The following is a 47709-nucleotide window of genomic DNA, read 5'->3' on the forward strand; positions in this document are numbered from 1 at the left end:
GGCCGCCGTACAGGCCCACCGGGACCCCAATGTGCGGCGCTGGCTGACCGCCTACACGTGCTCCATGCTCGGCGACAGCGTGTACTACCTGGCGCTGTCCTGGGCGGCCGTACGGGCCGGGACCGCGGCGCAGGCCGGTCTGGTGATGTCGGCGAGCGCGCTGCCCCGGGCGGTGCTGATGCTCGGCGGGGGAGTGATCGCCGACCGGCTCGGGCCCCGGCGGGTCGTCATCGGCAGCGACGCCCTGCGCTGTGCCGCCGTCCTCGCGGTGGCCGCCCTGCTGTACCTCACCAGTCCCGGCCTCTGGCCGCTCGCCCTGCTCGCGCTGGTCTTCGGCACCGTGGACGCCGTGTTCGTGCCCGCCGTGGGCGCCCTGCCCGCCCGGGTCACCGGCAAGGACCAGCTGGCCCGCGTCCAGGGCATGCGCGGCCTGGCCATCCGCTTCGCGAGCGTGGTCGGCGCCCCGCTCGGCGGCCTCGGCGTGGCCGTCGGCGGCGCCGCCGCGGCCTTCGCCCTCGCCGGAGCGCTGATCGCCGTGTCCGTGCCGTTGCTGCTCTCGGTGCGGATACGGGAGCTGCCGGGCGACCGGACGGACGGCCCCCGCGCCACCGCCCGGGCCGACCTCGCCGCCGGGCTGCGCTACATCCGCGGCCACCGCGTCCTCGCCCCGCTGATGCTCGCCATCGCCCTCGGCGACCTGGGCTTCGTCGGCCCGCTCAATGTCGGCCTCACCCTGCTCGCGGACCATCGCGGCTGGGGCGCCGCGGGGATGGGCTGGGTGCTCGCCGGGTTCGGCGTGGGGGCCGGCGCGGCCTCGCTGCTGCTCACCCTGCGGGGACGGCTGCCGCGCGCCGGGCTGGTCGCCGGGGTCACCATCGTCGGCGGATCCCTGGCCATCGGCGCCCTCGCCTACGCGCCCGGCCTCTGGGCGGCCGTCGGCACCGCCCTGCTCGTCGGCCTGCTGACCGGCCTCAGCGGCGCCATGTGCGGCGCCCTGCTCCAGACCCAGGCCGACCCCGCCTACCTCGGCCGGGTCACCGCCGTCTCCAGCCTGATCAGCCTCGGCTTCACCCCGCTGAGCATGCCCCTCGCCGCCGCCGCGATCGGCACCTGGGGGCTCGGCCCGGTCTACCTGGTCAGCGCCTCCGTGTGCGCCCTCGGCGGGGTCGTCGCCCTCGTCGTACCGGCCCTGCGCCGCGCGGAACTGCCCGTCTGAGGCCCATGACCGCACGCCCGGGTTCCATGCCCCCCGGCGTTCATCCCTTCGGCTGAACCAGCTGCACCAGATTGCCGCACGTGTCGTCGAACACCGCCGCCAGTACCGGCCCCTGCTCCCGCGGACCATGGGGGAAGCGGACCCCCAAGCCGCTCAGGCGCCGGTGCTCGGCGGCGAGGTCGTCCACCGAGAAGACGATGCAGGGGATGCCCGCCTCGTACAGCGCGTGGCGGTAGGACTCGGCGATGGGGCCCTGGCCGGGCTCCAGGAGCAGCTGGAGGTCGGGCTGGGCGCCCTCGGGCGCGCCGACGGTCACGAAGAGGACGCCGTCCCCGAGATCCATACGGGTGCGCGTCTCGAAGCCGAGGACGTCCGTGTAGAAGGCGTGCGCCCGCGCCACGTCGTCCACGTACACCCCGGTCATCGCGACCTTGATCACGGCCGGTCTCCCTGGTCAGAACCCCAGCTGCTTGGAGGAGTGCAGCTTGTCGATGGCGTCCGCCTCGCCCTCCAGCTCCACCCGCGCCGCCCGGTCCCGGCCGAACGCGAACAGCAGCAGCTCGGACGGCTCCCCGGTGGCCGTGACCACGGGGACGCCCTTGTGCGCCACCACGGTCTGTCCGTCGGGGCGGCGCAGCACCAGACCCGTCGGCACCCCGCGTCCCAGCAGCCGCGCCGTGCGCTCCAGACGCGACCACAGCGCGTCCTGGAACACCGGGTCAAGCTCCCGCGCGCTCCAGTCCGGCTGCGCCCGGCGCACGTCCTCGGTGTGCACGTAGAACTCCACCGTGTTCGCGGCCTCGTCCACCTGCTTGACCTGGAACGGCGAGAACCGCGGCGGGCCCGTGCGGATCAGCTGGATCAGTTCCTCGTACGGCTTCGCGGTGTACTCCGCCGTCACCCTCTCCAGGCGCGGGGCGAGCTGCTTGATCAGCGAGCCCCCGGCCGCGTCCGGGCGGCGCTCGCGCACGATCACATGCGCGGCGAGGTCCCGGGTCCGCCAGCCCTCGCAGAGAGTCGGCGCGTCCGGGCCCACGGTTTCCAAGAGGTCGGCGAACAGGAGCCGTTCACGCTTGGCGAAGGTCGACATGGGGTCAGCCTACGACCCGCCGCCGGTCCGCGCAGTGGACACCCGCCCGGAGTTGTCAGTGGCGCGCGGCACAATGGCACCTATGACCAGTACGCCCGGCACCCCCCGGCCCAGCAGCCTCGACCCGGAGATCGCCGCCCGCCTCAAGCGCGGCGCCGACGGCCTCCTGCCCGCCATCGCCCAGCAGCACGACACCGGAGAGGTGCTCATGCTCGGCTGGATGGACGACGAGGCGCTGCACCGGACCCTGACCACCGGCCGCTGCACCTACTGGTCGCGCAGCCGCCAGGAGTACTGGGTCAAGGGCGACACCTCCGGCCACGTCCAATGGGTGAAGTCGGTCGCGCTGGACTGCGACGCCGACACCGTGCTGGTCCAGGTCGACCAGGAGGGCGCCGCCTGCCACACCGGCGCGCGCACCTGCTTCGACGAGGACGTGCTCCTCAAGGACGCCGGTCTCCCGTCCGGCGCGGACCAGTGAGGCCCGCCGCCATGGACCTGGAGACCTTCCGCAAGCTCGCCGCCGACCGGCGTGTCATCCCGGTCACCCGCAAGCTGCTCGCCGACGGCGACACCCCGGTGGCCCTCTACCGCAAGCTGGCCGGTGAACGCCCCGGGACCTTCCTGCTGGAGTCCGCGGAGAACGGCCGCTCCTGGTCGCGCTACTCCTTCGTGGGCGTGCGCAGCGCCGCCACCCTCACCGCCCGGGACGGCGCGGCCCACTGGCTCGGCACCCCGCCCGTCGGTGTCCCCGTCGACGGCGACCCCCTCACGGCCCTGCGCGCCACCCTCCAGGCCCTGCACACCCCGCACACCGAGGGCCTGCCCCCGTTCACCGGCGGCATGGTCGGCTACCTCGGCTACGACATCGTGCGCCGCCTGGAGAAGATCGGCCCCGGCGAGCGCGACGATCTGCGGCTCCCCGAGCTGACCATGCTCCTGACCAGCGACCTCGCCGTCATGGACCACTGGGAGGGCTCGGTCCTGCTGATCGCCAACGCGATCAACCACAACGACCTGGACACCGGCGTGGACGAGGCGTACCACGACGCGGTGGCCCGCCTCGACGCCATGGAGGCCGACCTCACCCGCGCCGTGGCCCAGCCCCCGGCCGTGCTGCCGCCCTCCGAGCTGCCCGAGTACACCGCGCTGTGGGGCGGCCCCGACTTCCGGCGCGCCGTGGAGGACGTCAAGGAGCGCATCCGCGCGGGCGAGGCCTTCCAGGTCGTCCCCTCCCAGCGCTTCGAGACCCCGTGCACGGCGAGCGCCCTGGACGTCTACCGGGTGCTGCGGGCCACCAACCCCTCGCCGTACATGTACCTGTTCCGCTTCGACGGCTTCGATGTCGTCGGCTCGTCCCCCGAGGCCCTGGTCAAGGTCGAGGACGGGCGGGCCATGGTCCACCCCATCGCCGGCACCCGGCACCGCGGCGCCACCCCGCGCGAGGACCAGGCGCTCGCCGAGGAGCTGCTCGCCGACCCCAAGGAGCGCGCCGAGCACCTCATGCTGGTCGACCTCGGGCGCAATGACCTCGGACGGGTCTGCGAGCCCGGCTCGGTCGAGGTGGTCGACTTCATGTCCGTCGAGCGCTACTCGCACGTGATGCACATCGTCTCCACCGTCACCGGACGGGTCGCCGACGGCCGCACCGCCTTCGACGTGCTCACCGCCTGCTTCCCGGCCGGCACCCTCTCCGGCGCCCCCAAGCCCCGCGCGATGCAGATCATCGACGAACTCGAACCGTCCCGGCGCGGTCTGTACGGCGGCTGTGTCGGCTACCTCGACTTCGCGGGCGACTCCGACACCGCGATCGCCATCCGTACCGCCCTGCTGCGCGACGGCACCGCGTATGTGCAGGCCGGGGCGGGCATCGTCGCCGACTCCGACCCGGTCGCCGAGGACCAGGAGTGCCGCAACAAGGCCGCGGCGGTGCTGCGGGCGGTGCACACGGCCAACCGGCTCGGCGAATAGGGCGCGTCTCACGGAACCCCGGGTGACGCTTCGCCCGGGGTCCAGGCGATAGTGGAGTACGTGACTGCCGTTCCTCACCCCCGTTCCGAAGCCGCCGAGCCCGCCCGCTCCGGCCGCCGGAGCCTCGCCGTGGCCCTCCTGTTCGGCGCGCTCGGCGCGGCCGTGGCGCTGCTCGCCAGCCGGCAGCGCTGGGCGGAGGGCACCGCGTCGGTGGCCGGCGGCGCGTTCCCGCTCACCGCGAAGGGCAGCGATGTCACGGGCGTGCCCGCGGCCCTCGCCATAGTGGGCCTCGCCGCGCTCGTCGCCGTCTTCGCCGTCCGCCGGGCCGGCCGCTTCCTCGTCTCCGGGCTGCTCGCGCTGTCCGGCGCGGGCATCATGGCCGCCGCCCTGGTCTCCGCCTCCGACAGCACCGCGCTGGACGAGAAGGCCGCCCAGGCCAGCGGCGACACCACCGCCACGGTCGCGGCGCTCAGCCACACCGGCTGGCCCTACGTGGCGGCCGCCGGCGGTCTGCTGATCCTGCTCGCGGGGCTGCTCGCGCTGCGCTTCGGCAGCGGCTGGCCCGCCATGTCCGGGCGCTACGAGCGCGGCACCGACCGCCCCCGCAGGACGGCCAGGCCGGTGGATCCGGAGCGCCCCGAGGAGATCTGGAAGGCCCTGGACCGGGGCGAGGACCCCACCGGCGCCTGACCCCCGCGCGGATGTGGCGAACCAGACGCCACCCCCGCGTCCGGCACGCGTAGGCGTACGGGACAATGGACGGCGAGCGTCCGGCTTGACGGGCGGGCTCGGAGCCGTACGACACGTACGTCGCTCTTCTGGGACACGTACACAGCAACGAGGAGCACAGACATGGCGGGCAGCAACCACGGTCACACCCCAGCCGCCTGGACCGGAGTCATCATTTCCTTCATCGGCTTCCTGGTCGCCGGCGCCTTCATGGTGATGTCCAACGCCATCGGCTTCTGGGCCGGCATGGCCCTCATCATCGGCGGCGCGGTCGTCGGCGGCATCATGAAGCTCATGGGCCTCGGCAACAACCAGAAGCCCCTCGCGATGGTCGGCGGTGCGCCCCTCGCCGCGCGCGAGCCCGTCGCGGTGGAGAGCTGAGCGGCCGAGCACGGCACCTCTTCGCGGAGGGCGGCCCGGTGTCCCTGACGGACCCGGCCGCCCTTTCGCGTGTGCCGGGCCCCGGCGCACGCCCCCGCGCGCACGGCCGCCGCGTCGGCGAGAATGCCTGACGTGACCGCCGCCGACCGACCGGCCCCGCCCGCCGCGTCCTTCCCCGCTGCCCGGACCGACCTTTGGCCGGACACCGCCCGCCCCCGTCCTTCATCCCCGGACGCCCGGGACCTGCCCTGGGCACCCGGCACCCGGGCCCTGCCCTCAGTGCCCGGTGCCCAGGGACCGCCCCCGGCGCCCCTGTGGCGGCGCCTTTCCACCCCCGCCGGTGTGCTCGCGGCCGTCGCCGGTGCCTTCGCCTATGTCGGCATCGTCGATCCGAACCATCCCGGCCACTACCCGGTCTGCCCCCTCTACCGGTTCACCGGCCTGTACTGCCCCGGCTGCGGCGGACTGCGCAGCGCGCACGCGTTCGTGCACGGGGACCTGCCGGCCGCGCTGCACGACAACGCGCCCGCGGTGGCCGGCTACTTCCTCTTCGCGGTGCTGTGGGCGGTCTGGGCCGCACGGGCGTGGCGCGGCCGGCCCGCGCGGCTCGAACTCGGCAACGCCGAGATGTGGGTCATCGGCACGCTGCTGCTGGTGTTCACCGTGGTGCGCAATCTGCCGTTCGGCGCCTGGCTGCACCCCTGACCTGCGGCGCCGATGTCCAAGGAGTGAAACCGGCGTCCACCGGATGCGAGGCCGGGGCCCTGCTCCGGATACCATCGAGTGACCAAGGGTTTTCACAACCTGAAGGAACTGAAGGAACCAACCGTCTGAAAGGGGGCCGCTCGCGTGAGTGTGCTCGACGAGATCATCGACGGAGTCCGTGCCGACCTCGCGGAGCGGCAGGCACGCGTCAGCCTCGACGAGCTCAAGGAGCGCGCGGCCAAAGCACCCGCCGCCAAGGACGGGGTGGCCGCGCTCCGGGGCGACGGCGTCAAGGTGATCTGCGAGGTCAAGCGCTCCAGCCCCTCCAAGGGCGCGCTGGCCGCGATCGCCGACCCGGCCGGGCTGGCCGCGGACTACGAGGCGGGCGGTGCCGCCGTCATCTCCGTCCTCACCGAACAGCGCCGCTTCGGCGGCTCCCTCGCCGACCTGGAGGCCGTCCGCGCCCGCGTGGACATCCCGGTGCTGCGCAAGGACTTCATCGTCACCTCGTACCAGCTGTGGGAGGCCCGCGCGTACGGCGCCGACCTCGCCCTGCTGATCGTGGCCGCCCTGGAGCAGCCGGCCCTGGAGTCCCTGATCGAGCGCGCCGTCTCCATCGGTCTCACCCCGCTGGTCGAGGTGCACGACGAGGACGAGGTCGAGCGCGCCGTGGCCGCGGGCGCCCGGATCATCGGTGTCAACGCGCGCAACCTCAAGTCCCTCGAGGTCGACCGCGGCACCTTCGAGCGGGTCGCCCCGGAGATCCCCGAGGGCATCGTCAAGGTCGCCGAGTCCGGTGTGCGCGGTCCGCACGACCTGATCGCCTACGCCAACGCCGGCGCCGACGCCGTCCTGGTGGGCGAGTCCCTGGTCACCGGCCGCGACCCGAGGACCGCCGTCTCCGACATGGTCGCCGCGGGCGAGCACCCCGCGCTGCGGCACGGCCGCGACTGAGCCCCCGCTAGGCTGACCCCGATGACTGCGACCATGACGACCGCGGACCGCTACGCGCGCCTCGCCCGCGGCTGCCGCCCCCGCGGCTGCCGCGCGCCCGCGCCCGCGGCTGCCGCCCCCGCGGCTGCCGCGCGCCCGCGCGCCGCGTCCACGGCCGCCGGGTCCGCTACGTCATCGGCGACGAACCGGGGCAAGTGAACGGCATGCGATGGCACCGCGCCCCGAAGGGGCGCGGGCAGAGTTGAATCCGCGGCTCCGCCGCGCGGGCGCGAGCGGTCACTGACTGCCCGTAGCCGACGGACAACTCCCCGCCCCCACGGCGCACCGTGTCTTTTCACACGCACTCACCGTGAGGTACTGGCATGCCCAGCAACTACTTCTTCCCCGACCCGGAGGGTCAGGTCCCCAGCTCCGAGGGCTACTTCGGAGCGTTCGGCGGCAAGTTCATCCCGGAGGCCCTCGTCGCCGCCGTGGACGAGGTCGCCGTCGAGTACGACAAGGCCAAGCAGGACCCCGAGTTCGCCCGCGAACTGGACGACCTGATGGTCAACTACACCGGCCGCCCCTCTGCGCTCACCGAGGTGCCCCGGTTCGCCGAACACGCCGGTGGCGCACGGGTGTTCCTCAAGCGCGAGGACCTGAACCACACCGGCTCGCACAAGATCAACAACGTGCTCGGCCAGGCGCTGCTCACCAAGCGCATGGGCAAGACCCGCGTCATCGCCGAGACCGGCGCGGGCCAGCACGGCGTGGCCACCGCCACCGCCTGCGCCCTGTTCGGCCTCGACTGCACCATCTACATGGGCGAGATCGACACCGAGCGCCAGGCCCTGAACGTGGCCCGGATGCGGATGCTCGGCGCCGAGGTGGTCGCCGTGAAGTCCGGCAGCCGCACCCTCAAGGACGCCATCAACGAGGCGTTCCGGGACTGGGTCGCCAACGTCGACCGCACCCACTACCTGTTCGGCACCGTCGCCGGGCCGCACCCCTTCCCGGCCATGGTCCGCGACTTCCACCGGGTCATCGGCGTCGAGGCCCGCCGCCAGATCCTGGAGCGCGCCGGACGCCTGCCCGACGCGGCCGTCGCCTGCGTCGGCGGCGGCTCCAACGCCATCGGCCTCTTCCACGCCTTCGTGCCCGACGAGGGCGTCCGCCTCATCGGCTGCGAGCCGGCGGGCCACGGCCTCGACACCGGCGAGCACGCGGCCACCCTGACCGCGGGCGAGCCCGGCATCCTGCACGGCTCCCGCTCCTACGTCCTCCAGGACGAGGAGGGCCAGATCACCGAGCCGTACTCGATCTCGGCCGGTCTGGACTACCCCGGCATCGGACCCGAGCACGCCTACCTCAAGGACTCGGGCCGCGGCGAGTACCGCGCGGTCACCGACGACGCCGCGATGCAGGCCCTGCGCCTGCTGTCGCGCACCGAGGGCATCATCCCGGCCATCGAGAGCGCGCACGCCCTCGCGGGCGCCCTGGACGTCGGCAGGGAACTGGGCCCGGACGGGCTGATCGTCGTCAACCTCTCCGGTCGTGGCGACAAGGACATGGACACCGCGGCCCGCTACTTCGGGCTGTACGACACCGACGCCGAGGTGGCCGCGGACGCCGCCGCCACCGCCGAGATCGAGGGGGACGCCAAGTGAGCGGGAACATCCAGCTGTTGACGGACACCCTCGCCGCCGCCAAGGCCGAGAGCCGGGCCGCGCTCATCGCCTACCTCCCGGCCGGGTTCCCGACCGTGGACGGCGGCATCGAGGCGATCAAGGCCGTGTTCGACGGCGGCGCCGACGTGGTCGAGGTGGGCCTGCCGCACAGCGACCCGGTCCTGGACGGCCCGGTCATCCAGACCGCCGACGACATCGCCCTGCGCGGCGGCGTCAAGATCGCGGACGTGATGCGCACGGTGCGCGAGGCCCACGCGGCCACCGGCAAGCCCGTGCTCGTGATGACGTACTGGAACCCCATCGACCGCTACGGCGTCGAGCGCTTCACCGCCGAACTGGCCGAGGCGGGCGGTGCGGGCTGCATCCTGCCCGACCTGCCGGTGCAGGAGTCGGCGCTGTGGCGGGCGCACGCCGACAAGCACGGCCTCGCCACGGTCTTCGTGGTGGCGCCGAGCAGCAGGGACGCGCGGCTCGCCGAGATCACCGCGGTGGGCAGCGGCTTCGTCTACGCCGCCTCGCTCATGGGCGTCACCGGCACCCGTGAGTCCGTCGGCGCGCAGGCCCAGGACCTGGTGCAGCGCACCCGGGTCACCCGCGCCGAGCTGCCCGTGTGCGTCGGCCTCGGCGTCTCCAACGCGGTCCAGGCCGCCGAGGTCGCCACCTTCGCCGACGGTGTGATCGTCGGTTCGGCCTTCGTCAAGCGGATGCTGGACGCCCCGGACCACGCGTCCGGCCTCGCGGCGGTGCGCGAACTGGCCGGGGACCTGGCGAAGGGCGTACGCGGCCAGGCGTGACCCGCGGACCGTCGCGGATCGCCGTGGATCGTCGCGGAGCGGCCGGCGCTCGCCGGTCGTCGTGCGGCGCGTCATGTATCGGGCATTTTGGTCACTCGAACGGGTGGACCTCGGGTCGGGGAGGCGCGCTGCGCCTCCCCGGTTCGTTCTGGGGGTGTGAGCGAGAACAACCGTGACGGAAAGCGGACCGCCCGCCAGCGGCTGGCGGCCGAACGCGAGAAGCAGAAGTCCGCGGAGAAGCGGCGGCGGTCGCTGATCGTGGGCGCCAGCGTCGCCTGTGTCCTGGCCCTCGCGGCGGTGATCGGCGTGATCGCCGCGAACGCGGGCAAGAACAAGGCGAGCGGCGACGCGGGCCCGGTCGTGGCGCCCTCCGGGGCGCAGGGCAAGGACGGTCTCGCGATCCCGGTCGGCAAGGACGGCGCGAAGTCGACGCTCACCATCTGGGAGGACTTCCGCTGCCCCGCCTGCCAGGCCTTCGAGGCGGCGTACCGGCCCACCCTCCATGAGCTGGTCGACGCGGGCAAGCTCCGCATCGAGTACCACCTGGTCCGGCTGATCGACGGCAATCTCGGCGGCACCGGCTCGCTGCGCGCGGCCAACGCGGCGGCGTGCGCCCAGGACGCCGGGAAGTTCCGCGATTTCCACGACACGCTGTACTCGAACCAGCCCAAGGAGACCGACGACGCCTTCGCGAGCAACGCCAAGCTGATCACGCTGGCGGGCAAGGTCGGCGGCCTGGACACACCGGCGTTCCGGAAGTGTGTCGACGCGGGGACGCACGACAGCTGGGTGAACCGCTCGCAGAAGGCGTTCCAGAGCGGAAACTTCGGCGGCACGCCCACGGTGCTGCTCGGCGGCAAGAACATCTACCAGGACCAGACGATGTCCCCGGCCAAGCTGAAGCAGATGGTCGAGTCGGCGGACCGGGGGTAGCGGGCCGGGGGCAGGTGAATCTCATGTCCCTGTTACGGACCCGTAGCCAGGCGGCTTGGTGTCCCCGGGGCCCGGCACGGTAGCGTCGGACTTGCCATGGAACTTGCCTACATTCCCAGTCCGTCCCGCGGGGTGCTGTACCTCGGCCCCATTCCGCTGCGCGGCTACGCCTTCTGCATCATCATCGGCGTCTTCATCGCCGTCTGGCTCGGCAACCGGCGCTGGGTCGCCCGTGGCGGGCAGTCCGGCACGGTCGCCGACATCGCGGTGTGGGCCGTGCCGTTCGGCCTGGTCGGCGGCCGGCTCTACCACGTGATCACGGACTATGAGCTGTACTTCAGCCCCGGCCGTGACTGGGTGGACGCCTTCAAGGTGTGGCAGGGCGGTCTGGGCATCTGGGGCGCGATCGCGCTCGGGGCGCTGGGCGCGTGGATCGGGGCGCGGCGCCGGGGCATCCCGATGCCGGCGTACGCCGACGCGGTGGCGCCCGGTATCGCCCTGGCGCAGGCCATGGGGCGCTGGGGCAACTGGTTCAACCAGGAGCTGTACGGCAGGGAGACCCACCTGCCCTGGGCGCTGCACATCACGTCCTCCGAGGGCGGCCGGGTGCCGGGGTACTACCACCCGACCTTCCTCTACGAGTCCCTGTGGTGCATCGGCGTCGCCTTCCTGGTGATGTGGGCCGACCGCCGCTTCAAGCTGGGCCATGGCCGGGCGTTCGCCCTCTACGTCGCCGCGTACTGCGTGGGCCGCGGCTGGATCGAGTACATGCGGGTGGACGACGCCCACCACATCCTCGGCCTGCGCCTCAACGACTGGACGGCGCTGGTCGTCTTCCTCCTGGCGGTCACCTACATGATCGTCTCGGCCCGCCTCCGCCCGGGCCGCGAGGAGGTCGTGGAACCCCTCGCCTCCGGCGGTTCGGCGGAGGGTACGGTCGCCTCCGGCGGTTCGGCGGAGGGCACGGAGACGGACACCGGGGCCGGGAAGCCCGCCGCGTCGGAGCCGGGGGCCGAACCGGCCGACGAGCCGGAGCCGAAGGCGCCTGCCGAGAAGACCGAGTCGGCGACGAAGAAGAGCTGACGACGGCCCGTACGACCCCGAGGGCGCCCGGATCACCCCGGGCGCCCTCGGTGTTTGCGGCACCGGGGCGCGGCCGATCACCCCACGGGCGTGGCCGCTCACCGCACCCGCTCGCATCCCCGCTCACCTCTGTGCGGCGCCCCTTCCCCCCCCGGCGCGACGGTGCCTCGCCACGGCGGTGGTGATCGGCGGTGTCCCGTCGGCCCCGGCCCCCACCAGGAGCCCTCATCTCCGCCGGGCCAGTGACAGGGTGCGGTGGGCCGTGGCCACCACGGCCGCGTCGATGAAGCGGCCGTCGGGGAGGGCCTGGGCGCCGGGTTCGGTGGTGGCGGCTTTGAGGATGGTCTCGGCGTGGTCCAGTTCGGCGGGGGTGGGCAGGTAGGCGCGCTCGATGACCGGGAGCTGGCGGGGGTGGATCGCGGCCCGGCCGAGGAAGCCCAGGGCGCGGCCATGGGCGCAGGAGGCGGCCAGCCCGTCGAGGTCGCGGATGTCGGGGTGCACGGTCTGCGCCGGTGGGGGCAGCCCCGCGGCGCGCGCGGCGACGATCACCCGGGAGCGCGGCCAGTCAAGCCCCGACTCGGCCCGTACCCCGAGGTCCGCCCGCAGGTCCGCCTCCCCGAGGGAGATGCCCCGCAGCGAAGGATGCGCGCCCGCGATGGCGTACGCGTGCTCGACGGCCAGCGCCGACTCCAGCAGCGCGTACAGCGGGAACGGAACGGCGGCGGCCACCCGGCGCACCTCCGAGGGGCCGGTCACCTTCGGCAGCCGTAGCCCCGACAGCCCGCGCAGCCCCCGCAGCGCGGCCAGGTCCGCGCTCGCCCACGGGGTGTCCAGGGCGTTCATCCGCACATGCACCGGCACCGGATGCGCCGCCGTCAGCAGGTCCGCCGTGGCGGCGCGCGCGTACTCCTTGCGGTCCGGCGCCACCGCGTCCTCCAGGTCGATCACCACCACGTCCGCGCCCGCCACCAGCGCCTTGGCGACCACCTGGGGCCGGTCCCCGGGAACGTACAGCCAGGTCAGCGGGGTCACAGGGCGCCCTCCGCGCGCAGGGCGGCGATATCGGAAGGGGCGAGGCCCAGCTCGGTGAGGACCGCGTCGGTGTCCGCGCCGTGCGGCCGCCCGGCCCAGCGGATCGCGCCGGGCGTGGCGGACAGCCGGAACAGCACGTTCTGCAGGCGCAGCGGACCCAGCTCCGGATCCGGCACGGTCGTCACCGTGTTCAGCGCCTGGTACTGGGGATCCTCGAACACGTCCCGCACATCCTGCACCGGTGCCACCGCCGCCTCCGCCTTCTCGAACGCCGCGAGGACCTCCGTACGGGTGCGGCCGGCGATCCAGGAGCCGACCGCCGCGTCCAGCACCTCCGCGTGCGCGGCCCGCTCCACGCCCGTCGCGAACCACGGCTCCTCGATCAGCTCCGGCCGCCCCACCAGCCGCATCACCCGCTCCGCCACCGACTGCGCGGACGTGGAGACGGCCACCCAGGTGCCGTCGGCGGTGCGATACGTGTTGCGCGGGGCGTTGTTCGCGGACCGGTTGCCGGTGCGTTCCTGGACGTACCCGAGCTGGTCGTACCAGGTGGGGTGCGGCCCGAGCACGGACAGGATCGGCTCGATGATCGCCATGTCCACGACCTGCCCGGTGCCGGTGCGCTCCCGCGCGGCCAGCGCCGTGAGCACGGCGTACGCGGTGGTCAGGCCCGCGACCGAGTCGGCGAGCCCGAAGGGCGGCAGCACCGGCGGCGCGTCCGGCTCCCCGGTGAGCGCGGCGAAGCCGCTCATCGCCTCCGCGAGGGTGCCGAACCCGGGCCGGTGCGCATACGGCCCGAACTGCCCGAACGCGGTGACCCGGGCGAGCACCAGGCGCGGGTTGGCCGCGGACAGCTCCGCCCAGCCCAGGTCCCATCTCTCCAGCGTCCCGGGGCGGAAGTTCTCGATCACGACATCGGCGGTGGCGGCGAGCCGCAGCAGGGTCGCGCGGCCGCCCGGCCGGGACAGGTCCAGGGTGATCGCCCGCTTGTTGCGGCCGAGCACCTTCCACCACAGGCCGACCCCGCCCTTCGCCGGACCGTGCCCCCGGGACGGATCGGGGCGCCCCGGATGCTCGACCTTGATCACCTCGGCGCCGAAGTCGCCGAGCAGCGTCGCGGCCATGGGTCCGGCGAAGAGCGTCGCCAGATCCAGCACCCGCACCCCCTCCAGCGCCCCGGCGCGCGCCGTCGTACCCCCGCTCGCCCCTTCTCCCGCGCCCCCGCTCATGCGGTGAACCGGGCGTCGATCTCCGGGCGGTACGGCATCGACGCCGACGCCCCGGCCCGCTCGACCGAGAGGGAGGCCGCGGCGGCGGCCCAGGACAGGGCCTCCCGTACGGGTTTCTCCTCGGCGAGGGCCACCGCGAGCGCCCCGGTGAAGGTGTCGCCCGCGCCCGTGCTGTCCACGGCCTCGACCCGGGGCGCGGGCACCACCAGTGGCTCGGCGTCCCGGGAGACGTACAGACAGCCGGTGGCGCCCAGGGTGACCACCGCGCGCGGCACCAGTTCGAGCAGCGCGGTGGCGGCCTCGCGCGGGTCGGTGCGGCCGGTGAGGGTGATCGCCTCGTACTGGTTGGGCACCAACAGGTCGGTGGCGGCGAGGAGTTCGGGCGGCAGCGGTTGGACGGGGGAGGGGGTGAGGATCGTCCGGACCCCGTGCCGGTGCGCGGCGGCGGCGCCCGCGACCACCGCGGCCAGCGGGATCTCCAGCTGGAGGAGCAGGGTGTCGGCGGAGGCGATCAGGCCCTCGTCGCCGGGCGAGAGATGGTCGACGGTGCCGTTGGCGCCCGGGACGACGACGATGGAGTTGCCGCCCTCGTCGTCCACCACGATGTGCGCGGTGCCGGAGGGGCCCTCGACCGTGCGCAGGAAGTCGGTGTCCACACCGGAGTGTTCGAGGGTCTCGCGCAGCCGGGTCCCGGCCGTGTCGTTGCCCACCGCGCCGATCATCGAGACGGTGGCGCCGGCCCGCGCGGCGGCGATCGCCTGGTTGGCGCCCTTGCCGCCGGGGATCGTACGGAACTCCCGGCCGGTCACCGTCTCGCCGCGCTGCGGGGCCTTGGCGACGAAGGCGACGAGGTCCATGTTCGTGCTGCCGAGGACGGCGATATGGGTCATGGGCGGTTCGCCTCCAGGTGGGTGAGGTGGGCGAGGGTGTCGAAGCCGGTGCCGTCGAAGTCGGCGACGGTGGTGGCGAGCCGGTTCTTCAGCGGGGCCCGCCAGTGCTCGGGGAGCGCGGCGGGGGAGCCCGCGAGCAGCCCGGCGACGCTGCCCGCGCTCGCGCCGACCGAGTCGGTGTCCAGGCCGCCCGCCACCGCCCGCCGGATCGAGCCGGTGAAGTCGCCGTCCGCGTGGGTGAGCGCGGCGGCCAGCAGGGCGGTGTTGGGCAGGGCGTGCACCCAGTGGTGGGTGGGGGAGTAGCGGGCGTGGAGTTCGTCCACCACGGTGTCGAAGTCCTCGTGTCCTGCGGCCAGTCGGACGGCGTGGTCGACGGCACCGGCCAGCCGGGAGCGGTGCGGGACGACCGAACGGCCCACCCGCAGACAGGTGTGCACGTCGTGGTCTCCGGTGGCGGCCGCGGCGAGGGTGGCGGCGGTGAACATGGCCGCGTAGACGCCGTTGGCCGTATGGGTCAACACGGCGTCCCGGTAAGCCTGTTCGGCCGCCGCGCCCGGGTCGCCCGGGTTGGTCCAGCCGTGGACGTCGGCGCGGATCAGGGCGCCGATCCACTCCCGGAAGGGGTTGCGGTGGCGGGCGGTGTGCGGGGGCTCCACGCCGCTGAGGAGGTTGCGGTAGGCGAGGCGCTCGGCGGTGAACGTGCGCCCGGGCGGCAGTTCTTCGAGCCACAGCCGGGCGACGTCCGCGGTGCTGAAGCCCTTGCCGTGCCGCTGGAGCAACAGCAGGTTGAGCAGCGGGTAGTTGAGGTCGTCGTCCTCGGGCATGCCGTCGATGTTCTCGGCGAGCGAGGTGGCGGCCGAGCGGCGGTTCCACGGGTGGGCGTCGAGCAGTTCGGCGGGCACCCCCCGGGCGGTGAAGTAGCCCGTCAGCGGCCAGTTGCCGCTCGCCCGGGCGAGGGCGCGCACGGCGTCCAGGGGCAGCTTCTCGACCGGCTTGCCCAGCAGGCAGCCGACGGCCCGGCCCAGCCAGGACGCCTCGAACGCGAGCGGTCCCGGCGTCCCGGCGAGCCGCGCGGTGGGCCAGTCGGGGCAGGCGGCCCGGATCGCGGCCAGCTCGGTCGGCTCGTCGTCGGCCAACCGGCTGGGCAGATCGGCCAGTTCGTCCAGTAGGTCCTCGGCGAGCAGCCGCAGATAGCGGGAGACGCGGTGCGGGGAGGCGCCCGCGCGGTCCGGGGCGTCCGGGCCGCCCGCCGCGCGCCAGCGCTCCTCGATCCGGGACGGCTCGCGGCCGTCGAGACGGGCCTGGCGCAGTTCGTGCCCGAGCAGGTCCTCGGGCTGGACCCAGGTCAACCGGAGCACGGCGCGCCTCCCCGGCCGGAGCGGGACGCCTCGCCGGGGTCCGGCGTGCCGCCCAGGGCCGCGAAGGCCAGTTCATGGGCGCGGCGCCGGCCGCGGTCGAGGGCGAACACCTCGCGCGTGACCTGGGCGAGCGTCCGGGCCGGCTGCCACAGGTCCAGTCGGCTGGCCTCCGCGACCGGCTTCGCCCACTCCTCGGGCACCGGCGAGCCGAGCGCGCCCGCGAGGGCACCGGCCATGGTGGCGATCGAGTCGCAGTCGCGCCCGTAGTTGACCGAACCGAGCACCGCGTGTCGGTAGTCGCCGCCGGAGATCACCAACATGCCGAGGGCCACGGGGAGTTCCTCGATGGAGTGCAGCCGCGAGGGGCGGCGGGCGCCGAGCGAGGGGGCGCGGTAGTCCGGGCCGACGGTGTCGTACGGCTCGACCGCCGCGCGCAGCGGACCGAGTGCCGAGGCGAAGTCGCTGTGCCGGTACGCCACTTCGCAGACCTTCTCGATCGCCTCCCGGGTGCCGTCCTTGGCCAGCGCCAGACAGGCGGTCACCACCGAGTCCGCCGTCGCGTCCGGCGCGGTGGCGGCGGCGACGGCCGCGGCGAAGACCCCGGCCGCCTCCCGGCCGTACGACGACTGGTGCGCACCGGCGATGTCCAGCGCCTCCGCGTACGCGGCGCGCGGATCGGCCGCGTTGACCAGGCCGACGGGCGCCATGTACATCGCCGCACCGCAGTTGACGATGTTGCCGGTGCCCGCCTCCCGGGGATCCGCGTGGCCGTAGGCGAGCCGGGCCACCAGCCACTTCTCGGCGAGGAAGAGGCGGTGCAGCGGCAGCGCCTCCGCCTCCAGTTCGGGGATCCAGCGGGGGTTGGTCATCAGGTCCGGCACCAGGTGCTCGGCGAGCGCGTAGGCGTCGAGGTGGTCGCGGACGCGGTCGTAGACCCGGACCAGGGCGTGCGTCATCAAGGTGTCGTCGGTGACGTGTCCGTCGCCCTTGTGGTACGGCGCGAGCGGGCGGGCGGTGCGCCAGTCGTCGCCGTGCCAGGGGCCGACGATGCCGTGCACCAGGCCGCCGTGGCGCTCGGTGATCTGGTCGGGGGAGTAGCCCTCGACCGGTCCGCCGAGGGCGTCACCGACGGCGGCGCCGACGAGGGCACCGGTGATCCGTTCGTCCAGATCGGGCTGTCCGGTGCCTTTGGGTTGCTTGGGCGTCATGCCCGAATCATCCTCCTGGGCGGGCCGGTTGCGCGGCTTCCAGGAGTCCGGCGAGTTCCACCAGGTCGGTGCCGGTGAGGCGGGGCAGGGCGCAGCCGGGCAGCACCCGGCAGGCGTCCCGCCAGGTCTCCGGGATCGCGGCGGCGCCGCCGAGCGCGCCGGTGAGGGCGCCCGCGAGGGCGGGGGCGGAGTCGGCGACCCGGGACAGGCAGGCGGCGGCGGGCACGGCCTCGGCGATCCGGCCGCCGGTGGCGGTGGTCAGCGCGAGCGCGACGGGGACGGTCTCGGCGGCGGCGACACCGTAGCTGTAGACGTGATCCACGATCTGGTGTTCGAGGAGCGGTACGAGCGCGAAGGCGGACGCGCCGTCCGCGGCGAGGGTGAGCGCGTGCCGGGCGTTGCGGCCGATCTCGGTGCCGGACGGGAGTTCGGCGAGGGCGGCGGTGACGCAGGCGGCGGTGTCCGCGCCGGTGAGGGCGAGCGAGACGGCCGCCGCCATGGCGCGGGCGCCGTGCACGCCGTCGCCGTCCTGGGTGTAGCGGGCGTCGAACTCGGCGAGGGCGGCGGCGCGTTCGGGGTCCCCGGGGTGGGCCACGGCGAGGGCGCAGGCGCGCACGCAGGCGGCGTCGTCGAAGTAGTGCGGGTTGTCGTGGCCGCTGGCGGGCGGACGCAGACCGGTGGCGAGGTTGCCGAGGCCGGCCCGGACCGAGATGCGGGCGCGCAGCGGCAGTACGGCGGACTCGATCTCCGGCGCGCGGTCCGCGGCGGCGGCGACCTCGCAGGCGACGGCGGACCAGGTGAGGTCGATGGCGGCCCGCACACGGCGGTCACGGCTGAGGTCGCCGAGGGCGTCGTCGGCGCCGGCCCGCAGCACCGCCTCCGCGGCGAAGGCCGCCCATTCGGCGTCGTCGGAGGGGCCGAGGCGGAGCGGTTCGGGGGGTTGGTTGAGGGCGATCGGCACCGGGAGGGTGGTGGTCGCGTTCTGCTCCGCGAAGGTGTCCAGCTCGCGGGTGAGCCGACGGGTCCACTCGGGCAGCCGAGCGGCGCGGTGCCGGGCGGCGGGCCAGCCGGCGGCGTCCCCGGCCGCCAGCCCCAGCAGCATCCCCTCGACGCGTCCGGCCATCACACGGTCCCTTCGGTGCCGGCCCTGGTGGCGCATCCGACCGCGCCCATGACGCCGTCCACCGCGATGCCCGCCTCGGCGGTGAGGACGGGGGCGAGAACGGGAACGGGGACGGCGGTCGGCCGATGGGTCGCCAGGGCGGGCAGGGGCGGGGCCGTCGGTTGGAGTGCGGCTGATGTCGGCTGAGGCGGGGCCGTCGTATCGAGGGCGGCCGGTCCGGGCCGGGGTGGCTCCGTGGGCGGGAGGAGGAGGTCCGCCACCTCCAGCACATGCCGCCCGCCCATCGACGGCAGGCACCTGCCCCGCGCCGGGCCGATCGCGTCCGCCCAGGCCGCCGGGATCGCGGACAGGCCCTGTGTCGCGCCCGACAGCGCGCCCGCCACCGCCGCCGTCGTGTCCGCGTCGCGGCCCATGTTGACGGCGGTCAGGACGGCCTCGCGGAAGTCGCCGTCGGCCGTGGCGTAGGCGCCGAAGGCCAGGGCGACGGCCTCCGGGGCGAGGTCGGTCCAGGGATAGCCGCCGATGACGACCGCGGAGCGGACCGCGCGTTCGCCGCGGTGGGCGACGGCCACCGCGCGGCGCAGCGAACGCGCGGTCCAGGAGTCGTCCGGGATCACCGCGAGGGCCGCGGCGATCACCACCGGGACCGGGGCGCCCGCCATCGCCGCGGCCACCCCCGCCGCGACGGCCTGGCCGCCGTAGATCCCCTCGCCCTCGTGGCTGACGGAGCCGTCGATCGCGACCAGCCGGGCCGCCTCCCCGGGGCGGCCCGCCGCGAACACCCCGAAGGGGGCCGCGCGCATCGCGAGCCCGTCGCTCCAGGCGTGCCGGTGTTGCGCGGAGATCGGCGCCGCGAGGCCCCGGCGCAGATTCTCCAGCGTGCCCCGCTCGCTGAAGCCCGCGCCGCGGAACGCGGCCCGCCCGGTGATCCACTCGTGCCAGGCCGCCTCCGCGTGCGCCGGGGTGAGCGCGGAGCCGTGCCGGGCGAGCAGCAGTCCGGAGAAGAGGGCGTACTCGGTGTCGTCCGTACCCTGCGGCCGGTCCGCGACGAACCCGGTGATACGGCCCCAGCGGGCCCGGATCTCGGAGGGCTTCAGATTCTCCGCGGGGGCGCCGAGCGCGTCCCCGACGGCCAGGCCGAGCAGCGCGCCCCGGGCCCGGGAGCGGGGGCCGGTGAGCTCGCCGGACGCCGGGAGCGGGGGAGTGCAGGCGGTCGATGCCATGGGCGGCCTCCTTCGGCGGGGCCCGTCCGGGCCCGCGGACCCTTTGCGGATGTGTCCCACGACGGGCCGCCGTACGTGCCCCCGAAGGGGTCCTGTCACCCGCTCGGCAACCTGAGCGGTAAACGGCGCGGATGAGCGCAAAAACCGTAAAGCCGCAGGTTAGCCCAGCCTTTCCTTGCTGGCGGCGCGATCACGAACGGCGTAGATTCTGTGGTGTCGAAAAGTAGAACTCGTCCAAAGTTAGCTTTGGCTAAGCTAAACCGGGGAAGAAGACCATGGCGATCATCGAGACCACGGCGGCGCTGCACGAAGCGCACCGCGACAACCACACGCACCGCGATGTCAACGGCGGCTGGCTGCGCCCCGCCGTGTTCGGCGCGATGGACGGCCTGGTCTCCAATCTCGCCCTGATGACCGGCGTGGCCGGTGGCGCCGTCGGCCACCAGACCATCGTCATCACCGGACTCGCGGGCCTCGCCGCCGGTGCCTTCTCCATGGCCGCGGGCGAGTACACCTCCGTCGCCTCCCAGCGCGAGCTGGTCGAGGCCGAGCTGGACGTCGAGCGCCGCGAACTGCGCCGCCACCCCCAGGACGAGGAGGACGAGCTCGCGGCACTCTACGTGGCCCGGGGCGTGGCCCCCGAACTGGCCCGCGAGGTCGCCCGGCAGCTGTCCAAGGACCCCGAGCAGGCCCTGGAGATACACGCCCGCGAGGAACTGGGCATCGACCCGGGCGACCTGCCCTCCCCGCTGGTCGCGGCCGTCTCCTCGTTCGGCTCCTTCGCCCTCGGCGCGCTGCTGCCCCTGCTGCCGTACCTGCTCGGCGCGACCGTCCTGTGGCCCGCCCTGCTGCTGGCGCTGATCGGGCTCTTCGGCTGTGGCGCCGTCGTGGCCAAGGTGACCGCGCGCAGCTGGTGGTTCAGCGGTCTGCGGCAGCTCGCGCTGGGCGGCGCGGCCGCCGGTGTGACGTACGCCCTCGGCGCGCTGTTCGGAACGGCCGTAGGATGACGCGGGCCGGTACTTATACGTGGTGACGAATAAGTAGCCGTTACCCGTTGGTTTCGGATGCATGACCACGGGGCATGAGCCGTAAGCGCTGTGGGCAATGACGCCTGCCGCACCCCTGTGGGGTGGGCCGACGAAGACCCTCCCCGCTCCCTCCGGGCCGATGGTCACCGATCCGACCGATGGTGTCCCAGCGGTCCACCCCCCACGCGTTCGCCGCCACCGCGGCGGCCGGTCGCTCCGTGCGGCACCCGGCCGTCGCGCCATGCGGCACCGGCCGATTCGTGCGGTGACAGGCCGCTTCGCGCGGCCCCAGGCACCCGCCGAGAACCCCTGCGGTGTCCGCATGATGAAACGGAGTATCCGCTTCCCGAGAACCGGGTCATCATGTAACCTGCACGAAATTTCGCCATCTCCGCAGAGGGCCAACGTCGTCCCTCGGCACACGCCACATGCCATATGACGACGACGGGAGAGCCGATGCGTACGCCGCGCCAGCCGTCCCAGCATTCCGAGAACGGCCAGAACTGGTCGTTCATGGATGCTCGCCCTGCTGCGCAGGGTATGTACGACCCCCGCAACGAACACGACGCCTGCGGCGTCGGTTTCGTCGCCACTCTCACCGGCGAGCCCTCCCACACCCTGGTCGAGCAGGCGCTCACCGTGCTGCGCAATCTGGAGCACCGCGGCGCCACCGGCTCCGAGCCGGACTCGGGCGACGGCGCGGGCCTGCTCTCGCAGGTGCCGGACGCCTTCTTCCGCGAGGTGGCCGGATGTGAACTGCCCGCCGCCGGTTCGTACGCCGTCGGCATCGCCTTCCTGCCCGGCGAGGGCACCGAGGACGCCGTCTCGGCGATCGAGACGATCGCCGCCGAGGAGGACCTGACCGTCCTCGGCTGGCGCGAGGTGCCGGTCGCCCCCGAGCTGCTGGGCGCCACCGCCCGCGCCACCATGCCGGTCTTCCGGCAGATCTTCGTGGCCGACGGTTCGAGCGAGGGCATCGCCCTGGACCGCAAGGCGTTCGTGCTGCGCAAGCGCGCCGAGCGCGAGGCGGGCGTCTACTTCCCCTCGCTGTCCGCGCGCACCATCGTCTACAAGGGCATGCTGACCACCGGCCAGCTGGAGCCCTTCTTCCCGGACCTCTCCGACCGCCGCTTCGCCTCCGCGATCGCGCTGGTGCACTCCCGGTTCTCCACGAACACCTTCCCGTCGTGGCCGCTCGCGCACCCGTACCGCTTCATCGCCCACAACGGCGAGATCAACACGGTCAAGGGCAACCGCAACTGGATGCGCGCCCGCGAGTCCCGGCTGGCCTCCGACCTGTTCGGCCCCGCGGAGAAGCTGGACCGGATCTTCCCGGTCTGCACCCCGGACGCCTCCGACTCCGCCTCCTTCGACGAGGTCCTGGAGCTGCTGCACCTCGGCGGCCGCTCGCTGCCGCACTCCGTGCTGATGATGATCCCGGAGGCCTGGGAGAACCACGCCTCCATGGACGCGGCCCGGCGCGCCTTCTACGGCTTCCACGCCACGATGATGGAACCGTGGGACGGCCCCGCCTGCGTCACCTTCACCGACGGCACCCAGGTCGGCGCCGTGCTCGACCGCAACGGTCTGCGCCCCGGCCGCTACTGGGTCACCGACGAGGGCCTGGTCGTCCTCGGCTCCGAGGTCGGCGTCCTCGACATCGACCCCGCCCGGGTCGTGCGCAAGGGCCGCCTCCAGCCCGGCCGGATGTTCCTCGTGGACACCGCCGAGCACCGCATCATCGAGGACGACGAGATCAAGGCCTCGCTCACCGGCGCACAGCCGTACGCCGAGTGGCTGGAGGCCGGCGAGATCGAGCTGGGCGACCTGCCCGAGCGCGAGCACATCGTGCATACCCACGCCTCGGTCACCCGCCGCCAGCAGACCTTCGGCTACACCGAGGAGGAGCTGCGCGTCATCCTCGCCCCGATGGCCCGCACCGGCGCCGAACCGATCGGCTCCATGGGCACCGACTCCCCGATCGCGGCCCTGTCCGAGCGCCCCCGGCTGCTCTTCGACTACTTCACCCAGCTGTTCGCCCAGGTCACCAACCCGCCGCTGGACGCCATCCGCGAGGAGCTGGTCACCTCCCTGCGCAGCGCGCTCGGCCCGCAGGGCAATCTGCTCGACCCGACCGCCGCCTCCTGCCGGTCCGTCCTGCTGCCCTTCCCGGTGATCGACAACGACGAGCTGGCCAAGCTCATCCACATCAACGCCGACGGCGACATGCCCGGCTTCAAGGCCGCGACCCTCTCCGGTCTGTTCCGGGTGAGCGGCGGCGGCGAGTCACTGGCCGCCCGCATCGAGGAGATCTGCGCCGAGGCCGACGCGGCCATCGAGAACGGCGCCCGGCTGATCGTCCTCTCCGACCGGCACTCCGACGCCGAGCACGCCCCGATCCCCTCGCTGCTGCTCACCGCGGCCGTCCACCACCACCTCATCCGCACCAAGCAGCGCACCCACGTGGGCCTGCTGGTCGAGGCCGGTGACGTCCGCGAGGTCCACCATGTCGCCCTGCTGATCGGCTTCGGCGCCGCCGCCGTCAACCCGTACCTGGCGATGGAGTCGGTGGAGGACCTGGTGCGCGCGGGCACCTTCCTCGACGGCGCCGACCCCGAGAAGGCCATCAAGAACCTGATCTACGCCCTCGGCAAGGGCGTCCTGAAGGTCATGTCCAAGATGGGCATCTCCACCGTCGCCTCCTACCGCGGCGCCCAGGTCTTCGAGGCCGTCGGCCTGGACGAGACCTTCGTGGAGAAGTACTTCAACGGCACCGCGACCAAGATCGGCGGCGTCGGCATCGACGTCATCGCCGGCGAGGTCGCCGCCCGCCACGCCAAGGCGTACCCTGCCTCCGGCATCGCCCCGGCGCACCGCGCCCTGGACATCGGCGGCGAGTACCAGTGGCGCCGCGAGGGCGAACCGCACCTGTTCGACCCGGAGACGGTCTTCCGCCTCCAGCACTCCACGCGCACCGCGAGCTACGACATCTTCAAGAAGTACACCTCGCGGGTGAACGAGCAGTCCGAGCGCCTGATGACGCTGCGCGGGCTGTTCGGCTTCGCCTCGGGCCGGGCGCCGATCCCGGTCGAGGAGGTCGAGCCGGTCAGCGAGATCGTCAAGCGGTTCTCGACCGGCGCGATGTCGTACGGCTCCATCTCCAAGGAGGCGCACGAGACCCTCGCCATCGCCATGAACCAGCTGGGCGGCAAGTCCAACACCGGTGAGGGTGGCGAGGACCCGGAGCGCCTGTACGACCCCGCGCGCCGCTCGGCGATCAAGCAGGTCGCCTCCGGCCGCTTCGGCGTCACCTCCGAGTACCTGGTCAACGCGGACGACATCCAGATCAAGATGGCCCAGGGCGCCAAGCCCGGCGAGGGCGGCCAGCTGCCCGGCCACAAGGTCTACCCGTGGGTCGCCAAGACGCGTCACTCGACGCCCGGCGTGGGCCTGATCTCCCCGCCGCCGCACCACGACATCTACTCCATCGAGGATCTCGCCCAGCTGATCCACGACCTCAAGAACGCCAACCCCCGGGCGCGGATCCACGTCAAGCTGGTCTCCGAGGTCGGCGTCGGCACGGTCGCGGCCGGTGTGTCCAAGGCGCACGCGGACGTCGTGCTGATCTCCGGTCACGACGGCGGCACCGGCGCCTCCCCGCTGACCTCCCTCAAGCACGCGGGCGGCCCCTGGGAGCTGGGCCTGGCCGAGACCCAGCAGACGCTGCTGCTCAACGGACTGCGCGACCGGATCGTCGTACAGACCGATGGTCAGCTCAAGACCGGCCGCGACGTGGTCATCGCCGCGCTGCTCGGCGCCGAGGAGTTCGGTTTCGCGACCGCGCCGCTCGTCGTCTCCGGCTGCGTCATGATGCGCGTCTGCCACCTGGACACCTGTCCGGTCGGCATCGCCACCCAGAACCCGGTGCTGCGCGAGCGCTTCGCCGGCAAGGCCGAGCACATCGTGAACTTCTTCCGGTTCATCGCCGAGGAGGTCCGCGAGCTGCTGGCTGAGCTGGGCTTCCGCTCCATCGAGGAGGCCGTCGGCCACGCCGAGGCGCTGGACGTGCGGCGCGCCGTCGACCACTGGAAGGCACAGGGCCTGGAGCTGGCGCCGCTGTTCCATGTGCCGGACCTGCCCGAGGGCGCCGTACGCCACCAGGGGATCACCCAGGACCACGGCCTGGAGAAGGCCCTGGACAACGAGCTGATCAAGCTCGCCGGCGACGCCCTGGCCGCGAACGACGCGACCGAGGCCCAGCCGGTGCGCGCCCAGGTCGCCATCCGCAACATCAACCGCACGGTCGGCACCATGCTCGGCCACGAGGTGACCCGGAAGTTCGGCGGCGCGGGCCTGCCCGAGGACACCATCGACATCACCTTCACCGGTTCCGCGGGCCAGTCCTTCGGCGCCTTCCTGCCGCGCGGCATCACGCTGCGCCTGGAGGGCGACGCCAATGACTACGTCGGCAAGGGCCTCTCGGGCGGCCGGATCGTCGTCCGCCCGGACCGCGCCGCCGACCACCTCGCCGAGTACTCGACGATCGCGGGCAACACCATCGGCTACGGCGCCACCGGCGGCGAGCTGTTCCTGCGCGGTCGTACCGGTGAGCGGTTCTGTGTGCGCAACTCCGGCGCGCTGGTCGTCTCCGAGGGCGTGGGCGACCACGGCTGCGAGTACATGACCGGTGGCCACGCGGTCGTCCTCGGCCCGACCGGCCGCAACTTCGCGGCGGGCATGTCCGGTGGCATCGCCTACGTCATCGACCTCGACCCCGCCAACGTCAACGCGGGCAACGCGGACGCGGTCCAGGAGCTCGCCGAGCCGGACAAGGCGTGGCTGCACGACGTGGTGCGCCGGCACGCCGAGGAGACCGGTTCGACCGTCGCCGCGAAGCTGCTCGCCGACTGGGACGCGGCCGCGGCCCGGTTCAGCAAGATCATCCCCAGCACGTACCAGGCAGTGCTCGCCGCCAAGGACGCCGCCGAGCGAGCCGGTCTCTCCGAGACCGAGATCACCGAGAAGATGATGGAGGCGGCGACCAATGGCTGATCCGAAGGGCTTCCTCAACCACGGCCGCGAGGTCGCCAGGACCCGTCCCGTCGGTGAGCGTGTCCAGGACTGGAACGAGGTCTACGTCCCCGGCTCCCTGCTGCCGATCATCGGCAAGCAGGCCAGCCGGTGCATGGACTGCGGCATCCCGTTCTGCCACAACGGCTGTCCGCTCGGGAACCTGATCCCCGAGTGGAACGACTACGCCTACCGCGAGGACTGGGCCGCCGCCTACGAGCGGCTGCACGCCACCAACAACTTCCCGGAGTTCACCGGGCGGCTGTGCCCCGCGCCGTGCGAGTCGGCGTGTGTGCTCGGCATCAACCAGCAGCCGGTCACCATCAAGAACGTCGAGGTCTCCATCATCGACAAGGCGTGGGAGGGCGGGCATGTCGCCCCGCGCATCCCCGAGCGCCTGTCCGGCAAGACGGTCGCGGTCATCGGCTCGGGCCCCTCCGGGCTCGCCGCCGCCCAGCAGCTGACCCGGGCCGGTCACACGGTCGCCGTCTACGAGCGCGCGGACCGCATCGGGGGCCTGCTGCGCTACGGCATCCCCGAGTTCAAGATGGAGAAGCGGCACATCAACCGCCGTATCGAGCAGATGCGCGCGGAGGGCACCCGCTTCCGTACCGGCGTGGAGGTCGGCCGCGACCTCAACGCCCGCGATCTGAAGAAGCGCTACGACGCGATCGTGATCGCCGCCGGCTCCACCACCGCCCGTGATCTGCCCGTCCCCGGACGGGAGCTGAAGGGCGTCTACCAGGCGATGGAGTACCTGCCGCTGGCCAACAAGGTCCAGGAGGGCGACTACGTGGCCGCGCCCGTGACGGCCGAGGGCAAGCACGTCGTCGTGATCGGCGGCGGTGACACCGGCGCGGACTGCGTGGGCACCGCCCACCGCCAGGGCGCGGCCTCGGTCACCCAGCTGGAGATCATGCCCCGCCCGAACGACGAGCGGCACCCGACCGGGCAGCCCTGGCCCACCTTCCCGATCCTCTACAAGGTCACCTCGGCCCACGAGGAGGGCGGCGAGCGGATCTACTCCGCCTCCACCACCCACTTCGAGGGCGACGAGGACGGCAATGTGCAGTGGCTGCACATCGCCGAGGTCGAGTTCGTCGACGGGAAGCTGACCCAGAAGCCGGGCACCGAGCGCCGCATCCCGGCCCAGCTGGTCACCCTGGCGATGGGCTTCACCGGCACCGACCGGGAGAACGGTCTGGTGGAGCAGTTCGGCCTGGACCTCGACGAGCGCGGTAACATCGCCCGCGACGCCGATTTCCAGACGAACGTGCCGGGAGTGTTCGTCGCCGGTGACGCCGGCCGCGGGCAGTCCCTCATCGTCTGGGCGATCGCGGAGGGCCGCTCGGCCGCCCGGGGCGTCGACAGCTACCTGACCGGGGCCAGCGACCTGCCGGCCCCGATCCGCCCGACCGACCGCGCGCTCGCGGTCTGACGGCACCCCTGGAACGTCCCGCACAAAGGCGTGCGGAACACCAATGGCGTCTGCCCACCTGTCCCCGACCGGACGACCGGGCAGACGCCGTTGACTTTTCCGCCGCCCCGCGCGGTGCCCCGGCTCAGGCGGTCAGCGAGGTCGCCTTCAGCCAGGCGAGCGCGACCAGCAGGGCGAGCAGGGCCACGCACACCCCCGCCTGCACCAGGGCGCGCCGCCGGCCTGGGGGCGCGTAGGCGTACGCCAGCGTCACCACGGCGCCCGCGAGCAGCCCGCCGAGGTGACCCTGCCAGGAGGTCAGCCCCGCGGAGATCACCAGCCACAGCAGCAGGCCGGCCATGTACCGGTTGACCTCGCGCATGTCATGGCCGAGGCGGCGGCCCATGACCCAGTAGGCGGCACCCAGTCCGAAGATCGCACCGGAGGCGCCGACGGTGTACGACTCCGGGATCAGCAGCAGCTCCAGCACCGAGCCGCCGAGCGCCGACAGCAGATACAGGGCGAGATAGCGCACACGGCCCAGCCGGGTCTCCACCACCCGGCCGATGTTCCACAGCGCCACCATGTTGAACAGGACGTGTGTGATCCCGAACGTCCCCTCACCGGGCGTCAGATGCAGGAACGCGCCGGTCCCCAGCCGGTACCACTCCCCGTGCGCGACCCCCTGCGGGACATACCCGGCGGGCGTGGTGCCGAGCATCGCGAAGCGGTACTCGAACGCCGGCCGGGCCAGCTCCACCAGATACGCCACCACGTTCAGCCCGATCAGCACATAGGTCACCAGCGGCACCGCGGCGATCCGGCCCCCGAACACGGTCCGCGCCCGCCGGACCGAACGGGCGCCCTCCTTCACGCAGTCGACGCACTGATGGCCGACGGACGCCTCCCGCATGCAGGACGGGCAGATGAAGCGGTCGCAGCGGGTGCAGCGGACATACGACTCCACCTGCGGATGACGGAAACAGGTGGTCACGACGGACTCGGCGGCCACGGGCCGGCTCCTCGAAAAGGGAAGTACGACAAGGAAAGGGGAGGCGCGGGGGGAGGCACAGCGAGCCGGTGGGGCGGCAGCGAACAAAATAGCGAACCTGTGGGGCGGCCGTGACGCCCGGTGCGCCTGATCACGTAGGCTCGGCCCCTCGGAACAGCCGGAGGGGGCGGGCCATGGCCGCGATCAGTCTGCGCAAGGTGGAGGAGACCGCGCCCGCGCTCGTCGGCGCCTACCGCTCGGCCGGGGTCAGCCTGCGCAAACACGGCCTGGACGGACTGCGGGCCGCGGTCTACCTCGTCCTCGACCACTCCGGCTCCATGCGGCCCTACTACCAGGACGGCAGCGTCCAGGCGCTCGCCGACCGGGTGCTGGGGCTGTCCGCGCACCTGGACGACGACGGCCGGGTGCCGGTGGTGTTCTTCTCCACCGATATCGACGCCGTCACCGACATACCCCTCGCCGGTCACGAGGGCAGCGTCGAGCGGATCGTCGCCGGGCTCGGCCACATGGGTAAGACCAGCTACCACCTGGCGATGGACGCCGTCATCGACCACTACCTGGACAGCGGCGCCACCGACCCCGCCCTGGTCGTCTTCCAGACCGACGGCGGCCCGATCAACAAGCTCGCCGCGGAACGCTATCTCTGCAAGTCCGCCAAGCTCCCCCTGTTCTGGCAGTTCATCGGCTTCGGCGACCCGCACAGCAAGCAGTTCGACTTCCTGCGGAAACTGGACGAACTCCCGGTGCCCGGCAGCCGGATCGTGGACAACGCCGGTTTCTTCCACGCGGGCGAGGACCCCCGGCGCGTCCCCGACACCGAGCTGTACGACCGTCTCGTCGCCGAGTTCCCCTCCTGGCTGTCGGCCGCGCGCGCCGCGGGCATCCTCCGCACCTCCTGAACCGGACCGCTCAGCCGGTCACCTCCCCGAGGGCGTCCGCCAGGACCAGCTCCCGGCACTCCTCGGGCGTCCCCCACGCGGTGCGCAGCGCACGGGCCTTGGTGAGCCACAGAGAGAGGTCGTACTCCGCGGTGTAGCCGATCGCGCCGTGCAGATGCAGCGCCGTCCGCGCGGTGGTGTACGCCGCCTCGCACGCCCTGAGCTTGGCCGCGGCCACGTCCGCCGGGCGCATCGACACCGCCGCGCCGAGCACGAGGGGCCGGGCGAACTCCAGGGCCGTCTTCGCGTCGGCCAGCCGGTGCTTGACCGCCTGGAAGGAACCGACGGGCACCCCGAACTGGGTGCGCTGCCCGACATAACGCACCGTGCGGTCGAGCAGGGCGAGGCCGACACCGAGGGCCTGGGCGGCGACGGCCAGCCGGGCCCAGAGGAGAGCCCGTTCGTACGGGGGAGCGGTGAGCAGCGGCGCACCGGCCGGGGCGAGCGGGGTCAGCCGACGGGCCGGATCGAGGGAAGCGCGCACCGGTCCCGGCGTCGCCAGGCGCAGCCCGCCGGGGGTGAGCGCGAGCCGGAGCACGGCCGCGTCCCCGTCCAGGGCGAGGCCCCCGGGCGGCGCCACGGTGGCCGCCTCCTCGCCCGCCGCGAGCCCCGGCAGAAAACGCCCGGCGTGCGGCGGCGCGTCCAGGAGCACGGCCGCCGCGACCGTCTCCACCAGCGGCCCGGGCACCGCGTGCCGCCCCAACTCCACGAACGCGAGAGCCAGTTCCACCGGCCGCTGCCCCGCCCCGCCGTACTCCTCCGGCACCGCGAGCCCGAACACCCCCGCCTTCCCGAGCCGCGCCCACAGCGCCCGCCCGCGCGCGTGCTCGCCACGGCTCCACTCCCGGACCACCGCCGGGGTGTCCGCCGCCGCCAGCAGGGCGCCCAACGAGTCGGTGAAGGCCCGCTGTTCGGCATCGGGCAGGAAGCGCATCAGCGGCGTCCCTTCGGCAGGCCGAGCAGCCGCTCGGCGATGATGTCGCGCTGGATCTCATTGGTGCCCGCGTAGACCGGCCCGGCCAGCGCGAAGACGTACCCCTGCGACCAGGCGCCGTCGGCCGCCTCGCCCTCCGGGCCCAGCAGATCGAGCGCCGTCTCGTGCAGTGCGAGGTCCAGCTCGGACCAGAACACCTTGTTCATGCTGGTCTCCGGGCCGAGCCGGTTTCCGGCCAGGAACCGGGAGGCGGCCGCGTAGGTGAACAGCCGGTAGGCGCGGGCGCCGATCACCGCGTCCGCCACCCGCTCCCGCGCGTGCTCCGGGCAGCCGCGGGCCCGCCACAGCCCGACCAGCCGGTGCGCCGCCGCGAGGAAGCGGCCCGGGGAACGCAGCGTCAGCCCCCGCTCGTTGCCCGCCGCCGACATCGCGATCCGCCAGCCCTGCCCCGGCTCGCCGATCACGTCCTCGTCCGGCACGAACACCTCGTCCAGGAACAGCTCCGCGAACGCGGGCCTGCCGTCCAATCGGCCGATCGGACGCACCGTCACCCCGGGAGCCCGCAGGTCGAACATCAGATAGGTGAGCCCCTGATACGGCCGCTCCGCCCCCGGATCGCTGCGGAACAGCCCGAAGGCCCGGTCGGCGAAGGCCGCCCGCGAGGACCAGGTCTTCTGACCGCTGAGCAGCCAGCCGCCGTCCGCGCGCACCGCCCGGGAGGTGAGCGAGGCCAGATCCGAGCCCGCCTCCGGCTCCGACCACGCCTGTGCCCACACCACCTCGCCCGAGGCCATCGGCGGCAGCACCCGCGCGCACTGCTCCCGCGTCCCGTGCTCCAGCAGGGTCGGCGCCAGCAGATCGACGCCGTTCTGCCCGACCCGGCCCGGCGCGCCCGCCGCCCAGTACTCCTCCTCGAACAGCAGCCACCCCAGCAGCCCCGCGTCCCGCCCGCCGTACCGCCGCGGCCAGGACACCACCGACCAGCGGCCCGCGGCCAGTTCGGCCTCCCAGGCGCGATGCGCGGCGAACCCGGCCGCCGTCTCCAGCGAGGGCAGCGGCACCCGCGGCACATGCGCCGCCAGCCAGGCGCGGGCCTCGGCACGGAACTCCTCGTCGGCCGGGGAGAAGGTCAGGTCCATGGCCGCCGTCACCATCCTTCCCTAACAAGTGTTTGGTAGGTTAGCTTGGCCCTATGACAGGCGTCGAGAGCCCGGCCTACGTCCCCGGGCACGGACTGCTCAAGGGCCGCACCGCCGTCGTCACCGCGGCGGCCGGCACCGGCATCGGCGGGGCCACCGCGCGCCGCTTCCTGGAGGAGGGCGCCCGCGTCCTGCTCAGCGACGCACACCCCAGGCGCCTCAAGGAGTACGAGGCGGAGCTGGCCCGGCGGTTCCCGGGCGCGGTGACCGCCCTGCCCTGCGACGTCACCGACGAGCGGCAGGTCCAGGCCCTGTTCGAGACGGCCGCAGCCGCGCACGGCCGACTGGACATCGTCGTCAACAACGCCGGACTCGGCGGCACTTCGCTCCTCACCGACATGACCGACGACCAGTGGACCCGCGTCCTGGACGTCACCCTGAACGGCACCTTCCGCTGCACCCGCGCCGCCCTGCGCGCCCTGCGGACCACCGGCGGCGGGGTGATCGTCAACAACGCCTCCGTCGTCGGCTGGCGCGCCCAGGCGGGCCAGGCCCACTACGCCGCCGCCAAGGCCGGGGTGATGGCCCTGACCCGCTGCGCCGCCATCGAGGCCGCCCCCTACGGGGTGCGGGTCAACGCCGTCGCGCCCAGCCTCGCCCACCACCCCCACCTGGCGAAGGTCACCACCCCCGAACTCCTGGCGGACCTGGCCGGACGCGAGGCCTTCGGACGCGCCGCCGAGCCGTGGGAGGTGGCCAATGTGATCGTGTTCCTCGCCTCCGGCTACTCCTCGTACATGACCGGCGAGACCGTCGCCGTCAGCAGCCAGCGCGCCTAGGGCGAGCGGGGGAGCGTCCAGAATGGGTGCGTGCCGACCAAGAAGAAGCCCCAGGTGACCGCCGCCGCGGTCCGGCGCGGCGAACTCCTCAACACCGCCGCCGAAGTGTTCGCCGAACACGGCTACAACGCCACCACCGTCCGCCGCATCGCCGACCACGCCGGCATGCTCGCGGGCAGCCTCTACTACCACTTCGACTCCAAGGAGTCGATGCTGGAAGAGATCCTGCGCACCTTCCTCGACGAGCTGTGGTGCGGCTACGACACCGTCCTCGCCGCCGGACTCGGGCCCCGCGAGACGCTGGAGGCCCTGGTCACCGAGTCCTTCCGGGAGATCGACCGGCACCGCGCCGCCGTCGCCATCTACCAGAAGGAGAGCCGGCAACTCGTCGCCCAGGACCGGTTCGCCTTCCTCGCCGAGTCCCAGCGCCGGTTCGAACGGGCCTGGCTCTCCACCCTGGAACGCGGGGTCGCCGACCACGTCTTCCGCTCCGACCTGGACGTCCGGCTCACCTACCGGTTCGTCCGCGACACCGTGTGGGTCGCCGCCTCCTGGTACCGGCCCGGCGGACAGCACAGCCCCGAGGAGATCGCCCGCCAGTACCTGTCGATGGTGCTGGACGGCATCGCCGTGCGCGCACAGCACGAAGAGCACGGCGAGAAGAGCGGGCACAGCGTGCACAGCGATCACAGCGGATAACACCCCTTTCCTGGTGAGGGAGTCGAGTCGTATGGCCGAGGCCTACATCGTCGAAGCGGTCCGCACGCCCGTCGGGCGACGCGGGGGAGGACTCAGCGGCGTCCACCCGGCCGATCTGGGCGCCCATGTCCTGCGCGCCCTCGTGGAGCGGGCCGGCATCGACCCGGCCGCCGTCGAGGACGTCGTGTTCGGTTGTCTGGACGCGGTGGGTCCCCAGGCAGGGGACATCGCCCGCACCAGCTGGCTGGCCGCCGGACTGCCCGAGGAGGTGCCGGGCGTGACCGTGGACCGGCAGTGCGGCTCCTCGCAGCAGGCCGTGCACTTCGCCGCGCAGGCCGTGCTCTCCGGCACGCAGGACCTGGTGGTCGCGGGCGGTGTGCAGAACATGTCCCAGATCCCCATCGCCTTCGCCTCCCGCCAGGCCGCCGACCCGCTCGGCCTGACCGAGGGCCCCTTCCTCGGCAGCACCGGCTGGCGCGCCCGCTACGGCAACCGGCCCGTCAACCAGTTCTCCGGCGCGGAGGCCATCGCCGCCCAGTGGCGCATCGGCCGCGCCGAGCAGGAGGAGTTCGCCCTGCGCTCGCACCGCCGGGCGGTGTGGGCCATCGACACCGGCCGCTTCGCCCACGAGACCGTCCCCTACGGCCCGGTCGCCGTGGACGAGGGCCCCCGCCGTGACACCTCCCTGGAGAAGATGGCCGCCCTGAAGCCGGTCCTCGACGGCGGCACCATCAGCGCCGCCTGCTCCTCCCAGACCTCCGACGGCGCCGCCGCCCTCCTCCTCGCCTCCGAACGTGCCGTCCGCGACCACGGACTGCGTCCCCGCGCCCGTGTCCACCACCTCTCCGCGCGCGGCGAAGACCCCATCCGCATGCTCTCCGCCCCCATTCCGGCCACCGCGCACGCCCTGAAGAAGACCGGCCTGACCATCGACGCCCTCGATCTCGTGGAGATCAACGAAGCCTTCGCCCCGGTCGTCCTCGCCTGGCTGAAGGAGACCGGCGCCGACCCCGGGAAGGTCAACGTCAACGGCGGCGCGATCGCCCTCGGCCACCCCCTCGGCGCGACCGGCGCCCGCCTGATGACCACCCTCCTCCACGAACTGGAGCGCACCGGCGGCCGCTACGGCCTCCAGACCATGTGCGAGGGCGGCGGCCAGGCCAACGTGACCATCATCGAACGCCTCTGAACGCCCGCGCCCCGGCGGCCCTCGCGCCCTGGCCGCCTGCGGGGCCGGCAGCCCCGAGCCCAGGCCGCCTCCGGGAGCCGTCCGCCTCCGGGAGCCAGCCGTCTGCCGGGGTCAGTCGTCTCCGGGGGCCGTCGGGCTCTCGGTTTCCGGGCCTGGCACCGAGAGGGCTCGCCGCCAACAGGGTCCGCTGCCGACAAGGGCTGGCGCCGACAGGGGCTGGCGCTGCCCGGGTCCGCCGTCGACGGGGCTCGCCCGCTGTCCGGGCCGCAGCCCTGGCTCGGCCGCCGCGCGGGTCCGCCGTCCAGGTCCGGCCACCGTCCAGGTCCGGCCACCGTCCGGGTCCGGCCGTCGTCCGGGGTCGTCCTCTGGCGCTGCCGTCAGTCGGCCCGCAGCCCGGGTCCGCCGCCCGAGTCCGGCCACCGTCTGAGTCCGCCGCCCTAGCCCGTCCGCCGTCCGCCGTCCGCCGTCCGCCGTGCGCCAGCCGGGTCCGCCGTCCGAGTCGGCCCGGAGCCTGGGGCTGCTGTCCGGGTCCGTCCGTCGTCCGGTGCTGCCGTCAGTCGGCCCATCGGCCGGTCCGCCGCCCAAGTCCGCCCGCCGTCCGGGCCCGCCGTTCTCCGGACGGGGAGGGGCCCTGGGCCCGGTGGTCCCCGGGGACCGTCAGCCGCGCGTGCCTCCCGTGAGGCCGGGCAGCCCCTCCAGCACCTCCTCCGCCTCCTTCACGATCCGCTCCACCAGTTCCGCGCACGAGGGCAGGTCCTCGATCACCCCGGCGACCTGCCCGGCCGCCATCACTCCCAGGTCGGTACGGCCGTCCACCATCGCCGACTTGAGCAGCATCGGCGTGTTCGCCGCGAGCAGGAGCTGGCTCCAGGACAGCTCCTTTCCGTGCCGCAGGGCGAGGCCGTCCCGGACCAGCTGCCGCCAGGTCAGTCCCGACAGCCGCCGGAAGCCGGCCGCCCGCCGCGCCGCGTGCCCGAGGGTCCGTATGCGGCCCGCACGCTCAAGCGCCGTCACCAGGTCCGTGCGCAGCATGCGGTGCGGCAGGCCGTCCACCGCGCGGGTCACGGTGATGTCCCGGACCGTGGCCGCCAGATATCTGGCCTTCACCGGATCCGGCACCGTGGAGTCCGAGGTGAGCAGGAACCGGGTGCCCATCGCGACCCCCGCCGCCCCGTACGCCAGCGCCGCCACCAGGCCCCGCCCGTCGAAGAACCCGCCCGCCGCCACCACCGGTATCCGCACCGCGTCCACCACCTGCGGCAGCAGCACGCTCGTGGCCACCTCACCGGTGTGCCCGCCGCCCTCGCCGCCCTGCACGATCACCGCGTCCGCGCCCCACGCCGCCACCTTCTCGGCATGCCGCCGCGCCCCGACGGACGGGACGACCACCACCCCCGCCTCCTTGAGCCGGGCGATCAGCTCGGGGGAGGGGGCCAGTGCGAAGGAGGCCACCCGGACACCCTCCGCCAGCAGGATCTCCACCCGCTCGGCCGCGTCCTGGGCGTCCGCGCGCAGATTCACCCCGAACGGCGCCCCCGTACGCGACCGCACCTCCCGTATCGAGGCGCGCAGTTGAGCGGGTGTCATCGTGGCCGAGCCCAGGATGCCCAGCGCGCCCGCGTTCGCCGCCGCCGACACCAGCCGGGGCCCGGCCACCCAGCCCATTCCGGTCTGCACCACCGGATGACGGACGCCGGTCAGCCGGGTGAGCGCGGTCTCCATCAGCCCCGCACCCCCTCGGGCACCGCACGCTCACGGGCCCCGCCCGGGTCCAGCACCTCGCGGATCAGCCGCAGCTCCCCGGGCTCGGGCTCCCGGGTCTCCGGCACCCCGTCCGGCACCACCAGTTCAAAGCCCGTCGCCTCCCGCACCTCGGCCACGCTCACCCCGGGATGCAGCGAGGCCAGCCGCATCGAGTGGTCCGGCGTCGCGAAGTCCAGGACCCCGAGGTCGGAGACGACCCGCCCGAGGCGATGGAAGCGGGCCGTCCGGCCGAGCGCGGCCGCCCGGTCGTACCCCACCCCGCACACCATGTCCACCCGCTCCACGAACACCCGCCGGGAGTGCCGGGGGATCCAGTAACTCGTCGGATTGTTCAGCGTGTTGAGCGAGGACCCGCGCACCCCGAGCAGCTGGCGGCGGGGGCGGGCCCAGTCGCCGACGCAGGAGATGTTCTGGTTGCCGTACCGGTCGATCTGGTTCGCGCCCATCATCACGTGCCGACGGCCGCCCGCCACCAGCGTCAGATGCTCCCGGAAGGTCAGCCGGCCCTCCGGGGTGCCGTCCGGGCGGACCAGCAGGGCTTCTCCGTCGGTCAGCAGCAGATCGGGCGCGAAGGTCAGCCGGGCCAGCCGGGCACCCAGCGAGGGGAGCAGGCCCATCGGGCTCGCCAGTATCTCCCCGGCGTCGCGCCACGCCTCGGCGCAGGCGATCACGCAGTACTCGGCCCGGGTCGCCCTCATCGCCCCTCCTCCTCGCGCCACTCGGCCACCGCCGCCCGGTACCCGTCCTCGTCGGCGCCGAGGAACCGCCCGGCGAACTCCGGCCACGGTGTCTTCGCGTACAGCCGCTGGAACTCCTCGTCCCGTTCGTAGTCCGGCCCGCAGGACGTGAAGTGCGCGCCGTTCGGCGCCTCCACCACGCCCGTCACCGTGAGCCGCCGCAGCAGCAGCGACTCCGGCGGCGCCTTCTCGGTCAGCTCGGCCGTGTCCACGATGCGCTCGCAGGAGACGTAGGCCGCGTCCGCCGCCGCGCAGAACAGATCGTCGAAATACGGGTCCGGGCCCAGGCACTGGCCGGTGCCCAGCCGGTCGGCGCGGTGCACATGCACCAGGGCCGCGTCCAGCCGCAGCGCGGGCATCGCCACCAGCGTCTCCCCGTCCTCGTACGGCGAAGTGACGGTCCGCAGGCCGGGGTTGACCCGCATGACGTCCGAGCCGACGCCCGCCCGCACCGGCAGGAAGGGCAGCCGCTGCGCCGCCGCCTCCAGGCCGCGCAGCAGCATCCCCTCGTCCACCTCCGTCAGTTCGAGCCCGCCCCGCTCGCGGACCGTCCGGTAGTGCGGTTCGAGCGGGATCGAGTCGAGGGTGACGAAGGCCGTGACCAGTCTCCGCACCCGCCCTGCCGCGGCCAGCATCCCGACGTCCGGGCCGCCGCAGGAGACGACCGTGAGATCGCGCAACCCGGACCGGAGCAGCGCCCGCACCAGGGCCATCGGCTTGCGGCGCGCGCCCCAGCCGCCGATGCCCAGGGTCATTCCGCTCTCCAGCCGGGCGACGACCTCCTCGGCGGTCATCGTCTTGTCGCCCATCTACACCCCCTCCTCCCTGTCCCTGTCCCTGCCCTTGTCCGTGTCCTTGCCGAATGTGTCGCGCACCCGGTCGGCCAGGCCGCTGAGGCCCGCCTCGAAGGTGAAGCCCTGCTCGAACCGGTAGCTGCGGCGCACATCGACCGGATCGATGCCGTTGATCGCGGCCTTGGCCATGCGCAGCAGCCGACCGTCCTTGGCGGCGATCTCCCGGGCCAGCTCCAGCGCCGCCGCCCGCAACTCCGCGCCCGGCACCACGCGCCACACCGAGCCGTGCCGGTGCAGTTCCGCCGCGCTCACCGTCCGCCCCGTGTAGTACAGGGCGCGCATCAGATGCTGCGGGACCAGCCGGGCCAGATGGGTCGCGGCGCCCAGCGCGCCCCGGTCCAGCTCGGGCAGCCCGAAGACGGCGTCCTCGCTCGCCACGATCGCGTCCGCGTTGCCCACCAGGCCTATCCCGCCGCCCAGGCAGAAGCCCCGCACCGCCGCGACGACGGGTGTCTCGCACTCGTACACCGCGGCGAACGCGTCGGCGCAGCCCTGGTTCGCGCCGATCAGCGCCCGCTGTCCGTGCGCCTGTATCTCCTTGATGTCCACGCCCGCGTTGAACCCCCGGCCCTCGGCGGCCAGCACCACGCAGCGGACCTCGGGGTCGCGGCCCGCCGCGCGCACGGTCTCGGCCAGCGCGGACCAGCCGGTCACCGGGAGCGCGTTGACCGGCGGGAAGTCGACGGTGACCACGGAAATCCCTTTTTCCGGGGACGAACGGGAGACACCCATGGGCGCATCAGCTACCTTTCCACCAAACATTTGTTAGGTGCGACGGCTTCGAAATTAGCAGCCGCCACGGACCAGCGGGAGGCCCTGTGGAAAACTCGACCGCGCGCCCTGTGGACAACTCCTGGCACGACCCGGCCGGCTCCCTGCGCGGCCGCACCGTCCTCGTCACCGGCGGCACCCGCGGGGTCGGCGCCGGCATCGCACGCGCCTTCGCGGACGCGGGCGCCCACGTCCTGGCCTGCGCCCGCAGACCTCCCGAACGTCCGCTGGACGGCGTCGAGTTCATCCCGCTCGACCTGCGGGACCCGCCCGCCGTCCGGGCCTTCTTTGGCGCGCTGCCCCGGCTTGACGTACTCGTCAACAACGCGGGCGGGACGCCGTACCGGCGACTGCTCGACGCGGACGCCGAACGGCACGCCAAGGTCCTGGAGCTGAACCTGACCGCCCCGCTGACCGCGTCCCTCGCCGCGTACGAGCAACTGCGGCGCAGCCGGGGCTCCATCGTGATGATCGGCAGCGTCAGCGGCGGCCGCCCCTCACCCGGCTCCGCCGCCTACGGCGCGGCCAAGGCGGGGCTCGCCAGCCTGGCCGCGTCCATGGCGGTGGAGTGGGCGCCGCAGGTGCGGGTCAACACGCTCGTGGTGGGCATGGTGCGCACCGAGCGGTCCACCGCGCACTACGGCGGCCCGGACGGCATCGCCGCCGTCGCCCGCACCGTCCCGCTCGGCCGGCTGGCCGCGCCCGCCGACGTCGGCGCCGCCGCCGTCTTCCTCGCCTCCGACGCCGCGGCGTACATCAGCGGGGCGAGCCTGCAGGTGCACGGGGGCGGGGAGTGGCCGGGGTTCCTGGGAGCGGTGGGGCGGGGGCCGGCGCAATGTCCGACTTCCTCGGAGGAGAGCTGAGATGGGCGTGAGCGGAATCTGTGCGGGGCGGGTGGTCGTCGTCACCGGTGCGGGGCGGGGGCTCGGGCGGGCGCACGCCCTCGCCTTCGCGGCCGAGGGGGCGCGGGTCGTCGTCAACGATCTCGGGGTACGGCTGGACGGCGAGCCCGGCGGTGAGAACCCGGCGGAGGCCGTCGCCGCGGAGATCCGCGCGGCGGGCGGCGAGGCGGTGGCGCACGGCGGGGACATCGCGACGAGCGAGGGCGCGGCAGCGCTGGTGCGGACCGCGCTGGAGGCGTACGGGCGGCTCGACACGCTCGTCAACAACGCGGGGTTCCTGCGCGACCGGATGCTCGTCAATCTCGACGAGGACGACTGGGACGCCGTGCTCCGGGTCCATCTCAAGGGGCACTTCCTGCCGCTGAAGCACGCCGCCGCGTACTGGCGGGCCGAGGCGAAGGGCGGGCGCGGACCGGTCGGGCGGGTCGTCAACACCAGCAGCGGGGCCGGTCTGCTGGGCTCGCTCGGGCAGGGGAACTACAGCGCGGCCAAGGCCGGGATCGTGGCGCTCACCCTGGTCGCGGCGGCCGAACTCGACCGGTACGGCGTCCAGGTCAACGCCGTCGCCCCCGCGGCACGGACCCGGATGACCGAGCGTGCCTTCGCCGAGGCGATGTCCGCCCCGGCGACCGGCTTCGACACCATGGCCCCGGAAAACGTCTCGCCGCTGGTGGTGTGGCTGGGCTCGGCCGCGAGCGCGGGCGTGAGCGGACGGGTGTTCGAGATCGAGGGCGGCCGGCTCAGCGTGATGGAGGGCTGGCGCCGCGGCCCCACGGCGGACAAGGGGGCCCGGTGGGAGGTGGCGGAGGTGGGCAAGGAGGCGCTACGACTGCTGGGGGAGGCGGAGCGGCCGGGCGCGGTGTACGGGACGGGGAGCGGCTGACCGGACAGTCGGCCGGTCCGGGGCCGCGGTGCGCGCAGCCCCGTGCCCCTCACCGGCAGGCCCCCTCACGTGTCGCACTCCAGCACCGCCCCGCACAACCCGCACCGCGCCCGCACCCGCCCCCTGACCGGAACCCTGATCCGCTGATGGCAGGTCGGGCACGGGAAGGTGACGTGGAGGCCGCCGGAGGGATCGGAGCCGAAGGAGTAGGGGGCGCCCGGGGGCGCCGGGGCCGCGTGGCGGCGGTCGTGGGCGTAGCGGCGGCGGCCCGTCCACCCGGCGCCGGTCAGCGGGGGCTGCCGGGTGTCGTGGCGGGCGCGGGCCAGCCCCTTGGTGTACGCGGTGTACGCCTGCGGGCTGGTGAACCGGATCGAGGGGTCCTCGTCGAAGAGCAGGGCCCGCTTGGCCAGCACGTAGCCGAACTCCTCCGGGGTGAGATAGCCCAGCTTCTGCGAGGACAGCGAGTCCTCCCGGTAGGCGTCCAGCAGCAGCCAGCCCGCGCCCAGGTACGTCGTCACCGTGTCCGTGAGGATCTCGTTCTCCGCCGTCGTGGGGAAAGCGAGGTCCAGGCGGTGCAGATAGACGTGCGCCACCTCGTGCGCGAGCGCGGCGCCGATGTCCTCGCGATGGGTGCGGAAGCGGTCGTTCAGCTCCACGAAGTACTCGGGCCCCGCCGCCAGTTCGATGTTCGCCGCATGGGTCATCTCCCGGAAGCCGACGATCAGCCGCGCGTCCGGCAACCGGAAGTGCCGCACCATCTCCCGGGCCACCCGCTGGGCCCCCAGATGCAGGTCGTCGGTGTCGCAGAAGGCCACGTCCGCGGGGGCGACGCTGGTCGCGAAGGTCCCTACGGTCGTCGGGGAGAGTCGCCGGTACAGCGCGGTGATCGCCGCCCGCACCGTCTCCAGATGCGGGAACCCGTGCTCCACCGGTCCGCCGTTTGCCATGCCGGCACCCCCAAACCCCCGACAGCCCCCGATGACGCCCTCACGACCGCTCCTCCAGGGTATGCGCCCCACCGCCCAGGAGACCCCGCCGCGCGCCGCCGTCCGGGACGCCCCGCCGCACCCGGACGCCGCACCCGGACGGTGATCACACCCCGCCGCGCTCCCTCACACCGGCAGCAGCCGCGGCACCACCTCCGCCGCACCCCCCTCCGCGCCTTCCAGCTCCAGCACCCACACCTCGTTCTCCCCCTCCCGCAGCACCGGCCCGGGAACGTACAGCGACCGCTGGGGCCCCACCGACCAGTAGCGGCCCAGGCAGAAGCCGTTGATCCAGACGAATCCGCGCGTCTGACCGGGCAGTTCCAGCCGCGCGTCCCCGGCCGCCCCGAGGACGCCGGCCGTGCCCCGGTACAGCCCGGGTCCCCCCGCCGGGGGCGGCGCGGTGAACGGCACCGCCGACACGCCGTCCTCGAACGCGTCCAGGTCCAGCCCCCGGGCCCGTACGCCGTGCAGGTACTGCCGCTCGTGCAGCACGCCCCCGGTGATCCCCTTCGCCTCGCCCAGGAGCGGCCCATAATTCACCCGGCCGAGGGACTCCACCCACAGCTCCACCCGCGCCGGACCCGCGACGGGCTCCTTGAGCCGCGGTTCCGTCTCGGTGAGCACCCCGGCCCGCACCCCGTCGACGTACACCACGGCCAGATCCCGCAGCCCCCGTACGGACAGCGGGTACGGCTCGCGCGGTCCGGGCACGTCCACCTCGTAGCGCACCAGGCCCCGGGTGACGCCCAGTTCCTCGAACGTGGGCGCCTGGGGGCGTGTCGTCTCCTCGCCACCCAGGGCGGCCAGCACGGCGTCCATAGGCGCCCATTCGGCGAGCGAAACCCCGGTGGGGGAGGCCAGTCGCGCGGGCTCCGGGGGGAGTTCCGGCAACGGGCCCTCCTGGTAGCGCGCCAGTACGTCCCGGAAGCGCCGGAACTTCTCCGTGGGGCGGCCGTACTCGTCCACCGGGGCGTCGTAGTCGTACGACGTCACATCCGGCTGGAGCTCACCCTCGTGCAGCTCGCCGCCCCGGTTCGCGCCCGCCCAGCCGCCGAAGCTCGTGCCGCCGTGCGCCATGTAGAGGTTCACCGAGGCGCCGCACTCCAGGATCTCCCGCAGCTCCTCGGCGGCCTCCCCGGGATCGCGTACGGCGGGCGTGCCGGACCAGTGGTCGAACCAGCCGCACCAGAACTCCATGCACATCAGCGGGCCCTCGGGGCGATGGCGGCGCAGCGCGGCGAACGACTCGCGCGCGCGGGAGCCGAAGTTCGCCGTGGCGAGCACCCCGGGCAGCGACCCGCCGGTCAGCATGTGGTCCTCGGGGCCGTCGGAGGTGAACAGCGGCACGGTGACACCCGCGGCGCGCACCAGGGCGGCCAGTCCGGCGAGGTAGCCCGCGTCGGAGCCGTAGCTGCCGTACTCGTTCTCGACCTGCACCAGGACCACCGGGCCGCCGCGGTCGGCCTGCCGGGACACGATCTCGGGCAGCAGCCGGCCGAACCAGTCGCGGACATGGCGCAGGTACCGCTCGTCCCGGGTGCGCACCCGCCCGCCCAGCTCGCCCGTCAGCCAGGCCGGCAGACCGCCGTTCTCCCACTCGGCGCAGATGTAGGGACCGGGCCGCACGATCGCCCACAGGCCCGCCGCGCGCGCCGCGTCCAGGAACCGGCCGACCGCCGCCACGTCCCGGTGCCGCCCCGGAGCGGGCTGGTGCAGATTCCACGGCACGTAGGTCTCCACGCAGTTGAGCCCCATCGCCCGCAGCATCGCGAGCCGGTGCCCCCACTGCTCCTCGTGCACCCGGAAGTAGTGCAGCGCGCCGGACAGCAGCCGCACCGGCCGCCCGTCCAGCAGGAAGTCCCTCTCGCCCACGGTGAACTCGCTCATACCGCCAAGACTCACCTCTTCCGGTGCCCGGCGCCATGGACGAAGATCGGCACCCCTTGGACAAAAAACGGCCGCCGCGGACGCCGGGAGGAGCAGCGATGTACCAGACCTGGATGCGGTTCTTCAGCCCCGGCCCCGCGCACCACCGCCTCGGCCTGGTCTGCCTCGGGGTCGGACTCCAGCACGGCGCGCTGCCCACCGTCGGCCCGCGCACCCTCGACCACCATGTGGCCGTCGTGATCAGCTCCGGCGGCGGCTGGTACGCCGGTGCGGACGGCCGCCGTACGACCGTCACCGCGCCCGCGCTGCTCTGGCTCACCCCGGGCGTGCCCCACCACTACGCCCCCGATCCGGACACCGGCTGGGACGAGGGCTTCGTGGACTTCACCGGGCCCGCCACCGCCACCTACACGGAACTGGGCTACATCGAGCCCGAGCGGCCCGTCGTGGCCCTCTCCGGCGCCGCGGGACCGCGCGCGGTCGTCGCCCGCATCGCCCGCGCCGCCCGCCGCGGCAACCCCCTCCTGGAGGTGGAGACCGGCGCCGCCGTGCACGAACTCCTCGTCGCCCTGCGCCGCGCCCGCGCCGACCTCGCCCCCGACGGCGACCAGGTGCTCGAAGCCCTCGCCCGGGACGCCTGCGCCCCGCTCAGCGTCGCCGACCACGCCGCCCGGCACGGCATGACCACCGCCGAACTGCGCGGCGCGGTCCGCCGGGCGGCCGGCTGCACCCCCAAGGACTATCTGCTCGGCATCCGGCTCGGCCGCGCCAAGGAACTCCTCGCCGCCACCGAACTGCCCGTCGCCGCCGTCGCCCGCCGCGTCGGCTACGACGATCCCGCCTACTTCTCCCGCCTGTTCACCCGCCGCGTCGGCCTCGCCCCGGTCCGCTTCCGCGCCCAGCAGGGCCGCAGCGTCCCGGGCGGCTGGAGCGACCGGGTCCCGGACCCGGACGATCCCCCGATGATCGACCCCGGTCCTCCCCCGACGCCAGGCCCCGGCGATCCATCCATCGGACACGGTATGAGTTCCGCCCCGCCGACCACATAGGGTTGGCGTCCATGACCACCAGCAACACGGGTACGGGTGACGTGGACCCCGCGGTCCGCCAGGAACTGGAGCGGCTGCGCGACAGCATCGACAACATCGACGCGGCCGTCGTCCATATGCTCGCGGAACGCTTCAAGGCCACCCAGCAGGTCGGCCGCCTCAAGGCCGTGCACCAGCTGCCGCCCGCCGACCCGGCCCGCGAGGCCCGCCAGATCGACCGGCTGCGCCGGCTCGCCGAGAACGCCAAGCTCGATCCCGCGTTCGCCGAGAAGTTCCTGAACTTCATCATCGCCGAGGTGATCAGGCACCACGAGCGCATCGCCGAGGACACCAACGGGAGCTGAATCCTCAACCCGGACCCCCGGCACCGCATTCCGAACAAGGGGAAGGAAAGGGGCGGGTCGGATAATAACCGTGTAACGCTCCTCCTCTGTGCGCTGTCAGTCCCATCAGGCAGCATGGCGTGTATGTCCGTACTCACGCGCGATGAAGCGCGGCTCCGAGCTCAGCTCCTCGACGTCCACCGCTACACGGTCGAACTGGACCTCACCACCGGGGACGAGACCTTCGACTCCCGTACCGTGATCCGGTTCACCACGCGGTCCGACGGAGACACGTTCCTCGAGGTGAAGCCCGCCGAGCTGCGCTCCGTCACCCTGGACGGACAACCCCTTGGCCCGGATGCGCTGCATGAGGACCGGCTGCTGCTGAAGAACCTCACCGCGGGCGAGCACGAGCTGCGCGCGGAGGCGGCCATGCGCTACTCGCGCACCGGTGAGGGCATGCACCGCTTCACCGATCCGGTCGACGGCGAGACCTACCTGTACACGCAGCTGGCCATGGACGACGTCCGGCGCGTCTTCCCCGCCTTCGACCAGCCCGATCTGAAGGCCGTCTTCGAGGTTTCGGTCAAGGCGCCCGACGAATGGACCGTGCTCGCCAACACCGTCACGGAGCGCGGCGCCGACGGCATCTGGCGGGCCGCGCCCACCCCGCCGATCTCCACCTACCTGGTCGCCGTCGCCGCCGGCCCCTGGCACTCGGTGCGCACCGAGCACCGCGGGCTGCCCTTCGGCATCCACTGCCGCCGCTCGCTCGCGCCCTACCTCGACGCCGACGCCGAGGAGATCTTCGAGGTCACGCGCGCGTGCTACGACCGCTACCACGAGAAGTTCGAGGAGCCGTACCCCTTCGACTCCTACGACCAGGCGTTCGTGCCCGAGTTCAACGCGGGCGCCATGGAGAACCCGGGCCTGGTCACCTTCCGCGACGAGTTCGTCTACCGCTCCGCCGTCACCGACACCGAGCGCCAGCTGCGCGCCATGGTCATCTCGCACGAGATGGCCCACATGTGGTTCGGCGACCTGGTCACCCTCAAGTGGTGGGACGACATCTGGCTGAACGAGTCCTTCGCCGAGTACATGGGTTACCAGACCACCGCCGAGGCCACCCGCTTCAGCGACCCCTGGACCGAGTTCGGCGTCACCCGCAAGGCGTGGGGCTACGAGGCCGACCAGCGCCCCACCACCCACCCGGTCGCCCCCGAGGGCGTGGACGACGCCGCCACCGCCCTGCTCAACTTCGACGGCATCTCGTACGCCAAGGGCGCCTCCGCGCTGCGCCAACTGGCCGTCTGGCTGGGCGAGAAGGACTTCCTGGCGGGCATCAACACCCACTTCGCCCGGCACAAGTTCGGCAACGCGACCCTCGCCGACTTCCTCGACTCCCTCGCCTCCGTCACCGAACGCGATGTGCGCGCCTGGGCCGACAGCTGGCTGCGCACCACCGGCGTCGACACCCTCACGCCCGTGATCGAGACCGCCGACGGCGCCTGCACGCTGACCGTCGACCACCAGGGCAGCCGCCCGCACCGCATCGTCGCCGGTCTGTACGACCACGACGTCGCCGACGAGGGCCGGCTGATCCTGCGCGAGCGCCTCGAACTCGACGTCCCGCAGGACGCCCCGCGCCCCATCGGCAAGCGCCCCGCGCTGCTCCTGCTGAACGACGGCGATCTCACCTACGCCAAGATCCGCTTCGACGCCGAGTCCTTCGCCTCCCTCCGCAGCAGCCTGTCCGGGCTGCCCGACCCGCTCACCCGCGCGATCGTCTGGAACGCCCTGCGGGACGCGGTGCGCGACGGCGAACTCGCGCCCGCCGCCTACCTGGAGATCGCCCGCGCCCATCTGCCGCGCGAGACCGACCTCGCCATCGTGCAGGGCGTGCTCGTCTTCGCCAGCGGCCAGATCGCCGACCAGTACCTGCCGGCCGAGGAGCGCCCGGCCGCGCTCGCCACCCTCACCGCCCTCTGCCGCGACCTGCTGCGCCGCACCGAGGACGGCGACCACCCCGGCCTGCGGCTGATCGCCGTCCGCCACCTGATCAACGTGTCCGCCCACCCGGACACCATCGCCGCCTGGCTCACCGACGGCACCGTGCCCGGCGGTCCCGAACTCGACCCCGACCTGCGCTGGCGCGTCCTCGCCCGGCTCGCCGTGCTCGGCGCCACCGACGAGGCCGCCATCGCCGCCGAACTGGCCCGCGACCCGAGCGCCACCGGCCAGGAGGGCGCGGCCCGCTGCCGCGCCGCCCTGCCCGACCCGGAAGCCAAGCGCGCGGCCTGGGCCGCGATGTTCGAGGGCGACGACCTGTCGAACTACCTCTTCACGGCCACGGCCCACGGCTTCTGGCAGCCCGAACAGGCCGACCTGGTACGGGAGTACGTGCCGCGCCTCTACGAGGAGTCGGTGTCCCTCGCCGCCCGCCGCGGCCCCGCCATCGCCGCCTCCATCGGCCGCTGGTGCTTCCCGGTGCACGCCGTCGACGCCGAGCATGTGCGCCTGGGCGAGGCATGCCTGGACCGCGACGACCTCACCCCGTCCCTGCGCCGCGCCCTGGCCGACTGCCTGGACGACCTGGGCCGCGCCCTGCGGGCCCGCGAGGAGGAGGCGCGGAAGTAGGACCAACGGCCGGGCGCCGGTGGTCCTCAATGCCGATGCGGCGCCCGGGCCGGCCTCCTAGGCTCGGTGAATCGACCTGATCGACCGAACTCCGGAGGCAACCATCGTGATCGCAGTGACCGGCGCGACCGGAAACGTGGGCCGCGCCCTGGTGGACCGACTCCTCGCCGCGGGCCGGCCGGTACGCGCGCTGACCCGCGACCCGGAGCGGGCCGCGCTGCCCGAGCGGGCCGAGGTGGTGCGGTTCCGGCCCGAGGAACCCGCCGCCCTGTTCGACGGGGTGAGCGGGGTCTTCCTCTACGCGCAGGCCGTTACCGAGCCGCTGCTGGCGGCGGCCCGCGCGGCCGGGGTCCGCCACGCCGTCCTGCTCTCCAGCGGCATCGTCCAGGAGGGCGCCGACGAGACGCATCCCATCCATGTCCTGCACGCCACCGCGGAGCGGCTGATCCGCGACAGCGGCCTGGAGTGGACGTTCCTGCGGCCCAACGGATTCGCCACCAACGCCCTCCAGTGGGCGTCCCAGATCCGCGCCGGGAACACCGTCCGGGGCGTCTACGCGGACGCGGTCGCGGCGCCGATCCACGAGGACGACATCGCCGCCGTCGCCGAGCGCGCGTTCCTGGACGACGGGCACCAGGGCGCCGTACACCGCCTGACCGGACCGGCGGCGGCCACCAACGCCGACCAGGTCGCGGCGATCGGCGCGGCGATCGGCAGGGAACTGACCTTCGTCGAGATCGACCCCCGCACCGCCGGACCCGAGCTGTTCCCCTACCTGGACGCGCGCATGCTCGACCGCCTCCTCAAGACCTTCGAGGCCACCATCGGCGTGCCCCCGGAGATCACCGACACGGTCGAGCGGATCACGGGCACCCCGGCCCGCACCTTCGCCCGGTGGGCACGGGACCACGCGGCGGACTTCAGCGCCGATCCCGCGGCCTAGATGAGTGAGTCCGATGTTCTCAGTGGTCGTAGGCGATCAGGGATCGTTTGATCTTGGCGCCGGTGGTCCAGTTGTGCCAGATGCCGGCTGCCAGGGCGAGGAGTCGTTGTCCGGTGCGG

General features: G+C 73.5%; 43 protein-coding genes and 1 pseudogene (1 of these 44 running past the window's edge). 25 read left to right on the top strand and 19 right to left on the bottom strand.

Translation table 11 applies throughout. The annotated features are described in order from the left end of the window. A protein-coding gene (locus tag ACLF5H_RS18715; RefSeq protein WP_421677149.1) for an MFS transporter crosses the window boundary here: on the top strand, window positions 1-1216 show its 3' portion. It extends 23 nt beyond the left edge of the window; the window shows 1216 of its 1239 coding nt (coding positions 24-1239); its start codon lies off the left edge, out of view; its stop codon occupies window positions 1214-1216. Window positions 1217-1256: 40 nt separating this feature from the next. Here ACLF5H_RS18715 and ACLF5H_RS18720 read toward each other — a convergent pair whose 3' ends face one another. Both ACLF5H_RS18720 and ACLF5H_RS18725 read right to left on the bottom strand, forming a co-directional pair. Next, window positions 1257-1655 carry a VOC family protein gene (locus tag ACLF5H_RS18720; RefSeq protein WP_421677150.1) on the bottom strand — a complete coding sequence of 133 codons (399 nt, stop codon included), beginning with the start codon at window positions 1653-1655 and terminating at the stop codon, window positions 1257-1259. A gap of 15 nt (window positions 1656-1670) precedes the next feature. Continuing rightward, complete coding sequence (locus tag ACLF5H_RS18725) at window positions 1671-2306, bottom strand: TIGR03085 family metal-binding protein (RefSeq protein ID WP_421677151.1); 636 nt, start codon at window positions 2304-2306, stop codon at window positions 1671-1673. Window positions 2307-2388: 82 nt separating this feature from the next. On the opposite strand from ACLF5H_RS18725, the gene hisI reads away from it, so the two are divergent. The 11 genes from hisI (at window position 2389) to lgt (ending at window position 11523) form a co-directional block, all read left to right on the top strand. Then, window positions 2389-2787 carry a phosphoribosyl-AMP cyclohydrolase gene (hisI, locus tag ACLF5H_RS18730; protein WP_153814597.1) on the top strand — a complete coding sequence of 133 codons (399 nt, stop codon included), beginning with the start codon at window positions 2389-2391 and terminating at the stop codon, window positions 2785-2787. A gap of 11 nt (window positions 2788-2798) precedes the next feature. After that, the gene (locus ACLF5H_RS18735) at window positions 2799-4277 is read left to right on the top strand and encodes an anthranilate synthase component I (RefSeq protein WP_421677152.1); all 1479 of its coding nucleotides are present in this window, start codon (window positions 2799-2801) and stop codon (window positions 4275-4277) included. A gap of 51 nt (window positions 4278-4328) precedes the next feature. Next, window positions 4329-4967 (top strand): TIGR02234 family membrane protein, encoded by a 639-nt coding sequence (locus ACLF5H_RS18740; protein WP_421677153.1) that lies wholly within the window; start codon window positions 4329-4331, stop codon window positions 4965-4967. A gap of 162 nt (window positions 4968-5129) precedes the next feature. Next, window positions 5130-5387 carry an HGxxPAAW family protein gene (locus tag ACLF5H_RS18745; protein ID WP_421677154.1) on the top strand — a complete coding sequence of 86 codons (258 nt, stop codon included), beginning with the start codon at window positions 5130-5132 and terminating at the stop codon, window positions 5385-5387. Between the two features lie 270 nt (window positions 5388-5657). Next, window positions 5658-6092: a DUF2752 domain-containing protein gene (locus ACLF5H_RS18750; protein ID WP_421677187.1), complete on the top strand. Its 435-nt coding sequence runs from the start codon at window positions 5658-5660 to the stop codon at window positions 6090-6092. 144 nt (window positions 6093-6236) lie between these two features. Then, window positions 6237-7046, top strand: a complete 810-nt coding sequence (gene trpC, locus ACLF5H_RS18755) for an indole-3-glycerol phosphate synthase TrpC (protein WP_421677155.1) — start codon at window positions 6237-6239, stop codon at window positions 7044-7046. A gap of 86 nt (window positions 7047-7132) precedes the next feature. Beyond that, window positions 7133-7291, top strand: a complete 159-nt coding sequence (trpM, locus tag ACLF5H_RS18760) for a tryptophan biosynthesis modulator TrpM (protein WP_421677188.1) — start codon at window positions 7133-7135, stop codon at window positions 7289-7291. 117 nt (window positions 7292-7408) lie between these two features. Further along, on the top strand, window positions 7409-8692 hold the full coding sequence (gene trpB / locus ACLF5H_RS18765) for a tryptophan synthase subunit beta (protein ID WP_086809739.1): 1284 nt from the start codon (window positions 7409-7411) through the stop codon (window positions 8690-8692). Continuing rightward, window positions 8689-9507, top strand: a complete 819-nt coding sequence (trpA, locus tag ACLF5H_RS18770; protein WP_421677156.1) for a tryptophan synthase subunit alpha — start codon at window positions 8689-8691, stop codon at window positions 9505-9507. Before trpB ends, trpA begins: the two co-directional genes overlap by 4 nt. Window positions 9508-9663: 156 nt before the next feature. Continuing rightward, window positions 9664-10440, top strand: a complete 777-nt coding sequence (locus ACLF5H_RS18775; protein WP_421677157.1) for a DsbA family protein — start codon at window positions 9664-9666, stop codon at window positions 10438-10440. A 96-nt stretch (window positions 10441-10536) separates the two neighbouring features. Then, complete coding sequence (lgt, locus tag ACLF5H_RS18780) at window positions 10537-11523, top strand: prolipoprotein diacylglyceryl transferase (protein WP_421677158.1); 987 nt, start codon at window positions 10537-10539, stop codon at window positions 11521-11523. A gap of 225 nt (window positions 11524-11748) precedes the next feature. Here the strand turns inward: lgt and ACLF5H_RS18785 are convergent, their stop codons facing one another. Genes ACLF5H_RS18785 through ACLF5H_RS18815 form a run of 7 tightly spaced genes read right to left on the bottom strand, consistent with a single transcriptional unit; the run spans window position 11749 to window position 19586 of the window. Next, a complete protein-coding gene (locus ACLF5H_RS18785) occupies window positions 11749-12555 on the bottom strand; it encodes an HpcH/HpaI aldolase/citrate lyase family protein (protein ID WP_421677159.1) in 807 nt (268 codons plus the stop codon). Next, window positions 12552-13784 (bottom strand): CaiB/BaiF CoA transferase family protein, encoded by a 1233-nt coding sequence (locus ACLF5H_RS18790; RefSeq protein WP_421677160.1) that lies wholly within the window; start codon window positions 13782-13784, stop codon window positions 12552-12554. The genes ACLF5H_RS18785 and ACLF5H_RS18790 overlap by 4 nt, the downstream gene beginning before the upstream one ends. Further along, on the bottom strand, window positions 13781-14674 hold the full coding sequence (gene rbsK / locus ACLF5H_RS18795; RefSeq protein ID WP_421677161.1) for a ribokinase: 894 nt from the start codon (window positions 14672-14674) through the stop codon (window positions 13781-13783). The genes ACLF5H_RS18790 and rbsK overlap by 4 nt, the downstream gene beginning before the upstream one ends. Then, window positions 14671-16032 (bottom strand): ADP-ribosylglycohydrolase family protein, encoded by a 1362-nt coding sequence (locus ACLF5H_RS18800; protein WP_421677162.1) that lies wholly within the window; start codon window positions 16030-16032, stop codon window positions 14671-14673. The genes rbsK and ACLF5H_RS18800 overlap by 4 nt, the downstream gene beginning before the upstream one ends. Beyond that, the gene (locus tag ACLF5H_RS18805; RefSeq protein WP_421677163.1) at window positions 16020-17240 is read right to left on the bottom strand and encodes an ADP-ribosylglycohydrolase family protein; all 1221 of its coding nucleotides are present in this window, start codon (window positions 17238-17240) and stop codon (window positions 16020-16022) included. Before ACLF5H_RS18805 ends, ACLF5H_RS18800 begins: the two co-directional genes overlap by 13 nt. Window positions 17241-17247: 7 nt before the next feature. After that, window positions 17248-18363: an ADP-ribosylglycohydrolase family protein gene (locus ACLF5H_RS18810; protein WP_421677164.1), complete on the bottom strand. Its 1116-nt coding sequence runs from the start codon at window positions 18361-18363 to the stop codon at window positions 17248-17250. Then, window positions 18363-19586 carry an ADP-ribosylglycohydrolase family protein gene (locus ACLF5H_RS18815; protein WP_421677165.1) on the bottom strand — a complete coding sequence of 408 codons (1224 nt, stop codon included), beginning with the start codon at window positions 19584-19586 and terminating at the stop codon, window positions 18363-18365. Before ACLF5H_RS18815 ends, ACLF5H_RS18810 begins: the two co-directional genes overlap by 1 nt. Window positions 19587-19861: 275 nt before the next feature. Here ACLF5H_RS18815 and ACLF5H_RS18820 point away from each other — a divergent pair, with 275 nt between their 5' ends. The 3 genes from ACLF5H_RS18820 (at window position 19862) to ACLF5H_RS18830 (ending at window position 27122) form a co-directional block, all read left to right on the top strand. Next, a complete protein-coding gene (locus tag ACLF5H_RS18820; RefSeq protein ID WP_421677166.1) occupies window positions 19862-20593 on the top strand; it encodes a VIT1/CCC1 transporter family protein in 732 nt (243 codons plus the stop codon). Window positions 20594-21154: 561 nt separating this feature from the next. After that, window positions 21155-25666: a glutamate synthase large subunit gene (gltB, locus tag ACLF5H_RS18825; RefSeq protein WP_421677189.1), complete on the top strand. Its 4512-nt coding sequence runs from the start codon at window positions 21155-21157 to the stop codon at window positions 25664-25666. Beyond that, on the top strand, window positions 25659-27122 hold the full coding sequence (locus ACLF5H_RS18830; protein ID WP_421677167.1) for a glutamate synthase subunit beta: 1464 nt from the start codon (window positions 25659-25661) through the stop codon (window positions 27120-27122). Before gltB ends, ACLF5H_RS18830 begins: the two co-directional genes overlap by 8 nt. A gap of 124 nt (window positions 27123-27246) precedes the next feature. Here the strand turns inward: ACLF5H_RS18830 and ACLF5H_RS18835 are convergent, their stop codons facing one another. Further along, window positions 27247-28113, bottom strand: coding sequence for a rhomboid family intramembrane serine protease (locus ACLF5H_RS18835; RefSeq protein WP_421677168.1), 867 nt, complete (start codon window positions 28111-28113; stop codon window positions 27247-27249). A 173-nt stretch (window positions 28114-28286) separates the two neighbouring features. On the opposite strand from ACLF5H_RS18835, the gene ACLF5H_RS18840 reads away from it, so the two are divergent. After that, window positions 28287-29012, top strand: coding sequence for a vWA domain-containing protein (locus ACLF5H_RS18840; protein ID WP_421677169.1), 726 nt, complete (start codon window positions 28287-28289; stop codon window positions 29010-29012). 10 nt (window positions 29013-29022) lie between these two features. Here the strand turns inward: ACLF5H_RS18840 and ACLF5H_RS18845 are convergent, their stop codons facing one another. Beyond that, a complete protein-coding gene (locus tag ACLF5H_RS18845; RefSeq protein WP_421677170.1) occupies window positions 29023-29985 on the bottom strand; it encodes an acyl-CoA dehydrogenase family protein in 963 nt (320 codons plus the stop codon). Then, entirely contained in the window at window positions 29985-31124 is a 1140-nt protein-coding gene (locus ACLF5H_RS18850) for an acyl-CoA dehydrogenase family protein (RefSeq protein ID WP_421677171.1), read from the bottom strand. Before ACLF5H_RS18850 ends, ACLF5H_RS18845 begins: the two co-directional genes overlap by 1 nt. 53 nt (window positions 31125-31177) lie before the next feature. Between ACLF5H_RS18850 and ACLF5H_RS18855 the strand changes: the two genes are divergently transcribed. The 3 genes from ACLF5H_RS18855 to ACLF5H_RS18865 are packed head-to-tail and all read left to right on the top strand — an operon-like array spanning window position 31178 to window position 33851. Next, window positions 31178-31963, top strand: a complete 786-nt coding sequence (locus ACLF5H_RS18855) for an SDR family oxidoreductase (protein ID WP_421677172.1) — start codon at window positions 31178-31180, stop codon at window positions 31961-31963. Between the two features lie 30 nt (window positions 31964-31993). Continuing rightward, entirely contained in the window at window positions 31994-32662 is a 669-nt protein-coding gene (locus tag ACLF5H_RS18860; RefSeq protein ID WP_421677173.1) for a TetR/AcrR family transcriptional regulator, read from the top strand. 31 nt (window positions 32663-32693) lie between these two features. Then, entirely contained in the window at window positions 32694-33851 is a 1158-nt protein-coding gene (locus tag ACLF5H_RS18865) for an acetyl-CoA C-acetyltransferase (protein WP_421677174.1), read from the top strand. A 657-nt stretch (window positions 33852-34508) separates the two neighbouring features. Here ACLF5H_RS18865 and ACLF5H_RS18870 read toward each other — a convergent pair. The 4 genes from ACLF5H_RS18870 to ACLF5H_RS18885 are packed head-to-tail and all read right to left on the bottom strand — an operon-like array spanning window position 34509 to window position 37938. Continuing rightward, a complete protein-coding gene (locus ACLF5H_RS18870) occupies window positions 34509-35573 on the bottom strand; it encodes an NAD(P)H-dependent flavin oxidoreductase (protein WP_421677175.1) in 1065 nt (354 codons plus the stop codon). After that, window positions 35573-36313: a CoA-transferase subunit beta gene (locus ACLF5H_RS18875; protein WP_421677176.1), complete on the bottom strand. Its 741-nt coding sequence runs from the start codon at window positions 36311-36313 to the stop codon at window positions 35573-35575. The genes ACLF5H_RS18870 and ACLF5H_RS18875 overlap by 1 nt, the downstream gene beginning before the upstream one ends. After that, window positions 36310-37161 carry a CoA transferase subunit A gene (locus ACLF5H_RS18880; protein WP_421677177.1) on the bottom strand — a complete coding sequence of 284 codons (852 nt, stop codon included), beginning with the start codon at window positions 37159-37161 and terminating at the stop codon, window positions 36310-36312. The genes ACLF5H_RS18875 and ACLF5H_RS18880 overlap by 4 nt, the downstream gene beginning before the upstream one ends. Next, on the bottom strand, window positions 37162-37938 hold the full coding sequence (locus tag ACLF5H_RS18885) for an enoyl-CoA hydratase family protein (protein ID WP_421677178.1): 777 nt from the start codon (window positions 37936-37938) through the stop codon (window positions 37162-37164). Window positions 37939-38081: 143 nt separating this feature from the next. Here ACLF5H_RS18885 and ACLF5H_RS18890 point away from each other — a divergent pair, with 143 nt between their 5' ends. Beyond that, entirely contained in the window at window positions 38082-38840 is a 759-nt protein-coding gene (locus tag ACLF5H_RS18890; RefSeq protein WP_421677190.1) for an SDR family oxidoreductase, read from the top strand. A 7-nt stretch (window positions 38841-38847) separates the two neighbouring features. Then, window positions 38848-39762 (top strand): SDR family oxidoreductase, encoded by a 915-nt coding sequence (locus ACLF5H_RS18895; RefSeq protein ID WP_421677179.1) that lies wholly within the window; start codon window positions 38848-38850, stop codon window positions 39760-39762. Window positions 39763-39827: 65 nt separating this feature from the next. On the opposite strand, the gene ACLF5H_RS18900 is transcribed toward ACLF5H_RS18895, so the two are convergent. Beyond that, a complete protein-coding gene (locus ACLF5H_RS18900; protein ID WP_421677180.1) occupies window positions 39828-40709 on the bottom strand; it encodes a hypothetical protein in 882 nt (293 codons plus the stop codon). 165 nt (window positions 40710-40874) lie between these two features. After that, window positions 40875-42638, bottom strand: coding sequence for a glycoside hydrolase family 35 protein (locus ACLF5H_RS18905; protein ID WP_421677181.1), 1764 nt, complete (start codon window positions 42636-42638; stop codon window positions 40875-40877). A gap of 98 nt (window positions 42639-42736) precedes the next feature. On the opposite strand from ACLF5H_RS18905, the gene ACLF5H_RS18910 reads away from it, so the two are divergent. The 4 genes from ACLF5H_RS18910 (at window position 42737) to ACLF5H_RS18925 (ending at window position 47590) form a co-directional block, all read left to right on the top strand. Then, entirely contained in the window at window positions 42737-43687 is a 951-nt protein-coding gene (locus ACLF5H_RS18910) for a helix-turn-helix domain-containing protein (RefSeq protein WP_421677182.1), read from the top strand. Window positions 43688-43698: 11 nt separating this feature from the next. Next, a complete protein-coding gene (locus tag ACLF5H_RS18915; protein WP_046426519.1) occupies window positions 43699-44031 on the top strand; it encodes a chorismate mutase in 333 nt (110 codons plus the stop codon). Window positions 44032-44154: 123 nt separating this feature from the next. Beyond that, the gene (gene pepN, locus ACLF5H_RS18920) at window positions 44155-46647 is read left to right on the top strand and encodes an aminopeptidase N (RefSeq protein ID WP_421677183.1); all 2493 of its coding nucleotides are present in this window, start codon (window positions 44155-44157) and stop codon (window positions 46645-46647) included. Window positions 46648-46753: 106 nt separating this feature from the next. Beyond that, window positions 46754-47590 (top strand): SDR family oxidoreductase, encoded by an 837-nt coding sequence (locus ACLF5H_RS18925; protein WP_421677184.1) that lies wholly within the window; start codon window positions 46754-46756, stop codon window positions 47588-47590. 19 nt (window positions 47591-47609) lie between these two features. Here the strand turns inward: ACLF5H_RS18925 and ACLF5H_RS18930 are convergent. Then, a pseudogene (locus tag ACLF5H_RS18930) lies at window positions 47610-47709 on the bottom strand (IS982 family transposase); the annotation flags it as partial.

This window comes from Streptomyces sp. LaBMicrA B280, assembly GCF_049222185.1.
Lineage (GTDB): Bacteria > Actinomycetota > Actinomycetes > Streptomycetales > Streptomycetaceae > Streptomyces > Streptomyces murinus.

Bases quoted from the DNA above. Each gene is read 5' to 3' on its own strand.
- ACLF5H_RS18725 (WP_421677151.1), bottom strand. From the start codon at position 2,306: ATGTCGACCTTCGCCAAGCGTGAACGGCTCCTGTTCGCCGACCTCTTG.
- hisI (WP_153814597.1), top strand. From the start codon at position 2,389: ATGACCAGTACGCCCGGCACCCCCCGGCCCAGCAGCCTCGACCCGGAG.
- ACLF5H_RS18735 (WP_421677152.1), top strand. From the start codon at position 2,799: ATGGACCTGGAGACCTTCCGCAAGCTCGCCGCCGACCGGCGTGTCATC.
- ACLF5H_RS18745 (WP_421677154.1), top strand. From the start codon at position 5,130: ATGGCGGGCAGCAACCACGGTCACACCCCAGCCGCCTGGACCGGAGTC.
- trpB (WP_086809739.1), top strand. From the start codon at position 7,409: ATGCCCAGCAACTACTTCTTCCCCGACCCGGAGGGTCAGGTCCCCAGC.
- lgt (WP_421677158.1), top strand. From the start codon at position 10,537: ATGGAACTTGCCTACATTCCCAGTCCGTCCCGCGGGGTGCTGTACCTC.
- ACLF5H_RS18790 (WP_421677160.1), bottom strand. From the start codon at position 13,784: ATGAGCGGGGGCGCGGGAGAAGGGGCGAGCGGGGGTACGACGGCGCGC.
- rbsK (WP_421677161.1), bottom strand. From the start codon at position 14,674: ATGACCCATATCGCCGTCCTCGGCAGCACGAACATGGACCTCGTCGCC.
- ACLF5H_RS18805 (WP_421677163.1), bottom strand. From the start codon at position 17,240: ATGACGCCCAAGCAACCCAAAGGCACCGGACAGCCCGATCTGGACGAA.
- ACLF5H_RS18810 (WP_421677164.1), bottom strand. From the start codon at position 18,363: ATGGCCGGACGCGTCGAGGGGATGCTGCTGGGGCTGGCGGCCGGGGAC.
- ACLF5H_RS18815 (WP_421677165.1), bottom strand. From the start codon at position 19,586: ATGGCATCGACCGCCTGCACTCCCCCGCTCCCGGCGTCCGGCGAGCTC.
- ACLF5H_RS18820 (WP_421677166.1), top strand. From the start codon at position 19,862: ATGGCGATCATCGAGACCACGGCGGCGCTGCACGAAGCGCACCGCGAC.
- gltB (WP_421677189.1), top strand. From the start codon at position 21,155: ATGTACGACCCCCGCAACGAACACGACGCCTGCGGCGTCGGTTTCGTC.
- ACLF5H_RS18830 (WP_421677167.1), top strand. From the start codon at position 25,659: ATGGCTGATCCGAAGGGCTTCCTCAACCACGGCCGCGAGGTCGCCAGG.
- ACLF5H_RS18840 (WP_421677169.1), top strand. From the start codon at position 28,287: ATGGCCGCGATCAGTCTGCGCAAGGTGGAGGAGACCGCGCCCGCGCTC.
- ACLF5H_RS18845 (WP_421677170.1), bottom strand. From the start codon at position 29,985: ATGCGCTTCCTGCCCGATGCCGAACAGCGGGCCTTCACCGACTCGTTG.
- ACLF5H_RS18850 (WP_421677171.1), bottom strand. From the start codon at position 31,124: ATGGACCTGACCTTCTCCCCGGCCGACGAGGAGTTCCGTGCCGAGGCC.
- ACLF5H_RS18855 (WP_421677172.1), top strand. From the start codon at position 31,178: ATGACAGGCGTCGAGAGCCCGGCCTACGTCCCCGGGCACGGACTGCTC.
- ACLF5H_RS18865 (WP_421677174.1), top strand. From the start codon at position 32,694: ATGGCCGAGGCCTACATCGTCGAAGCGGTCCGCACGCCCGTCGGGCGA.
- ACLF5H_RS18870 (WP_421677175.1), bottom strand. From the start codon at position 35,573: ATGGAGACCGCGCTCACCCGGCTGACCGGCGTCCGTCATCCGGTGGTG.
- ACLF5H_RS18875 (WP_421677176.1), bottom strand. From the start codon at position 36,313: ATGAGGGCGACCCGGGCCGAGTACTGCGTGATCGCCTGCGCCGAGGCG.
- ACLF5H_RS18880 (WP_421677177.1), bottom strand. From the start codon at position 37,161: ATGGGCGACAAGACGATGACCGCCGAGGAGGTCGTCGCCCGGCTGGAG.
- ACLF5H_RS18885 (WP_421677178.1), bottom strand. From the start codon at position 37,938: ATGGGTGTCTCCCGTTCGTCCCCGGAAAAAGGGATTTCCGTGGTCACC.
- ACLF5H_RS18900 (WP_421677180.1), bottom strand. From the start codon at position 40,709: ATGGCAAACGGCGGACCGGTGGAGCACGGGTTCCCGCATCTGGAGACG.
- ACLF5H_RS18905 (WP_421677181.1), bottom strand. From the start codon at position 42,638: ATGAGCGAGTTCACCGTGGGCGAGAGGGACTTCCTGCTGGACGGGCGG.
- ACLF5H_RS18910 (WP_421677182.1), top strand. From the start codon at position 42,737: ATGTACCAGACCTGGATGCGGTTCTTCAGCCCCGGCCCCGCGCACCAC.
- ACLF5H_RS18915 (WP_046426519.1), top strand. From the start codon at position 43,699: ATGACCACCAGCAACACGGGTACGGGTGACGTGGACCCCGCGGTCCGC.
- pepN (WP_421677183.1), top strand. From the start codon at position 44,155: ATGTCCGTACTCACGCGCGATGAAGCGCGGCTCCGAGCTCAGCTCCTC.